This window comes from Bacillus cereus group sp. BceL220 (assembly GCF_051776965.1).
Lineage (GTDB): Bacteria > Bacillota > Bacilli > Bacillales > Bacillaceae_G > Bacillus_A > Bacillus_A cereus.
Map to the genome: position 1 here is coordinate 115,344 of NZ_JBPWBC010000011.1, position 57,671 is coordinate 173,014.

A 57,671-nucleotide genomic window follows, 5' to 3' on the forward strand; every position below is an offset into this window, starting at 1 on the left:
CTAAAAATATGCTATTTTTATAAATTGGATTCACAGGACCGTTTACATCTGGTAACTGTACTTTTGTAACACGTCCTCCTATGTAAACGCCTAATTCCTGAGCAGCTTCTTCCTGAACAGCTGGTTTCTTTTCCTTAGCAAGTTGCTCCCCAGCCGCTCTCTTTTTCTCCTCATCTAATTTTATTTTCTCCTGAAATGCTTTTTCTAACGGTTTATTAGATCCGCTTAAATTCTGCTTAGATAAAGAAAAAGAGAATGGAATAAAACTATCTTCTTTTCTCACTCCAGAAAAATAAATTTCTTGTCCTAAAAACTGCTCTGATAATTTATTATCAATTTCCTCTATATTGACGAGATTACCTAAGGGAATTTTGAATATTTGTTGTCCAAAGCTCTTTTGTTGCCTACGATCTATCGTTACTTCAAAATAAAAATCATCTGCGTGTTTTAAATTCCCGTTCTTATCTAATGTCGTAATCCACGTATTATTTTCTCTTAAAAAGTCTTGCTCAAGTTTCTGAATTCCTTCTACGTTTCCTGTGTAGTTTAAATAATTCTTCTCAAAGGAATTTAAATTTACTTTAATATCTTCCACTTTTCGATTCGCATAATATTGTTTAAAAAATATCGTTTGTCCAATAAATATCGTCGCTAAAATCAACATACATAATGCTGTTGTAAGAGTAAATAATTTTAGTACAATTCCTTTTCTCATATATTCCCCTCAAATTTATAACCAGTTCGTACTACAGTTGTAATGTACTTTGCTTTCTCTCCTAATTTATTTCTTAAATTACGAATATGACTATTAACCGTTCGATCATCGCCAGCAAATTCATATCCCCAAATTCTTGAAATGAGTTGTTCTCGCGTTAAAACGATTCCTTGATTTTTCATGAAATACGCTAATATTTCAAATTCTGTATGTGTTAAATTAATATCAGTTCGATTTACCGTAACAGTGCGCGACGGAAAATGAACGTGAATATCGTGGATTGATAATGTATCATCTTCATTCTCTAAAAGTTGCTTTGTCACTTTTCTGCTTTCTAACAACCTTTTCGCTCTTGCTAATAAAATTGGCGGACTATACGGCTTCGTCACATAATCATTTGCCCCAAGTTCAAAACCAAGTAACGTATCGTCTTCATCTACGCGCGCCGTCAGCATAATAATAGGCACCTCGGACGTCTTTCGAATTCTTCGGCAAACAGACCATCCATCGAGTTCTGGCAACATAATATCTAAAATAACTAAATCAACCTCTTCTTCTTCAAATACAACTAAAGCCTCTTTCCCGTCCCTCGCTTCAAACACTACATATTGCTCACTTAAAAAATAATCTTTTAATATTTCACGTAATATGTCTTCATCTTCAACAATTAAAATGTTTTTTGACATAACTTATATCCCCCTCCCGCTTTCAGAAACTATAATTTCACTTCGAATAACTTCCAGTTAACTTCGCCTCGATAATATATCTATCTGGTGCATCCCCTATATAATTAAATGGGTAACAAGTTGTCAGTGTTAATATCGGTTCTTCTTTTTTTATAATAACAGTACGATCATCCGCATGAGTAATCCATGTCTTTTGAATTTCATATGTGTACGTTTTATTATCATACTCTAAAACAAGGGTATCCTTTTCTTTCAACTCTCCTAAATCTGTAAATACAGTATCTCGATGTCCACTCAGTACAGTATGTCCTCCTCCAGATGGGGTTGTCGTTAAATCACTAACAAACATACCAACTCCTTTTTTCAAAGTCGTATCATCCGCTCCCCAATATATAGAAAACTTCTTCTTTATTTTCGGTATGTTTAACATCGCTACCTTTTCTCCTTCTTTATGTTCTGTTTGAGAAGAAGGCACTTGAGAAGTTACAGGTGTTTCATGAGAAAGTTGAGTATCTTGTATATTTTGAAGGCTCTTTATTTCTTCTGCCGTTAATTGCCCGGCAGAGCTTTTTCCTTTATACCATTCCACAGCGTAATAGGATCCCATGAATAGCCCTATAGCCATCAATATGATACCGATATAATTGAGTAACTTCATTCTTCATTCCTCCATGCCAAAAATGGTAGGAGTAACCTACCATTTTTAATATATGAAATTATCCCATTCTTTATAGGAAAATATTTTATTTACGCTTTAACCTTATTACGACGATTCAAACCAAATAATGTACCTATCGCTACAAGACATGTACTTAATCCCATCATTGCTACATTATTTGATGCTGTATTTGGTAATTTTTCACCTTGTACAACTGGCTTTACTACTTCTTTTTTAGCTACTTCATTCTTTTGTTCGACTTTTATCGCTGCTTCTTTTTTTGCCATATCATTTTTTAACTGTTCTTGCGCTATTCTCTTTTTCTCTTCTTCACTCTTTTTCTCAGCTTTTATTGCTTCCTCTTTTTTAGCCATATCATTTTTTTCTTGTACTTGGGCCGCTTGTTTTTTCTCTACTTCATTTTTTTGCTGTTCCTTAATTGCTTCTTCTTTTTTAGCTTTATCTTGTTGCACTTGCGCTTCTTCTTCCTTTGTTACTGTTCCAGTATCCGCACTCGCTACTGAAGAATATCCTACTGTTAAAAGTGCCATTGCACAAATTGGTAATAGTCTCTTTTTCATTTTCATTCTCTCCTTATATTTTATTCACATCAACTCGCATCGGATGTATTACTAGAATAAGCAAGCGATATAAATATAAGATGCAGATGAAATATATTTCATTTAAAGATTTCATTGTAGAAAAAGAAAAAACATCGCAATATGTACGATGTTTTTTCGGGTGTGTGTCTCAATATTTACATGTTACTTTCGCGTGATTTGGAAGTAGAACGGGCCGGAGCGATAACTAATTGTCTCGGCTCAGTTTTCTTGAAGTGATTTTTGACGTTACACTTACGACGTTGAACAACCCACGCTTTAATAGGGTTTGTTAAAATAATCTTTTGCTCTTCGTTAGGGGCCTCTTCTTCAAACCTACAACTTTCGCTCCATTTATTCCATTTCATTGTAAATTTAGAAGAAGAATGATCATCTTCACGATCAAACAAGTGCAAAAAATCCATTTTTCCATCTAGCATTACGGTGTTACTAGTCGCTAAAAAAGAAAAGGTCGTCCAACGTTTCTCCATGCCCTCCTACTCCTTTTTCACATATAGAGTGCCTAAAACTTAATTTACCTAAAATATGCTTGCCTTTTACCTTACACCCATAGTTTATCCAAAATGCTATTATGCAACTATCGATTTGCCTTACAACTACCTTACATTTTTGTAAGAAACAAAAAAAACCTTCACTCTATATAATGAAGGTTTCTTACTTTTTATCTATATGATCTCTCATATCATCAAGTCCAGCTTCTTTTAGCTGCGACATCATACCGTGCGAAATTGCTCCTAACACTAAAGTCATTCCAATTAATGAAATACGAATCGCAGGTACATCAATTACGTAAGCCAACAGGCCAAGAACAATTGTTAAAAGTAATGCTTTTATAAATGTTACACTTGTGTACTGTTTCTTCTTCATCATATTCACCCTTTATGGAAGCGTTTTCTTAATATACTTAGTATATCATATCATCAGATGATTTTGTCGTTATCTTTGTAAAAAATTACTATCTCCTTTGACTTTTTCTATTCTATCCTTTACAGTCGAAATGTTCGCAAGTTTTACACTGTAGGAGGATTACAATGAATATTGAAATAAAAGACACTTTAATTTCTGAAGAACAATTACAAGCAAAAGTTAAAGAATTAGCACTTCAAATCGAACGTGACTTTGAAGGAGAAGAAATCGTAGTTATCGCAGTATTAAAAGGTTCATTCGTATTTGCTGCTGATTTAATTCGTCACATCAAAAATGATGTAACAATTGACTTTATTTCTGCATCTAGCTACGGAAATCAAACAGAAACAACAGGAAAAGTGAAACTACTAAAAGATATCGACGTAAACATTACTGGGAAAAACGTAATTGTTGTAGAAGATATTATCGATTCTGGTTTAACACTTCATTTCCTAAAAGACCACTTCTTTATGCATAAACCAAAGGCACTCAAGTTCTGTACATTACTTGATAAGCCAGAACGCCGTAAAGTAGACTTAACAGCTGAGTATGTTGGCTTCCAAATTCCAGACGAATTCATCGTTGGATACGGTATCGACTGTGCTGAGAAATATCGTAACTTACCATTTATCGCTTCAGTTGTAACGGAATAATCGTATAACTTAAAAAATTGATAGTACATAAAATGTATATCGGCGATTTTTTAAATATATCGACTTACCGACAATAACTGACAATGTTAGCATCCAATTAATAGGGAGAAGCTGTTCTAAAATACATGGGAACAGCTCCTTTCTTGCCATTACAAACTACAGGGAGAGATGAAAAATGACAAAGACAAAATTTGAAAAAGTACTCCTTATCGTAAATCCGAAAGCTGGTCAAGGTGACTTACATACAAATTTAACGAAAATCGTACCACCTCTTGCCGCAGCTTTTCCTGATCTACATATCCTTCATACGAAAAAACAAGGTGATGCAACAAAATATTGCCAAGAGTTTGCTAGTAAAGTAGATTTAATTATCGTCTTTGGTGGTGATGGAACAGTATTTGAATGCACAAATGGCTTAGCACCTCTCGAAAATAGACCTACACTTGCAATCATTCCAGGCGGAACTTGCAACGACTTCTCTCGCACACTTGGTGTTCCGCAAAACATTGCAGAAGCGGCAAAACTTATTACAAAAGAACATATAAAACCAGTTGACGTTGCAAAAGCAAATGGACAACATTTCTTAAACTTCTGGGGCATTGGTCTCGTATCTGAAGTATCAAACAATATCGATGCAGAAGAAAAAGCAAAGCTTGGTAAAATCGGTTACTATTTAAGCACAATTCGAACTGTAAAAAATGCTGAAACATTCCCAGTAAAAATTACTTATGACGGACAAGTATATGAAGACGAAGCTGTCCTTGTCATGGTTGGAAATGGTGAATATCTTGGTGGTATTCCATCCTTTATTCCGAACGTTAAATGTGATGACGGAACACTTGATATTTTCGTAGTCAAATCAACAGGTATTCAAGCATTTAAAGATTACATCGGAAAGAAACTATTCGAGGATTCAAATGAAAATGACATCTTCCACGTAAAAGCGAAATCCATTCATATTGAAACGAAAGAAGAAAAAGAAGTAGATACAGATGGAGAAAGTTCGCTTCATACACCTTGTCACATTGAATTATTAACAGGACACTTTACGATGATTTATAATCCTGCGGTTGTGTAAAGAAAAAAACGAGTGCTAGCACTCGTTTTTTTCTCTTCTAATCTAGCTATGTCGTTGAATCATTTCTTGTATTTCTTTAACTCTCTCTAAAGTAATTCCATTTCTTTGTTCGATTGCTAAAGGATGCTCGGTTGGCTCTAATTCAACATACGGTGCCGTTCCAACTTCTCTTATATGTACATTTGTTTTTAAATTTAATGTTTCTGGATAAAATGGTATTTCTACAGATAACCAACCAAAATAAGGATCACTATTTTCTCGGCCTATCTCATCCCACTTTTCTAATACTTCATCATAACTTTCTTTACTAAGTGATACTCAAACAGTCCATATGAAATTTTCGTGGTAGTCAATGATAGGAATCTCTAAACATCCTCTAATAAAATAATGTTCATCATCCATTACACAAAGATCCGATGTTAAATGGAAGCGTCCCTCTCTTTCATAGGGCGCTACCTCGTAATAATAATATGGCGCTTCACTTCCGTAGCATAGAGGTAGTGCAAAACGATGCATTTGTACTTTTTCTCCGGATTTTCTTCTTCTTTTCATTTGTTATTCTTTCTCCTATCCTTTTCAGTCACAATCAAACTCTACCCAATTTCTCCAATGCGTATTAGCATTTTCATTCACAATAACACTTGGATCTTTCTTCTCTATTGCAGAGGCTACTGATTGGAAGAATTCATTTTCACTTACTTTTTCGTCTTCAACATGTTTCCATTCTTCCGTTTCATACGCTACTTCCCAGTCGCCTTCTAAACCGAACTCTTCTAAAATTTCTCCTTTATCCCACCACAATAATTTTTGAGCTTCCTCATTAGTAGCAAGCATACGCATGAAGTATGTTGGATAATGCTCTGTCGTTTGTACTTCTATTCCATTATTTATATAATCTTCTTCTGTAAATTCATATTCAAAATGATGCTCGCGAATTTTTAAACTGCCGTTATAAATATTCGGTATAAATTCACCTTCATCATCAAACAACTCATAATCGCCATTATTTAATTGTAAAATGCAATCATCACCCATTGAATGAGTAATTCTATCGCCATATACTTGAATATCATTACATACACCTAATGAACCTACACCCACAATTTGAAACACCATTAGCCAATCCTTAGCATCTTTAAAGAAAAGAGAGAATTTCACTTGTGAAATATCCATATATTCATTATCAAAGGCAGGAAATTCATAGTTACTTTGCTTTTTATCTAATAGTTTTAAAATATCTTTTTGCATATGTATCATCTTCACCCCGATATAAACAAAAATATTTTTTTAATTTCACTAGAGTATAACATAACCATACTTACCTGTGACATTCTAATAAAACTACTAAAAAATAGAAGAATGGCTTGTTTGCATACTCTAGTTCTTTTTATGTACAATGAAGGAAAGAAGTACCTTCATATAAGGGAGAGGACAAACTTTGTTCAACCAACAATTAGTTAATTTACGCATTGATTTTGCATTTAAACAATTGTTTGGTACGAATGATAGCGAAGATATTCTAATTGCATTTTTAAATGCTATGTTACAAGAGTCTTTAGAGTCGCCCATTGCTTCTCTACAACTAGAAGATCCACATTTACACAGGGAATATGAAGAGGATAAGTTATCTATTTTAGACATTTCAGCAACATTAGACACAGGAACAAAAGTCAATGTAGAAATACAACTCAATAATAATCACGATATGGTTAAACGCAGTTTATATTATTGTGGAAGACTATACACATCTCAACTACAAAAAGGGATGCCCTACAGTGCACTTCACAAAACCATCACCATAAACTTACTAAACTTCGTAATGTTTTCGGAACACCCAGCCTTCCATACAACAAGCATATTATGGAATACACAACAACAAAAACTCCTGAGTGACGACATTGAAATCCACATTATAGAAATTCCAAAGTTAACTGAACAATGGCATGAAGAAAAAGTAAATCCGTGGAAAGATCCATTTGTTCGTTGGCTTTTATTGCTTTCGGCAAATGAGGATGAGCACTTAACTAAACTATTGGAGGATATTGCTATGAACGAAGATCCTATTTTACAAAAAGCGATAAATAAATGGGAACGTATGAGTCAAGATTCTTCTTTCCGGCAAGCCTATGACGCAAGGGAGAAAGTTTTAATGGATGAAGCAGCAAAATTCGCCCATGCAGAGACAGAAGGAATAAAAAGAGGAATGGAACAAGGAATTAAAAAAGGGCTTGAAAAAGGCATTGAACAGGGCATTGAACAAGGCATTGAAAAAGGCATTGAAAAAGGCATTGAACAAGGTCGAAAAGAAGGAGTTCAACAGGGGAAAATTCAAATGATTAAAAATATGTATGATCTTGGTATACCACTTGAAACGATTGCTAAGGCAAGTAAATTAAGTTTGCATGAGATTGAGCATATTTTAGGACATAAATAGTCATAAAAAAAGAGCTTGAATAGTTTCAAGCTCTTTTTTTATCAACTCTCCTCAATATCATCCAATTGAGTCTTATAACACTCATCACACTCTGGCCTCGTAGGAAGAATCCCTCTTTCATCAGGTAATAAAACCCTCAAAACTTCTCGATCCATCTCTGCGAAAGACTTCATAATAATGGGATATCTTTCTCTAAAAAGGTTAACATCCATACAGTTTTTCCTTTATCGTTCATCAGCAGCACTTTATGGTTTAACTTCCAAGCCACTTCACTAACATGATCAAACATCTTTATTAATACGCCTTAATCAATTTCAAGCCAACCCATTCCCATAGAAAGAAATAACAACAGTCCGATTACAAAAAAGAGACCCCCAGTTAAAAAATAGAACGGCACTCCATGCAATGGATCACTAAATAACTCTATCAAATTTCCAGCTACTACTTTCCATTTCTCTTTCTTTGAATTTTTTTCTTTTAATTCTTTTATAAATCGATAATTACTTATACTAATCAAAATAATTCCTATTAATAGGCATCCTACTATGATTAAAATCTCCAAATATAACACTCCATGTGTACATTTATATTTATTTTCGTTTACATACTATTGTTATTCATAATCCATTTTAGCTAATAAACAAACGAAAGAGAACTAGGTGGATTAATGTTTACTTAAAAATAAAAAGTCCGAAACTATATAAAGTGATTTCGGACTTTTTATTTTTAAAATATTAAATTACATTTCGAACAAAAAGGAGCTGAATTTCCTCTTCTAATTTTCGTATCACATTTTGGACAATATACATATCGTTCCTCTACCTTTTGTCGTTCTATCATGTGTAAGGATACTATTTTCATACTGCACATAATTCCAATTAAGATAAGGCTAAAAATGAGTAGCACAACGCTCTTCCTTCCTTAACTACTTACCTATATTTTACCATTAAATAAAGATAATTTTATACTTATAATCCTATCTTGTCCTTCATACTGGAAGAAACTTTCTTTACTTCTATTTACTCATCAGTGTGATTCTTTTTTGTCTATATAAATAAAGAATACCTGTAACTATAAAAACAATCACGCCAAAATACACGCCATATTCTATCGCGATCGCTACAATACTTTCAATATGTTGTCCAAATAAAGCACCGAGCACAAAATAAACGAGTGTCCAAACAAATCCTGTCGTATAAGAATACAATGCATACGTCTTAAATGACATGTTATTCATTCCAACTAAATACGGCACGATATGTCTTACAACTGGTATGAAATAGCTTGTAACTAACGCGTACTGTCCGTATTTATCAACCATTTCTTGTGATTTTATTAAATACTTTGCTTTTTTCTTTTTCATCAATTTATGGAGTACCTTCGTGCCAAATACCTTCCCTAATATATATCCTAAAGAAAGCCCTGATACAACACCTAAATATGTTAATACAAATGAAGGAACAACACTTAATATACCTACTGAAGATACGAAACCACCACTCATAACAATCATTTCATCTGGAATTGGCATACCGATAATACCTAACCATAAACAGAAAAATAATGCCCAATAACCGTATTGCTCGATATAGGATAATAATTCATGTAATTCCATTATGCATACGCTCTCCTTAGTTCTTTTTTGCAACTAAAGACGTAGGCTGGCGGGAAATTGAGCCATACTTTTTCTAGTGTAATTTCAGGGAAGAAGTGCTGTATAAATCCTTTTTTCACAAGTGAATATTGAAATGTAATAAATTCACCATTCTCATGTATCCCTTCCATTACATTGTTTAAAATACGCTTTGAAACTTCTTCTGGTAAAGAGGTAAAAGGTAATCCCGATAAAACGTAATCCACGCATTCTATATTGAGATCTTCTATATACTTTTTTATATTTTCAGCTGAACCGTGTACAACAATGACGTTCTGCTCATCTTTAAATTTTCTCTTTAGCTCCTTGCAAAACACTTCATTAATTTCAATAAGAAGAAATATTGTTTCCTTCTTCTTTCTCTTCATAATTTCTTTCGTAAAGACTCCTGTACCAGGACCTAACTCTACAATGCATTTCGCTTTATTAAAATCAATTACATCTACCATTTTCTTTGCTAATATTTTTGAACTTGGCGCAATTGCACCAGTATGTTTCGGATGTTTAATAAATTCATGTAAGAATGTTATGAGTTGCATATAAACCTCTCCTCATTCGTTCAATAGTTTCTAACTTGTTTCTAAGTATAACTATTATTTCTTAACAAAAATTGAGGAGATTTCTTAAGATTTTATGAAGAATAAAAAAACAGCTATCGTCTCTAGCGATAGCTGTCCCTTATTACTTCGCACTCACGATTTTATAATAAGAACGAACCGTTAAGAAGTAATATCCAATATAGATGACACCGTATACTCCAATACTAATGAGAAGCGGAATCATAATTTCAAATGGTAATATATTTGATAAACCTTTTAGTGCAAATAAACTGTGTAAAATACCAATAATTAATGGAATAGCAAAGATAAAGCTCACTTGTTTTGCGATAGCTCTCTTCATCTCTTGCTTCGTTACACCAATTTTATGAAGAACAACGTAGCGATCACGGTCAGCACTTGCTTCTGTTAATTGTTTAAAGTAAATGATTGAGCCTGTTGCTAATAGGAATACTAATCCTAAGAATAACCCAATAAACATCATTAAGCCTGTTGTTTCAAGCCCCATTTGGAATCCTGTATAGAAATCGTTAAATGGTTTTAAAACTTCTGATTCTCCAGCTGGCATAATGCTTGCTAATTTTGCTGTTAACTCTTTACTATTTCGCTCACCTTTTACATCAATATTTTTTACAGTACGCGTTTCGTTTACTTGTTTCACTTGCTCATATGTTTTATCAGGAACGATTACAAATAGTTCATTTAAATTTGTAAGGCTTCTATTATTTACACCTTTAATTTTTAATTCTTTTGACTCGTTTCCAACAGGGAATACAGCTGTATTTCCTGTATAAAGAGGACCAAAATCAAGTTTCTCAATATATAAGCTATCATATACGAAAGCTTCATTCGCACTTAAATTTACAGGTTCTACATCTAAATGTTTCACAAGTGTATTAAAGTTTGATTGAGAAATAAGCTGGTACTGATTCGTAACATTATAGTGTGTGTTCAGAACTTGATCAGCTCTTTCACCTTTAAATGTTCCCTTCACAGGAATCATTTCAACTTCTGATTCATATGTGACTGGGTGATTATTCTTCTCTCCAGCAAGTATTTCATTTACTTTTTTATCTAATGCTGCATCTTTTTTCTCATAGGAATAACTATACGGCGCAGCAACTTTTGATTGCGTAAATGTGTTGTAATACATCGTAACTGACGTACCAACCGCTGTTAATGTAACTGCACTTAAAATAGCGATTGTCGCCAGTGATTTCGCATTTCCTTTAATACGATATAGTAACTGCGATGTCGTTACCATATTCATACCATTATAAAATGCTGACTTATTATTTCTTGCACGTTTCAATACAAATACTGTGAAGAACATGAACAGTAAATAAGTCCCTGCTACTGTCGCTAATAAAATATATAATGCAACGACCATAAAGTCTGCATACATAACTGCTTTCATGTACATTAATGCTAAAAAATAACCTGAACCGATTAAGAAAACTGAAATTAATGCCATGATGACAGATCCTTTTGGCATTGCTTCTCCTTCACGTTCTGCACGGAAAAGTTCAATTAACTTAAAGCGATAAATTAAACGATATCCTTGAAGTGATGTATATAAAATAATCACAAAGAAAATAATTGCTGTATCAATAATGGCAGCCACCGGTACTTCAAAATGAACGTTTAAATTTAATCCCATCATATTTACTAATAACTCAAGGAATAATTTTGAAAGGACACTACCGATCGCAATCCCAATTACTAATGACATTAATCCCATTAACATATTTTCATAAAAGAGCATCTTACCAATTTGTCTTTTCCGAATACCTAGTAAAGAATATAATCCAACTTCTTTTTTACGTTTACGTGTAAAGAATCCGTTCGAATATATAATAAACACTGCTACGAAAATGATAAGCATCACACTGGAAACTTGAAACGCACCGCTAATCTTTTTAGAAGCTTCTGCTGCTTTTTCCATTTGTGAATTATATTGCAGTGCTTTAAATGTGAAATAAATAACGATACTAAAAATCATAGATGCAAAATATACAAAGTAGTCTTTAAAGTTCCGCTGTATGTTGCGGAGGGCAATGCTAGATAAGGTCATCAGCCATACCTCCAGAAATAGAAGACATTACGTCAACAATTTTTTGGAAGAACTGTTTACGCGTCGATTCACCGCGGTGTAATTCTTTATAGAGTTCACCATCTTTAATGAAAATAACTCGTTTACAATAACTTGCTGCAAATGCATCGTGCGTTACCATTAAAATTGTTGAGTTATCATATTCATTTAACGACTTCATACTTTCAAGTAAATCTGTTGCAGATTTAGAATCAAGTGCTCCAGTTGGCTCGTCTCCGAAAATCATACTTGGATTCGTAACAATTGCACGCGATGCTGCACAGCGCTGCTTCTGCCCACCAGATACTTGATATGGGAACTGACTTAAAATATGATCAATACCGAATTTCTTTGAGATTTCAAGAACGCGGCGATCAATCTCACTCGCTTTCACCTTTGATAATGCAAGTGGTAAAGCGATATTCTCTTTCACCGTTAACGTATCTAATAAGTTATAATCTTGGAAAATGAAACCTAAATGATCACGGCGGAATAACGCTAACTTATCATCATTCATCTTTACAATATCTTTTCCATCAATTAAAATTTCACCGTTCGTCGCATTATCAATTGTAGAAAGAACATTTAGTAAAGTCGTCTTACCAGAACCAGAAGGTCCCATAATTCCAACGAACTCACCTTCTTTTACTTGTAAGTTAATACCTTTTAACGCTGCAAATTTATTCCCACCCGTGTCGTACACTTTTTCAATATTTTTTGCTTCTAACACTGTTTTCATCTCGACATCCCTCATTTCTTCTATTCTCTATTTTCAACTATATACACTCTCTACTCTTGCCACTATCGATGTTTCTTACACAAACATGACAGTTATGTAAGACGCATAAGTAAAGATATAAAAATTTAACCTACTGAACAAAAGTACTTTGTTACTATAACATTGGGATATCATACCATCCATTCATTCTCCTTACAGGAACATTACAATTTTGTAAGGTTAAAAATGTCCCCTACAAAGTTGTGCACGAAATGTCGGATGGAGCTATTTCGTTCCTGCTATTCTATGTATAGAGGAGGTCATAATATGGATTCACTTAAAAATATGAATACTGCAATGCGCTATATTGAAGATAACCTTACGAATGAAATTGATTTTAAAGAAGTTGCGAGGCTAGCTCTCTGTTCTGAGTATCACTTTAAAAGAATGTTTTCGTTTTTAGCAGGTATATCACTATCTGATTATATTCGCTGTAGACGTCTTACTCTCGCTGCCTTTGAACTAAAAAACAACAATGTAAAAGTCATTGATATCGCTATAAAATATGGATACAACTCACCAGATTCATTCGCTCGTGCATTTCAAAACTTGCACGGTATAACACCTTCAGAGGCCCGAAATAGTAGCCATTCTTTGAAGGCTTATTCACCAATGACCTTCCAATTATCCATTCAAGGAGGAAATGAAATGAACTATCGAATTGAAGAAAAAGAGCCCTTTCGAATTATAGGTATTACAAAACGAGTACCAATCGTTTTTAACGGTGTAAATGAAGAAATTGCTTCTATGTGGAAAAGTTTAAACCCAGAGTCTATTCAAACATTAAAGTCCCTTTCAAACATTGAACCTAATGGAATTATTAGTGCTTCTACTAATTTTTCTGAAGGAAGAATGGAGGAAAAAGGAGAACTTGATCACTATATTGGAGTAGCCACAACAAAGGATTGTCCAGAGCAATTCGCGCAACTTGAAGTCGCAGCTTCAACATGGGCTATATTCGAAGCTGTCGGTCCATTTCCTGATGCACTACAAAATGTATGGGGGCGCATTTATTCTGAATGGTTCCCTTCTTCGAACTATGAACTAGCGGAAGGACCGGAAGTATTGTGGAATGAACAGAAAGACATATCTTCTCCAAACTTTAAAAGTGAAATTTGGATACCGGTTTTGAAGAAGTGATAAAAAAACAAAGCTGCTCTTCCCTAAAAGGAAAAGCAGCTTTATTTACATTTTCAACTCTTCTTTATAAATACTATATGACTTTATTGTTGATACGATAATACATATTAATATGATTCCAATCCCCATAAAAATATTAAATGGATCTGGAAGCAAAGCCCCGGCATATATACAAAGTGAACCTATTACAAATACCCTCGAAGCAAATCTATGTGTTTTTCTCCAAACTACAGGATTTTCTAATGTCCAGTCCATTCGAATGCCTACTAACCCGTTCGGCTTCGTTTGTTGCATGTAATTACCTAGTACAAGAAACAATGTTCCAAGTCCAAAATTAAATGCAATTGAGCCCGATGCAATATAATTAGACGCTGCTAATAGTGCAAATAAGTTACAACCGAATCCTATTAAAAGAATTGCATAATGGACTGCGGAAAGGACTTTAGCATGCTGTTTATACTTATCTTTCGTTACATCAATATACCCAAGAGCTAGCCATATCAAATACAGCAACATCATGCTACCTATTGAAACAGAACTTGCTTCTACTTTAGAAAAATATCCATCTACTACTCCTGCCGCATTATAATGGCGTGGAATTTGTTCTGGTAAATATGGCCATACAATATACCATCCAATTGCAATGCCAATAATTAAACTCCATGGTAATACGTGTCTTTTCATCCTCTCTCCCCCATAATTTTTTATTAGGCCCCTATTTCTTTTTTATAGGCAACATAAGAATATCCCATCGTTAATCCTACTGCACCAATAATAATTCCAACCATTACGAAAGATTTCCACGCCACTGGTGCAAAAACACTTAAAATCATAATGATCCCCAATGCAACAAACACCTTTCCGCTAAAACGGTGCGTTTTTCTCCACACTTCTTCGTTACTTAATGTCCACGGTGTTTTTATACCTACAAAGTAGTTTGGTTTACATTGTGGTAAATAGTTTCCGATGACTATAAATAAAATACCCACTAATAATTCCGGCACGCGATTAATGAATAAATTGTATCCTAATCCACTTGTAATAATATCTATATTCCCTACAAATAGTAGCAGTAGTATCCCGTTATTCATCATCATAAAAGCTTTAGAAAACTTCTCGTAGTTCGCTTTCTTTGGATCAATCTTTGGTAACACGTTTAGAAAAATATATAAAACAATCATAATTCCAACCATAGAAAGCATTCCATACGATTTAGAAGAATATCCATCTACTTTACCGCCGCTCCAATGCGTTGCAATTGTATCCGGTAAATGTGGCCAAGCAAACGCCCAAGCTAAACAAGTTATAACAATTAATAAGATTGCAAAAAGATGCTTTTTCATTTCCCCTCTTCCCCCTTATTCGTAAATGTAAACACCCAAGTCAACAAATCTTGAAAGACCGTTGTGTTTAAAGAGTACACAACGAATTGCCCTTTCTTTTCATCTTGAATAAGTTCAGCATTTTTAAGTGCGCTTAAGTGGTGTGAAATACTTGGTTTTGTCATATTGAAATGTTCAGCAATCTCACCAGCGGTTAGATCACCTTCTTTTAATAAGTCTAAAATTTTTCGCCTTGTTGGATCTGCTAATGCTTTGAATGCTTGATTCAATGTCTTTCTTCCTTTCGATAATTAGACATTTAGATATTTATCTAAATGTTAAACCGATTACCGTTATTTGTCAATTTCATCCAGCGCCCTTTTTACTTTTCTCACTTTTAACCTATACTGTTTACTAGCTTATCTTTCAACATAATGAAAAGACTTGAAACACATGATACACTATAGCTACAATTGTTTTTTTTGAGGAGGAATATACATATGTATAAAATTTTAATCGTTGAAGACGATCCAAATATTTCATCATTACTGCAATCTCACATTCAGAAGTACGGTTATGAAGCTGTTGTTGCAGAGAATTTCGATGATATTATGGAATCGTTTAACGCTGTGAAACCACATCTTGTTTTACTTGATGTAAACTTACCGAAATTCGATGGTTTCTACTGGTGCCGTCAAATTCGTCATGAATCTACTTGTCCAATTATTTTCATTTCAGCGCGTGCTGGTGAGATGGAACAAATTATGGCAATTGAAAGCGGTGCGGATGATTACATTACAAAACCATTCCACTACGACGTTGTAATGGCAAAAATCAAAGGACAATTACGCCGTATTTACGGTGATTATGCACCAAATATTTCTGAACGTATCGTTGAAGTAGAAGGTTTAAAACTATTCCCAGAACGTCCTGAAATTCACTTCGGATCTGAACAAGTTCTTTTAACGAAAAAAGAAGCTATTTTAGCTGAAATGTTATTATCTAAATTCCCTCGTACAGCAAGCCGTGAAGATTTATTAGCTGCACTTTGGGATGACGAAAGCTTCGTTGAAGAAAATACATTAAACGTAAACATTACGCGTCTTCGTAAAAAGTTTAATGAGCTTGGTATTGAGAACTCTATTGAAACAGTACGTGGACTTGGATATCGCTTTAACGCAACTTGGAGTGAATAAGCATGAAGCTATTTTTACGTGATCATTTTGCATTTTTCCTACTGTACGTTTTAAACTTCGGTATCATTTTCGTTCTTTATGATGCAGTAGATGGATTTCAAAATAATAAATTTTATTTCGTCGTTTTAAGTTTATATTTATTTATTTGTTTCCTCGCTTACCGTTACGTTCGCAATCGTAGAATGTACCATAGATTAAGCGAGCAACCAGAAAAAATGGAAGATGCGTTTATTGAAAGAGCAACTGCTCCGATGCCTCACGGTGTCAATGAACTCGTGCGTACGCAGTACCGCCTCTTCCAAAAAGAACTACAATCGTATGAAGTAAAACAACAAGAACATCAATTATTCATTAACCACTGGGTACATCAAATGAAGACACCTGTTTCTGTTATGCAGCTTATGGTGCTAGAAATGGAAGACGAGCATTTAATTCCAAAGTTTAAAAAAGAATTAGAGCGTCTAAACCAAGGGCTTGATATGGCTTTATACATGGCTAGGTTAAATAACTTCCATGAAGATTTCCATGTCGAGACGATTTCATTAAAAGATACGGTAACAAAAAATATTAATGGATTAAAAGAACTATTCATTCGTAATGGTGTCTTCCCTGTTTTAGAAGTCCATTCTGATTTAAAAGTTGCTTCTGATGCGAAATGGCTAAAATTTATCATCTATCAATTAATGACAAACGCTGTTCGTTACTCCGGTGAGCGCGGAAAGAAAGTTTTCTTATCTGCTTACCGAAACGGAAAAGATATTATTTTAGAAGTTCGTGATGAAGGTGTTGGTATTCCACAAGAAGATATTCGAAGAGTATTTGAACCGTTTTACACTGGGAAAAACGGTCGCGCCTTCGGAGAATCTACTGGTATGGGACTTTATATTGTAAGTAAAATTTGTGATTATTTAGGTCACTCTGTCAAACTAGATTCTGAAGTTGGTAAAGGAACGACCATTAAAATCATCTTCCACAATGCTGCAAATAATCAAGCAGAACATACGGAGAAGGTGACCGAAGTATGATCGTAACATATGCAAGCAAAATGTATGAGAACTCACTCTCATACATTTTTTGCAATACAACTACTTCTATATCTTCTAGCCGGAGGTATAATCTATGACATTTTGGCAATTTGCATTTAAAAACGTCACGCGCAACTCGAGAGCTTATTTTGCTTACTTTGTAAGTAGTTCCTTTTCCATTGCTGTGTTCTTTTCGTTTGCTGTTTACTTATTCCATCCGAAATTACAAAACTTTGACATGACCTCTGAAATTTCAGCATTAATGATATTTTCAGAAGTAGTAATTGTATTTTTCTCTTTCTTCTTTTTACTATATTCCATTGGTACTTTTTTAAAAGTTAGAAAAAAACAATTTGGTATTTTGACCATTTTAGGAATATCGAGAAAACAATTACATCGTCTTATTTTTATGGAGAATATGTTAATCGGGATTTTATCTATCTTTTTCGGCATGCAGTTTGGAGTTGTTTTTTCTCAATTTTTCTTATTAGTAACAGCCAAACTTACGCATGTTCCAGGAATATATTTATACGGGCCTACTAACGCGTTTATTTTAACAACCATTGTTTTCCTTAGTCTTTTTATCATTGTATCTGCATTCACACCAATGCTTATTCGTACAAAAAAAGCAGTACACCTTTTAAAAACAAATGGTGGAAAACAAAAAGAAAGAAAACCATCCATACTTGTTTCATTATTTGGTGCGATTTGTTTATTTGGTGGTTATGCGTTAGCTGGAAATCCTAAATATTTCGTATCAGTAAGCCCACAAATCGGTGTTATATATATGGTTTCAAGTATTTTCGTTATCCCAACGCTTGTTACAATTGGAACATATTTCTTCTTTTCACAAATTAGTTTCTTACTTATTTATATTTTAAAGAAAAGAAGGAAGTTTTATATGAAACGGATTAATATGCTTTGGATTTCGGATTTAGCGAGCCGTATTCGAACGAATATTAATATGCTGTTTATTGTAGCGATGCTATCTACAATTGCTTTCACAATGATTACGTTCCTATATGGATTTGGGAAATTTATTAAGCTAGAGGTGAATAGAACTTCTCCTTTTCCAATTTCTTATTTTTCTTATGATGCGAACCCTTTTGTTACAGAGCATTTAAATTGGCTTGAGCAACAATTACAAAAAGAGCATTTCCCCTATCAAAAAATAAAAGCTGATATATATGAAACACCACTAAAAGAAGATAAAGATATAGCTATTTATAATGACGTATACGCAATTAAGCAAAGTGACTATAACAAACTTGCAGATTCTTTACGAATGAAACAACTATTTATGGATGATAACGAAGCATATGTGCTAACAGGGACATCTTATATCACCATATTCAACGAATTTGAGCAAAGCTACAAAAGAGATTACATTACACTCTCTAGTACAAATACGAAATTACGAGTGAAAGGCTATGAGCATGTGAATGCAATTCCATCTGGCTTTTCATATCAAACGATAGTTTTGCCTGATGTTATCGTAAATAACTTACCTAGCACCGTAAAGCATATATCAGCATACAATTACAAAATTCAAAACTGGGAACAGACATATGAAATTGCTGATAATTTTATAGAAAAAGTGCAAAAAGATCGAAATAAATCCCAGTATGAAGGACCTCTTATTCGTTCCTTTGAATCAGCAGGATCGTTATACAAAATAACATCAGGCAGTGCTGCATTTTTCCTAATTGGGACATTTTTAGGAGTTATTTTCTTCATTGGAGCTGGTAGCGTTCTTTACTTTAGAATGTATACGGATTTGACGAACGAACAAGAGAAATATATAACGATTTCTAAAATCGGTGTAACAGATACAGAGATGAAACGATCTGCAACCATTCAACTTAGTATTTTATTTTTCATTCCGTACATTATGGCATCCATTCATACAATGTTCGCAACAAAAATGCTACAAGATGTAATTGGTTTATCTCTGTTCAAAGAGGTTTCAGCCGTTCTTATTATTTTTGGATTCGTTGAAATCGTATTTTTCATATTCATTCGTTCACTTTATATGCAAAAATTATCACAATACACGAGTGGACAAAATATTTAAAACAAACTTGATGAAAAGAGTATTTCTTATGCTCTTCTCATCTTCACCCTATCAGGAGGTTCAGGTGAATGACATTTTGGCAGTTTGCATTTAAAAACGTGACGCGGAACGCCAGAGCTTATTTCGCCTATTTTGTAAGCAGTGCGTTCTCCATCGCAATCTTTTTCTCATTTGCAGTTTATTTATTTCATCCTAAATTGCATATGACAGACGTGAATTATTCTCTGAACATATTAATGACAATTTCAGAAGTTGTCATTGTGTTCTTTTCATTTTTCTTTTTACTGTATTCAATCGGGACCTTTTTAAAAGTACGAAAAAAACAGTTCGGGATTTTAACAGTACTTGGCATATCTCAAAAACAATTAAAGCGACTCATATTTATAGAAAATATGTTAATTGGTGCTCTTTCTATATTTTTTGGCATTCAACTTGGAGTTGTCTTTTCACAGTTCTTTTTATTAGTTACCGCCAAAATTACACACGTACCTGGTTTATATTTATATCCGCCTACAAGTGCTATCGTTTTAACTATCATCATCTTTCTTGGGCTCTTCATTCTCGTATCATCTTTTACACCGATGCTCATTCGTACGAGAAAAGCCGTACGTCTTTTAAAAGAAGGAACACAACAAAAAGAAAGAAAAGCATCCGTGCTCATCTCTCTATTTGGTGCGACGTGTTTAATATGTGGATATGCGTTAGCCGCAAATCCGTTGTATTTTATGTCGCTAGGTGACATCATTGGGCTTTTATATGCCGTCTCTAGTATATTTGTCATCCCATCGCTTATTGCAGCTGGAACATACTTTTTCTTTTCACAAATTAGTTTTTTACTTATTCGTATTTTAAAAACGCGAAGAACGTTTTATATGAAACGAATTAATATGCTTTGGATTTCGGATTTAGCAGCGCGCATTCGGACAAACATTAACATGCTCTTTATTGTAGCGATGCTATCAACACTCGCTTTTACAATGATTACATTCTTATACGGTTTTGGGAAATTTACAAAGTTTGATGCAATTAGACAGAACCCTTTCCCGTTTACGTATTTATCGCATACTGAAAATACATTAGCTGATGAACATTTAAACTGGTTAGAGCAGAAATTTAATGAAGAGCACTTTACTTATACAAAATTTAAAACGGATATATATGAGGTATCTTCAGCTGAAGATAACACGCAGCTCTATTACGCAATTAAACAAAGTGACTATAATGTACTTGCTAAAGCATTAAATTGGGAAAAACTCACGGTAAATAAGAATGAATCTTATATTCTTATGAAAGACTTAGATGATCAAGTTATTGGAACACTTCACAATGAAGAAAAGAAAAATACTCTTACACTTACTCAAAACAATTTACAACTACAAGTGAAAGAATATAAAAGTTATAGCCCATTCCCAAACAGCTTAATATACCAATTACTCATACTATCTGATGAAAATGTAGAATCCTTATCCACAGTTTCCAAACAAATGAGTGTATATAACTTCAAAGTTACAGATTGGGAAAAAGCACATAATATCGGTTCATCGTTTATAACAAAAATTGATAACGATAATGCAGCAATTCAAGCAGAGCATCCACCTTTCCATGCAAGTGAAGCGAGCGATTCCCTATATAAGACAAAACTAAATGTCGCTTCGTTCTTCTTAATTGGTACTTTCTTAGGTGTTATCTTCTTTATCGGTGCTGGTAGTGTTCTTTACTTCCGAATGTATACAGATTTAACAAATGAGCAAGAAAAATATATAACGATTACGAAAATTGGCTTAACTGAAACTGAAATGAAACGTTCAGCGACAATTCAGCTTGCGATTCTTTTCTTCGTGCCTTACATCATGGCGTCAATCCATACGATGTTTGCGACAAAGATGCTACAAGAAGTTTTACATCTCTCGTTCTTCGCTGAGATTACAGTCGTACTGTTGATTTTTGGAACAGTTGAAATTTTATTTTTCCTTTTAATTCGTTCCTTTTATATGCAAAAATTATCACAACATATTAAGTTTTAAAAGTAGAAAGGTGATTACTATGGAAGAAGTATTACACATAAAAAACGTCTCAAAAGTATATGAGGGAAAAGTCCCTCATACTGCTTTAAAAAATATAAATTTACACGTAGATAAAGGGGAATTCGTTGCCATTATGGGTCCATCTGGTAGCGGGAAATCTACATTTTTAAACGTTATTTCTACAATTGATTCTCCTACTTCTGGTGACGTCGTTATTAACGGAAAAAAACCACACACATTTCGTAGAGAGAAGTTAGCTATTTTCCGCCGCCAAGAGTTAGGATTTGTTTTCCAAAACTTTAACCTACTAGATACACTAACAATCGGTGAAAATATCGTACTACCTTTAACATTAGATAATGTTCCATTAAAAGAAATGGATGAAAAGCTTGATAACATTTCAAAAAAGCTTGGAATTGATCATATTTTGGACAAACGTATTTTTGAAGTTTCTGGAGGACAAGCACAGCGTACTGCAGTAGCACGTGCTGTTATTCATCACCCTTCTCTCTTACTAGCCGATGAACCGACAGGGAACCTGGATTCAAAAGCCGCTATTGATGTAATGGAGTTATTTACGAAATTAAACAAAGAAGAAGATGCAACGATTTTAATGGTTACGCACGATCCGTTTGCAGCAAGTTATTGTAACCGTGTTATTTTCATTAAAGATGGAGAGCTTTACAATGAACTGCACCGCGGATTATATCGCGAGAAGTTTTATCAAGAAATATTAGATGTTCTAGCCTTATTAGGAGGAAGACGTGGATGACGTTTTGGCAATTCGCATTTAAAAATGTCTCACGTAATTCAAAAGCATATTTCGCCTACTTTGTAAGTAGTGCGTTTTCTATCATGGTTTTCTTTTCATTTACTGTATACGCGTATCATCCACGCTTACAGAGTGTACAAAGCTTTCAAGAACGTGATCCTCTAATGAATTTAGCTAGTACAGCACAGCTTGTGATTGTTATGTTCTCGTTCTTCTTTCTCTTATATTCAATTGGAACATTTTTAAATGTGCGGAAGCAGCAATTCGGGATACTCACTATTCTTGGTATCTCACAGAGACAATTAAAAAGATTGTTATTTACCGAAAACATGATAATTGGGATATTATCCATCTTTATCGGCATTCAAGGTGGACTTGTATTTTCTAACTTTTTCTTATTAGTCACTTCGAAATTAACAAACGCGAAAGGTCTCTATTTATATTGGCCAACAGAAGCGATTATCGTTACAACCGTAACGTTTATCATTTTATTTTTAATCGTTTCTACATTTACACCAATGTTTATTCGTACTCGAAAAACAACGAAGCTTATTAAGGGTGTTAACAAAGAGAAGAGCGAAAAAAAACCATCTATACTCATTTCACTATTTGCTTTAACTTGTTTAGGACTATGTTATTATATTGCCGGTTATCCGCAAGGCTACATAACGGAAAAAAATGCACAAAATGGATCTGTATTCTTAATTATGCTATCTATTTTACCGCTTGTAGTGATTGGGACGTATTTATTTTTTTCACAAACATTTCTTCTCTTTATCTATATTTTAAAGAAACGAAGAAAGTTTTACTTAAAACAAATAAATATGTTATGGATTTCAGATTTAGTTTCTCGTACACGCAGTAATATTAATGTACTCTTTATTGTTTCTATGCTATCTGCACTTGCATTTACAATTATTATCGGGTTATTTGCTGCAAACAATAATACGAAAGCACCCATACTAGAACGATATCCAATACCATTCACCTATACATCAGAAGGTGTTAATGCATTTGAACAAAAGCATATTACTACGATTGAAACTGAACTTACAAATGCTAATTTTCAATATGACAAATATAAGTTTACCGTTTTAAAAGATACAGCTTCAAAAGAATCAATTGCCATTATGAAAATGAGTGATTATAACGCAATAGCACAGCAATTAAACAGACCAAAAATCACTCTCGATTCTTCACAAGTTTATAATATTTCTCGCTATTCACCAGCGTTATTAAATCTCGTGTCTAACCCATTTGCGAAGCAGAACACAATTACACTTGGCTCTAATAAAAAGGAATTTCAAATTAAAGGTTTTATTAATAGAGGAATTGAGCCTCCCTTTGCATTACCTCACTTAATTGTGATGCAAGATGAAGTAATTGAAAATATGATTCCTCATATTGAAACAATTACAGTCTATAACTACTTCGTGGAAAATTGGGAAAATGCAATTGTCCCAACAAAAAATATATTAAAAAGCTTAGATCATGATGCAGAAATTTTGTATGAAGCACATAAAAATGAAGAAAATTTCATTAAACCATTTTATATTTATACAGCTACGGATGAACTCGTTCATAGTAAAGGAAATGCAGTCGCTCAATTCTTTATTTGGGCATTTCTCGGCTTTATTTTCTTTATCGGAGCAGCTAGTGTTTTATATTTCCGTATGTATAATGACTTAACAACTGAAAGACAAAAGTATATTACGATTACAAAGCTTGGCTTAACTGAATCAGAAATGTTTCGCTCTGCAACGATTCAATTAGGAATTTTATTTTTCGTTCCTTACATCGTTGCTGGTGTTCACACATTATTTGCGGTTAAGTTTTTACAAAGCATGTTTTCTTTCTCCTTATTAAAAGAGACATGTATCGTACTCACCTTTTTCGGGATTATCGAGATCATTTTCTTCTTCTTAATCCGTTCTCTGTACATTAATAAATTATCACAGCATATAAAAATATGAATAAAATAGCCTTGTGCAATATGCACAAGGCTATTTTCAATAGTTTTTAATAATTAGCAGCAATATCCGCCGTAGCCGCCAGCATAACCGCCATAACCACCATAGCCACAACCGCCGCCTCCGCCGAAGCAGCTAGCACCGATGATAATTAATAAAATAAACAATACGATTAGAAGCGCAAAACCGCCTCCGCAACCATGTCTGCGGTTACAATCATCATGTCTGTGTTCACACTTTTCGCTCATTACCCTATTCCTCCTTTAGTATCATTCATAACAAGTTCACCTTGCTCTAAATGAGGGGATTCCATTTATATTATGTTTTCAGGGCGAATAGGAAGCTTGGCTTACCTAAAAACGGGCTTGTTTTAGGAATTGGGCTTTATTAAAAAGCGAATGAGCCTTATCCAGATGTAAGCATAAAACATTTGACATACTCTTAATTTCTTACTAATATTTAATTGAACGATCAATCAATTTTTTGATTATACATTTAAATCATATAAATTAGGAGTTGAATAGCGTGACTGATTCTTTTATTGCAGAGGCTAGGCGTGAACAAATTATTCTTGCATGTATTGATACATTAGAAGAGGTTGGATATAACAACTTAAGCTTAACGAAGGTAGCAAAAAAAGCTAAGATTAGCACCGGACTTATTTCTTATCATTTTAACGATAAGCTTTACCTTATGAATCGCACATTACAATTTTTAGTTGCCAAACAACATGAATTTATTAGTAATCGAGTACTATTAGCTCAATCTGAAATAAATAAACTAGAGGCTTTTATTGAAGCACACTTGGCTTATCAAGAAACTCATTACAAAAATAATATTGCCTTAATTGAGATTGTCTTTAATGCAAGAAATGAAGAGAACGTTCCTTATTACAGAATCGAAGACGAAGAGGAGGATGCTCTTAGAACGATGTTATTAGATATTTTGAAGACTGGTCAACAAAATGGCGTGTTTTCCGATTCTTTCCAAACCGACACATTAGCTTCATTTATTTTAGGAGCAATCGAAGAAAGAATGCTGAAGGCAAATTCATCTATATCCATAGAAAATTACTCAGATGAGCTCATAAAAATGGTGAAGAAACTCACTGTTTAAATATGCCTTGATTAAAAAAATATATATGAAAGGATGAACTACACATGAAAAAGGCATCTGTCATTGGATTAGGTTTTTTAGAAAAATTACTTGCTATAGTAAGCCCAATCCTTTTAGGCATTATTGGATATTTTTCACCTAAATTAATAGAGATTATAAAAAGGATTCCTCTCTTTTCTGATTCAAAAATTATAGAACTTTTAAATTTTATTAACCCCTTCTGGCTTCCTATTATCCTCATGCTAATTGGTGTTTTTGCAGGAATTTTATTTTCTTTAATTATTTATAGTGACGCTTTAAAGATGAACATTACTTCGGAAAGCATTCACGTGAATAAGGACGATCAAAAGAAACAAATCACCAGATCAAATGTAAAAGCCGTTTTTGTAGATAAGCGTCAAGTGGTTATCATTGATCAAGAAGACCGAGAATGGTTACGTGAAACATCTGACATTAACCCAAGCAAAATTAAAGATACTTTCTTAATGCACGGCTTCCCCTGGGTGGAACAAGATCCTTATAAACATGAGTATAGCTTATGGAAATTAGAGGATGAGCGATTTAATAAAAGCATAAATACTATTTTGTATGAAAGACGAAATGCCCTTCGAGAAGGAAACTCGAAAAAAAAGAAGCATTTACGCAAAGATTTGAATGAGCTAGGAGTCTTTGTCAAAGACGATGGAGAAGATCAGTATGTCCGTTCCATTAAGTAATAGAAAGCACAAAAAACGAATAAACCCTACAGAGGAAATGTAATTTCTCTGTAGGGTTTATTCGTTTAAATCTGACCTCCTCTCCTAAAGAAACATATTCAACAAAAGGGCAAAACCGAATGCAATAAATGATAACAATGTCTCGAGTACCGTCCACGTTTTAAACGTTTCCTTCACCGTCAAACCTAAATACTCTTTTACAAGCCAGAACCCTGCATCATTTACGTGAGAAAACATTAATGAACCTGCACCGGTTGCAATAACGAGAAGCTCTAAATTCACACCAGACATGTGCTGAATAACTGGTGAAACAATCCCTGCTGCTGTCGTTAATGCTACTGTAGCTGAACCTGTTGCAATTCGAATTAAACCAGCTACCATGAAAGCTAATACGATTGGTGATAACGAAATATGTTCTGCCATTTGTGCAATAGCTGTTCCAACGCCGCTTTCAATTAATATTTGTTTAAATCCACCGCCTGCACCAATTATTAAAATAATAGAACCGACAGGCAATAAACTTTCATCTGTTAATTTTTTAATCATCTTTTTATTAATACCTTGTTTGATACCAAGTAAATAAAATGCTGCGAAACATGAAATAAGTAAGGCGATTACTGGACTTCCTATAAACACGAAAAATTCAGTTAATTTTTTCGGTAATGAAATATATGGTGCAACTACTGATAAAATCATCAATACAACTGGTAATAAAATAATAAAGAATGAAACTTTACGACTTGGCAAATCAGTTGATACTGTCGTAACTCGAACAAGCTCCGGTTCATTTTCAGGTATAACCCTCTTATGTACCCACTTTGCAAATATTGGGCCTGCTATAATAGCCGTCGGTAACGCGATAATTAATGAATATAAAAGTACCTTTCCTAAGTTCGCGTTATAAATACCGATTGCAGTCATGGCACCTGGATGCGGAGGTACTAGCCCATGTACGATAGATAATCCCGCAATAACAGGTAAAGCAATTAATAATATGTTTTGCTTCGTTGTTTTTCGAATTGAAATTACAAGTGGTAATAAAATAACAATCCCTACTTCAAAAAAGACGGGAATCCCTATAACAAAACCTGCAAATAACATAGCCCAAGGTAATTTTTTTACGCCGAAAAATCGAATAAAGAAATCTGCAACTTGCATGCCTGCTCCTGAATCAGACATCATTTTCCCGAGTATAGTTCCAAGTGCCAAAATACCAACTAAATGACCTAGTACACTACCAACACCAGTTTCATAGGCAGCCACTATTTTCGTTAAGTTCACTCCAGACATAATAGCTAAAAACAAACTCGCAACTGTTAAACTAATAAATGCATGCCATTTCCACCATGATACCCCTAAAATAACAATTGTGATCGCAAGTAACGTGACGATTAATAAGTATATATCCATCTCTCATTCTCCTTACTTTTATCCCGATTGGTGTGGGCTAATAATTAGTGGGTGATGCCCTCCTCCACTAATTAAAGTTTTACTTTATAAAAAAAGAGGGAACATCCCCTCTTTTTTATACGTCATAATTCACTACATAATGCTGCATTTCTGTATTGTAGTAGCCTTCGCTATATTCAATTACTTCGCCAACTTCATCATAAGAATAGCGCATACGTTTTAATAACGCTGTTCCCTCTTTTTCACCTAGCGCTTCTGCAACGAAATTAGGTGCAAGCCCAACCGCGAATTCATCTCTGAAGTTTTCTAAATGTATACCTCGGTCCTCAACTAAATCGTAAAGCGATTGTAAATCAAAGTCCGATAAATCTGTACTCGCCATTCGAGCTGAGAAATAGTGCGTATAATGAATATACGGCGTATCATTTAACATATATAGGCGCTCGATACGAAAACTCTCTTTACCGAATAATCGAAACGGCACTGTTCCTTCCTCATTATGAACGATTTCTGCTTTTAATAATTTCTTTTGTACTTTATATCCTTCTTCCACTAACACTTCTGTAAATTTCTTACCCTTTGACAGTTTTGTCGCAGAAGTATTACGAATCACTTTCGTTCCTTTGCCGCTCTTCTTTTCCAAATATCCTTCTTGAGCGAGTTCTTTAATCGCATTACGCACTGTAATCTTACTAACTTTGAACTCTTCTTCTAATTGCGGTTCTGAAGGAATATTCGTATGAATCGCATATACGCCATGCAATATTCGATCACGAATAATATTTTTTATTTGTAAATATAATGGTCCTTTTTTCCTCGTTACGTTCACTGTTACACCCACTACCTTTCTACATCACCTACTGATGCCGTCATCGCCCGAAGTATATCTTTCTCTGATGACATTGGCGTATCACCGACGATTGTATGTGCTAGCATTCCAGCTGCTGACGCAAATGAAACAGCTTTCTCTGGTGCAAACTCTTTTATCTCGCCATGAATAATTCCGCTCGTATAAGCATCTCCAGCACCTATTCTATCATATACAGAAAACGTAAGTGTTTTTGCAAAAGTTAACGAACCATCTTTACATATAAACCCGCGAAGCGAATGTGTATTATCACTGTTAATAGAGCGATGAGTACCAGCGATTGTAGCGATATGATACGTTTCAGCTACCTTTGGAATAAGATCCAGCAGCTGCGCTTCTCGCTCCGTCTCTTCTGTTTTCATTCCAAGAACGAACATCGCATCTTTTTCGTTCATCATAACGATATCAGCAAGCCCCAGCATTTCTTCATAATGCGGTTTTGCCTGTTCATATCCGTCTTCTCCCCAAAGTGATGGACGATAATTGCAATCAAAAACGACGGTTCCTCCGTTTTCTTTAACTGCTCTTGCTAAAGACTTCATATGATGGCGTACAGTATCATTCATCGCAAGTGTAATACCGCAAAAATGAACGATATCAATCTCCTTAGCAATTTCTTCAAATTGGTACATCTCTTCAGATGCCGTATTGAAGCTACTTTCTAATCGATTCGAATATGTAACGCGGCTTGCACGTGCACCGAATCCATTTTCTAAAAAATACATACCTACATATTTACCGCCTCTTGAAACAAGAGAAGTTTGAATCCCTAACTTTTGAATGTAAGATACAGCTGCATCTCCAACCGAATTTTCCGGTAAAGTTGAAATAAGAAGCCCTTCATGCCCTAAGTGAGAAAGTGCCGCTACAACGTTCACACCTGTACCTGAAAATGAGTAATTTAACGTGTTAGCTTGCGACAACAATTCATATCCAGGTACTTGCAGGCGCATCATTACTTCGCCGAACGCTGCAATTTTCTTACGCATATTGATCAACTAGCTTTTTCACGACTGCTAATAATTCACGAACATCTTCTACTTTCGTATTACCAGTTTCTTTATCAATAATAGAAGAGTATACGTGCGGGATAACTTGCTCTACATTTGCCTCAAGCGCAATACGTACAATTGTTTCAAAGTTTTCTTTATCAATTCCACCTGTTGGCTCTAATGCGAATCCTTCTTCTGCACAAGCTTTCGCAACTGCGCGATATTCTTCTTCGTGAGCTAGCCCTTTCATCGAGAAGTATTTCAATGAATTTCCGCCCATATCACGCACAAGTGCGATTGCTGTTTTAATTGGAACGATTGCTTTTTCTTCTCCAGCCGCACTAATTGGGCCAGTAGAAATATTTACGTAACCTACTTTTCCTGTTGGTGATACTAAACTATTAATCCAGCTATCTTTTTCGCCGAGATTTGCACGCGTTGCTCCAACTGAAGGGAACACTTGGTTAATATGGCTACCAGGATAATGCTTCGCAATTTCAGCTACAACTGCTGCTTGGCGATTATCTCCTGCGCCTAGTCCGATTGATACAGCGTCATCAATTTCTTTTCCGTATGCTTTCATAGCTGTAACAGCTTCTTCTACTGTTGGGTAGTCTTTTGATAACACTCCCACTACTACATAACCTTCTGCTGCTTCAAAAATATCTTTTGCATTTTCTATATTGTTTGCTAATACATTTAATGCTACGCGGCCTTTATAAAAACGTTTTTGAATGTTTGTCATTTTAGTTTCCCCCTACGATTTCTCTCAATTTTTCTTCAATCACATGTATGTCATCACCTTGAAGTGGACGTGGATCAATATCAAAGAATCCTTGTCTTACTCCGTAATCACGTGTATAAATGGCGATTTCCCCTTCGCGTAATGCAGTCACAACATCTCTTGCTGATTTGTTTAACTCTTTCTCGTTAATATGAATACGAGCTCTAAAGATTGCTCTTCCAGCTTCATCTTGAACGATCGTTACATTTACACCATTTAATTCTTTTAGCGGCATAAGTACTTGTAGCAATTCTTTTTCTTGCTCGCTCTTATCTTCTTTTACTCCGTACTCATTAAGCGCTTGAAGTAAGCCAAAAGTTGTCTCTTTCCCGACTTTCATACTTCTTCCGATGCAATGTAATTGCACTTTCAGCCACTCAATATATTTTCGTTTCCCGCCAACAATACCAGAAGTAGGTCCTTCAATCGCCTTTGAACCGCTATAAATAGCAAGATCTGAATACTTCACATATTTTTGAATGTCTTCTTCAGCTGCCGCATCAACGATAAGTGGTACGTTATTTCGCTGCGCTACTTCCCATGCTTCTTCAACAGAAATCATATTTTTTTGCACTGCATGATGTGATTTCACATAAAGAATTGCTGCTGTATTTTCGCCAATCGCATCTTCAATATGTTCTGCTTTCCCTTCATTTGCGTAGCCAACTTCAACGAGTTTTCCTCCACCTAAGTAAATCATCGTTTCAACAGGAGCACCGTATTGAACGTTATGACCTTTTAACATAATCACTTCGTTTTTCGCGATTACTTCTTGATGAAGTCTTTCACTTTTACGGCGATTTCCTTCTGTAACGATACCAGCGATAGAAAGCGCAATTCCGCTCGATGCTGAATTCACAACGACCGCTGCCTCTGAATCTAGAATTCTCGCAATATGGTCTCCTGCTTTATCTACTAAATCAGCAATTTCCACATAATTTTGTCCACCATGTTTCATCGCATCCATTACCGTATCTGTAGGAGCAGATACACCTAAAATACTCATTCTACCGCTCGCATTAATTACTCTTTTTAATCCGTACTTAGCATTCAATGACTGACCCATTAATTACAACCCCTTTCGTATCAATTCTTTTTTCAGCACTGCGCTGATCCCCTTCTGAATCAATTAACGTAACCTTCTCATCTTTAACCGTAAATAAAGTTAAGTTTGCAATATCTCCTTCTTGAATACGGCCAAGCTCTGGTTTCTTAAGCCACTCTGCCGCATTTTTCGTAACCGCATCAATCACTTCTTCTAGCGGATAACCTAAGTAAAGGAATTTCGAAAGAACGTGAGCCATACTATACACTGGACCATGTATACGATTCTTCCGATAAATATCCGTACTAATTGTATTAAAGGCAATATCGTGACACTTCGCCGCTTCTGCTACTTTAAAAGAAAAGCTAGCATTACCGTGACCAACATCTAAATGCACGCCGCGATTCACCGCATCTAACAACACAGGTAGCGGTTTCCCTTCTTCATCAAATAAATTATTTTCTTTCCCGTTTAAATAATGTGTAATCACATCATCTTTTTCTAAAAGAGGTACAACTTCCTCTATACGGGGAGGCGCTGAACCGATATGTACCATAATCGGTAATGATGTTTCTCGAGATAAAGCGCGCGCTACATGCAGCGGTTCAATTCCACTATCACAAACGACACTTTTACTCATTCTCGCCTTTAACCCAACGATTACATCTTTATACTTTTCTACTGCTTCTATCGCTTTCTCTTTATCTATCCATTCCATATTGGATAATTCATCAATTCGTTTCAAACCGATGCGAGAAATATTTAAAAAGGCAAATAAATTTGTCTTTGCCTGCTCTCTACTTTTTACTAAATCTGCAATGCGATCAGCACCGCAACTACCCGCATCAACAATTGTCGTTACCCCTTGCTTAACGCCAATTTCATCTACCTCATCGCCATACGGATCAAACTCTGGAAAAGCGTGAACGTGCAAATCAATCCAGCCACTCGATACGTAAGTACCAGAGTAATCAAGAACCTTTCCACCCTCGCCAGCACCAGCTTTCGTCACCTGTGCGATTTTGTTATTTTCAATTACAATGTCAATCTCTTCCCCGTTCACACGTTTCACATTACGTAGTACGAATCGTTCTGTCATTGTATTTCCACCCTTTTCTATAAGAAGCCATAAGAATACGCTTACATTAAAGTTTCATTTTATATCTCTTTCACACGTTTAGCGTAACACAAAAAAAGGGAGAAGTAAATATAACGTTATAATGTTTAAAAATACATAAAAAGATGCTCCTCCAAAATGCTAATAGTATAGGAAATTATATCAACGATTTTTTGAATATATCTATCATAACTTACAATATATCAACGATTTTTCAATTATATCTATCATAACTTATAATATATTAACGATTCGACAAAGAATATCGATTTACCGACAAAAAACGTCACTTCCTTTCTTATATAAGAAAAGGCTGTTCCAAATGGCACAGCCTTTTTCTCTATTCCTGAACCGTCACAATAACCCCATCCATATTGTTCCCGGAAATTTCATACTGCTTGTTTGCTGGAACGTTCACTTTCGTATTCTCAGAAACTTTATAATAAGAAACAGTATATTTCTTACCTTCTACTTCAGTTGAAACCTCTTTTTCCTCTTTTAAAAACTCTAAATATTCCTCTAGTGTAAAATTCTTTTTTTGCATAATTGCGCTATGAGGTAGGCCGACATAACGGATATGCCATGGCTCATATTGAATTCCAGTAATGTTACTTTTATTTTTCGGATAACGTAATACAAAGCCATGCTTCCATACGTTCTCTTCAATCCATTTTCCTTCAGGCGCTTTCTCCATTTTCTTTTGAGTAGACCCAATGTCCAGTGATAATCCTAAATTATGTTCACTGTATCCTGCTGGAAGTGCATAATCAGATCCCATTTTTTCATATAGCTGTTTTTGCTCTTGGAAATCTCTATAACCACTACTAATCAAAAAATGGTTAACACTTTCTTTTCCAGCCGCATCGACAACGTTCAAAAACTTTTTCACAACATCCTTTGATAAACGAAGATTTCTATCAAATATTACATAACCTCTTACTAATTCACTATTATGATTTACATTTATAATATCAGACCTAATACTATCTTTTTTTACTGGATAATCCCTGTTAACTAATAATAAATCGCCCTTATAAATTTGTTCCTTCGTAATCTCTTTCCCCTCGGTGTTTGCCGCCTTTACTAGCTCATCTTTCCCGACAATTTTAACATCGATTTCCTTTTGAAATAACGGTGATATATAAACGCCTACACATACTGTGAATGCTATAAAAAAAGAAATAAATACCCACTTTTTCATTTCTAGTTCCTCCTTAACGTAACTTACGTATAGAATAGAAAAAACTATTAAAATAAAAAGTGGGGTAAAGTTTAAATTTTTATTAAATTGTTACATTCTCGTCTTTTGGCAATCGTACTTCAAATAGCGTTCTAACTACATTGCTCTCAGCAGAAATCGTACCGTTATGTTGCTCGACAATATTTTTCGCAATAAATAGTCCAAGGCCTGTCCCGCCACGGTTCTCTGTTCTCGCTTTATCACCTGTATAAAACATATCAAAAAGATAAGGTAAATCTTCTTCTGGAATGCTATCTCCGTAATTCATAATTTGTACGACAACTTCTCCATTATCAACATACCCATTCATATCAACAAATTGCCCATCATACCCGTAACGAACGGCATTTGTTAACAAGTTTTCAAATACTCTAGCTAACAATTTCCCATCACCGTGCATCGGTAAATGAGGATCCACATTCAATCTAGCTTCTAAATGATGTTTTTCTAATAACGGATACAATTCCTCCTCTAACTGTATAAGCAACTCACTTATATCAATCGGCTTTTTATCCAGGTTTAGCATGCCATAATTCATACGTGTAATTTCAAATAGCTCATCAATTAAACTTTCCAGTCTTTGCGATTTTGTATATGCAATTGTGGAGAAATGTTTAATTTGTTCTTTTGTTAAATTTTCATCTTTAAGAATTAAATCTAAATATCCTAACACGGATGTTAACGGTGTTCTTAAATCATGAGCTAAATTCACAACGAGCTGATCTTTACTACTTTCAGCAAAATCTCCTCTTTCAACAGCTTCTTTTAACTTTTCACTTGCAACATTTATTTCACGCGCGATATTTCCAAACTCATCATTTGATGAAACTTGAACTTTATTCGTAAAGTTACCGTTCGCAAGATGATGAATCCCATTAGAAATTTCATCAAAGTATTTTAAATACGGTTTTGTCAAAAAGAAGAAAAAGATAATAGATAACGGAATAAAGAAAATTAAAAAGAAGTTAATGTCTCCAAATTCCCTTACCATTGACCTAAATTGTGCTAAAGGCTCTTCGTAGCGAACCATCGTTTTATAATACAACTGCAATCCTTTATAAATTATATAAGTTACAGTTGCTGCAAGCACCATACTTAACGCAAATAAGGCAATCATTTTAAATCGAAAACTTTTCATCATATTAGCCATTGAAAGTATAACCTACTCCCCACACTGTTTTTATTAATTTATCCTTTCTTTTATCTTCTCCAAGTTTCTTCCGCAAAGTACGAATATGTACCATTACTGTATTTCCACCTTCATAATAATCATCCGCCCATACGTGCTGAAAAATATTTTCCACATTGTATACTTTCTTCGGATGACTCGCTAATAAATATAAAATATCGAACTCTTTCGGCGTTAATTCAATTTGCTCACCATACACATCAACCGTCCTGCGCTCAGGATTAATTACGACTCCGCCTATTTCTAAAGCAGATTTACTCTCCGCTACTTTCGGTTGATTTAACGTAAAAAACCTACGCAGTTGTGCATTTACACGTGCAACTAATTCTATCGGTGTGAAAGGCTTCGTCATATAATCATCCGCACCTAGTACAAGACCTGTCACCTTATCAAAGTCCGAAGTTTTCGCGCTTAAAAAAATAATTGGCATATGATGTTTCGCGCGAATTTGACGCGTCACCTCATAACCATCCATTTTCGGCATCATAATATCTAAAACTACCAAGTCGATTGGCTGCGTTTCAATAATATGAACCGCCTCTTCCCCATCCGCTGCTTTCACAACATGGTACCCTTCTTTTTCTAAATGTATCTCAATTAAGTCAGCAATTTCCGCCTCATCATCAGCGATTAAAATTGAAATGCGTTTCATTTTACTCCCCCTTTTTCATTCCATTTTTATACGCTCGATTGTAAACTAGTCTATCCAATTTGTACAATACAAAAAGGCTACTCGTTAAAGTAACCTTTGTAAATAAAATTATATCAGCGATTATTGAAATATATCGACTTACCGACAATGAACGACAAAATCCTCTCGCTACTTGCGGGCAGCCTAAGGAAACTCCCCTTTACCGCTCAAAAACAATTCGCTGCTTCGTGATTTCCGCCAGCCTTCCGCGATCTACTTCATACTCAGCATCAACGCTTTGCGGCACCCTCACTTTCCCGCCCTCAAGCGTCACTTCCGGTGAAATAATATCCCTCTGCCAATGTCTACTAGAAGCGGATATATCACCAGGAATCGTAAAGTTCGGCAGTGAAGCAAGAGCAACATTTTGCGCTCGTGAAACCCCCATTTCTACCATACCGCCGCACCAAACGGGTATGTTATGCTCCATGCAATAATTATGAATTTGAACCGACTCTGTTAATCCGCCCACTCGCCCTGGCTTAATGTTAACGATGCGGCAACTACCAAGCGTAATCGCAACGCGTGCGTCTTCTAAACCATGAATACTTTCATCTAAACAAATCGGCGTTTCAATTTTCTTTTGCAACTCCGCGTGATCAAGAAAATCGTAATCCGCTAACGGTTGTTCAATCATCATTAATTGGAATTCATCTAGTCGTTTCAGCCTCTCTGTATCCGCTAATGTATATGCTGAATTTGCATCAGCCATTAGCGGGATATGCGGAAACTCTTTTCGAATTTCTTTTAATAACTCATAATCATGCTCTGGCTTTATTTTCACTTTAAAACGCTCGTATCCTTCTTCCGCGTACTTCTCGATTTGTTTTAACATAACCGGAATCGTATTAATCCCAATTACAACGCCGACTTCAATTTCATGACTAGTTCCGCCAAGTACTGTCGCTAGCGATTTCTTTTGACGCTTCGCATATAAATCCCAAACAGCCCCCTCTATTCCGGCTTTTGCCATTCGGTTTCTTTTTATATGTTGAAATAGACCCGGTACCTCATTCGGATGAGAAATTTCAGCCTTTAATAAATCAGGTATTAAAAAGTCTTGCAGTACATGCAGCGCTGTCTTCACCGTTTCTTCCGTATACCACGGTTCAGAGAATGCAACGACTTCCCCAAATCCGATGTACCCGTCCGTATCCTCTAATTCAATAACGATACTCTCACGCTTTTCGTAAGTCCCGTAGCTTGCAGCAAACGGGATTACGAGTGGCATTTCCGTTATATACAGTGTCGCTTTTTTTATTTCCACCTACATCTCCTCCACTAATTGTCTTAACTCTCGTCTTAACAATTTTTTCGAAGCGTTACGTGGTAATTCCTCTAAGAAACATGCTTTCTTCGGCACTTTATATTTCGCTAACTTCTCCTCGCAAAAATGAAGAATTTCTTCTTCTGTTACCGCCCCGCTTTTCACAACAAAAGCAGCTGGTACTTGTCCCCATTTATCGTCAGCCATGCCGACAACACCAGCTTCCGCTACTGCCGGATGAGAAAGCAACACTTCTTCAATTTGAGCTGGATATATATTCTCTCCGCCAGAAATAATTAAATCACTGCGACGATCTAATACGTATAAAAACCCTTCTTCGTCTAAATAACCGAGGTCGCCAGTATGAAGCCATCCGTTTTGAATAGTCTCTCGCGTCGCATCTTCACGGTTAAAGTAACCGCCTGTTACGTTCGGTCCTTTTACTACAATCTCACCTTCCGCAAATGGTGGCACTACTACGCCATCTTTTTCAATACGAAGTTGGCACTGAAATAGTGGTTTTCCAGCTGATCCTACTTTCGTTAACATGTAATCTGCGGATAACGTACAAATTTGCGAAGATGTTTCTGTCATACCGTACGTTTGATATACAGGAATCCCTTTTTCTACACATGCTTCTAATAGTGGTTTTGGCGCTGGTCCTCCGCCAAGTAACATGCATCGTAAAGAAGATGGATATGTCTCTGCCCCAAGTCGCTCTAATAAATCAGTTAACATTTTAGAAACGACAGAAATAATTGTTACTCCTCTTTTTTGAAGTGCTTTATGAATAAAATCAGCATCATATTTCGGAACAAGTAAAATACGCATGCCGTACATAATGTTTTTCATTAAAAGAGATAGCCCGCCAACATGGAACATCGGCATGCAGGCTAACCAGCAATCATCATCACGAAGTCCTAAATTAAGCGACGAACCAACTGCGCTTGCCCAATGATTTCCGTACGTTAAAATAACTCCTTTCGGTTTGCCTGTTGTCCCAGATGTATAAATAATTGTCATCGCTTCTTCTAAAGAAAACTCTTCTTGTATAGAGGCTTCCTCTTTTGGTCCATTCATCACTTCGGCGAATGAATAAACAGGAACATCTTTAGCATCAAAATCTTGATCCGTCACTAAACAAACAACTTCAGCATCATCCATTTGCCAAAGTAGCTCTTCTCTTGAAAGACGCGTATTTAAAAGCACAGCTACTGCACCTACATAAGATAGGGCGTGAATAACTGTAATCATCTCCATACCATTTTTCATCAGAACAGCCACCTTTTGCCCACGCTTCACTCCTACATGCGTAAGGTGTTCACAAACAGATACTACTTTTTCATGTAGCTGTATAAAAGTAACTTTCTCTTCCTCTATTTCAATTGCAGTGCGATCTGGTGTTAAAAATGCACGCTGCATTAACCAATTAGGCATCGTCTCCATTACTCATTCTCCTTTCATGAAAGAAAGAGACTTGATATGACATCAAGTCTCTTAGTTGTTTTGTTTCCGGTTTGTTCTTTTGGTTGCGTCTCACTTTGTGGGTGAGCTGCTTCCGCTTTTGGTTTGATCACGGGAAACGAGGGAATTGACCGAAGTCCGGACTGCGTTTTTCTTTGAATGCGTCGCGACCTTCTTTTGCTTCGTCAGTTGTGTAGTACAATAACGTTGCATCTCCAGCTAGTTGTTGAATACCAGCTAGACCGTCTGTGTCTGCGTTGAATGCAGCTTTTAGGAAACGAAGTGCCATTGGGCTGTTTGCTAAAATTTCTTGTGCCCATTGTACTGTTTCTGCTTCAAGCTCTTCTAATGGTACTACTGTATTTACTAAGCCCATATCAAGCGCTTCTTGTGCGTTGTATTGACGGCATAGGTACCAAATTTCGCGAGCTTTCTTGTGGCCTACCATACGAGCTAAGTAACCAGCTCCGTATCCACCGTCAAAGCTTCCTACTTTAGGACCTGTTTGTCCGAATACAGCGTTGTCTGCAGCGATTGTTAAGTCACATACGATATGAAGTACGTGTCCACCGCCGATTGCATAACCTGCTACCATTGCGATAACTGGTTTAGGAATTGCGCGAATTAGACGTTGTAAGTCTAATACGTTTAGACGTGGGATTTGGTCGTCACCTACATATCCACCATGACCGCGAACTTTTTGGTCGCCGCCAGAACAGAATGCACGTCCACCTTCTCCTGTTAAAATGATAACGCCAACATTTGCATCATCACGAGCGTGTGCAAATGCATTGATTAACTCCATTACCGTTTTTGGACGGAATGCGTTATGTACTTCAGGGCGGTTAATCGAAATCTTTGCGATACCATTGTATGTTGAATAAATAATATCTTCGTAATTGCCTTCTGTTACCCATTCAATAGCCATTACAACTACCTCCTTGTATATTTCTGATCTCCTCTATAAGTGTGACTTCCTTCTTACTGAAAAAAGCATCACTGCATAGTTTTTAGAAATCCCTTTACTATTGTATCAAACTTTTCCGGTTGTTCCACATGAATTGCATGGCCAGCACCATCAATTTTGACAATTTTCGCATCAGAAACGTATTTTTCGATGTTTTTTAATATGCGAAAGAACTTTTCATCATATTCTCCGTTCATTAAAAGAACAGGCATTTTCAAGTTGTGTAGCTCATCCCACCATGAAGGCTGAGCCCCTGTTCCCATGCCGCGCAAGCTATTTGCAAGTCCTTTTGGATTGTTAGCAAGCCGTTCTTTTCGCACCGCTTCTTGTACGTTTTCTGCTAAACGTTTTTGCGTTTCAAAAAGCGGAATATTTTCCCACATAGAAACAAAACTTTGAACGCCTTCTCGCTCAATTTTATTAGCAAGTCGATCATCTTTTTCACGACGTTCTTTTCTATCCTCTTCGTTTTCGAGCCCAGCTGTACAATTTTCTAATAAAAGAGAGTGTACATAATCTGGATATAGACATGCCATCGTAATCGCTAATCTACCGCCCATTGAATAGCCAAGTATATGTGCTTTTTCAATCTGAAGGTAATCTAATAGTTCTTTCATTTGCAATGCCACATTTCGGATATCATAATGCGCAACATCTTCAGGACTCTCGGTCTTTCCGTGTCCAACAAGATCTACTACAATAACTTGAAACTGCTCGCTCCATGAAGGGATAAAAGAACGCCACGTTTCCATGCTTCCCGTAAAACCATGAAGAAGTAGAAGTGGTTCCCCGCTTCCAACTACTTCATATTCATACGATACACCTTGCAGTGTTACGTTCATTTTGATTCACCTTGCAACGATGTAGTAATTACGTCTTGTGTTTTTGCCCATAACGTACGGTGCAATGTTAAGTTTTCATCACGGTTCGTACAAATTTCCACAACGTGTAAACCTTTTGTCGTTGCTCCCTTTTGTACTTCTTCACGGAATTGCTCCCAACCATTTACACGGCTAAATGAACCACCGTACATTTTGACAACGTGCTCATAATCAAGTCCAATTGGTGTTCCAAATAATGATTCAAAATGTTCCTTTTTCTCATATTGTGGTAAGAATGAGAAAATACCCCCGCCATCATTATTTACAACGACAATTGTTATGTTTAATTCATGTAATTTCGCTGCTAATAGCCCATTTAAATCGTGATAAAATGATAAATCACCAATCACTAATACAAGTGGATCGCAAATAATGCTCGCTCCTAAAGCTGTCGAAATGATTCCATCAATACCATTTACGCCACGGTTTGCCATCACATGGATGTTTTTATCCGATGTGAAGAAGAATGAGTCTGTATCACGAATTGGCATACTATTGCTCGCAAATAACGTTGCGTCTTCTGGTAATACGTGCACAATATCTGTAATAACCTTTCCTTCAAATGCAGTTTCATATGTTTCCATTTCACGAAGCGTTTCCTTCGTTTTTTCGTTTATATGTTGCCACATTACGAACCAATCATTCTTCTTCATAACTGGCATTTTTTCTATTACTGCCTTGCAGAATTCAATGTCACTTGCTTGCACAACTTCTGTCGCAACAAGAGCTGGATCTCTCCATTGTCCTGATTCATCGACAACGATATGAACTGCTTTCGTTTGTTTTTTTATGAACTGCGTTAATGATTTAGAAATAGGCATACCACCAAAGCGAATTAACACGTCCGGTTTCCATTTTTCTTTTAACTGCTCATTTCGTAAAAATGTATCATAACAGTCAATTACCATCGTTTTATCGTGGTGTCCGCTACGAATATTAGAAAGTGGGTCTGCTAATATAGGATAGCCAGTTTTTTCAGCTAGTTGCGTTGCAAACATTGCAATTTCTGAATGACTATCATCTCCACAAATAATAAGCCCCTTTTCCATATGTGAAAGGCGCCCTACAAGAGAATCTACATATTCACTCGGCATCGTCACGTTTCCTTGCTGAACTACTCCTGTATATTCACTACGTCCTTTATCCCATAAGCTTCCTAGTGAGAAATCAGGGATAAGTGGCTCGCGAACTGGAAAATTAAGATGAACAGGACCCTGCGGCGCTAAACAAGCATTTGCTACTATGCGCTGCGTCGTCATACGAGCGTAATGATACATCGCTTCACTCGCTTCTGGCAGTGCCATCTCTGTAAATTGTTTCACAAAAGTACCGTATAAATTAAATTGATTCATTGCTTGTGGTGCACCCACATCTCTTAATTCATGCGGTCTATCCGCTGTTAAGACGATAAGCGGGACCCTTGAATGAAAAGCTTCACATACAGCTGGATAGTAATTAGCTGCTGCTGTTCCTGACGTACATAATAATGCTACTGGGCGTTTTTTCGCTTTCGCAATACCGAGCGCGAAAAATCCAGCTGATCTTTCATCTACATGTAAATATGTGTTCATTCCTTCGTGTTGTTCCATTAGTAAAGCAATCGGCGTTGACCGTGAGCCTGGACTAATGACAACATCACATACATCTAGACGCGTCAGTTCATCCACGAACGCGCCTAAATAATATGATAATGCTTCTATATGATTGTTCATTTCATTAATTCCTCCAAAGCACCAAGCATCGGTCTAAACTTCAAACTTGTTTCTTCATATTCAAGCTGCGGGATTGAATCAATTACAATACCACAACCGGCAAATAAGGATGCTTTCTCGCCGTTTAATAATCCGCAGCGCAGCGCAACCGCAAATTCACCATTTCCTTCATCATCTATCCAGCCAATCGGTGCACCATACAACCCTCTGTCTAACAATTCAACATCACGGATCAGTTTCATCGCTTCCAAACGAGGTGTCCCGCCAAGAGCTGGTGTTGGATGTAATTCTTCTACCATTGTTAAAAGACTCGCATCGCCTTTTGCTTCTACAGGCGTATATAAGTGAATTAAGTTTTTCGTTGTTAATAAACCTGGGCTTTCCGGAATATTAACGTATTCGCAATGTTCATTTAGTACCGAGCGGATCATGTTAACAACATAACCATGTTCAGCTAAATTCTTTTCATCATGAAGAAGCGCATTACTATTTCGTTCACTTTCTTCTATAGAATGACCATGACCGATTGAACCAGCAAGACACATCGATGTAAATTTCTCATCTTCTTTGCGAATTAATCTCTCAGGCGTCGCTCCTAAGAAGCATGCTCCTTTATAATCAAAAGAAAATACGTAACAATCCGGTTGACCAATGCGAAGTGCTTCTAAAACAAGAGCAGAATCAATCGAATGGTTCATCTCTACTTTTAGTTCCCTCGCCAATACAACCTTCTGCACGTTACCCTGCTTCATCTCATCTTGTACTTTTTCAATTGCTTTCATCCAGCCTTTCGGATCCACTTCTACTTTAGAAATAACAGTTAATTTCGATCCGTTTAGCGCACATTTACTCTCCTCAAAAATTTTCTCTTCTAAAGAAATTATTTCATTATAAAGAGTTTCTGCACAATCTGTTGCTGCAACAAATGTATTCATCGTTAACCATGCTTTTTCATTTTTTACAGTTAATAAAAATGCTGGTAGTGAAAATGTCGTATCTTTAAACTCTTTCCATAGGTCCGTTTTCTCTTTTTCTGGATCAAAGGAAAAACCACCAAATAAAAGCGGACCCGTTCCAAATTCATATTCATCTCTTTGGACAAATGCATTCTCTTTTACTTTCTCCCACTCGTCACGAGCGGTTTGAAAGCGCTTATGAGAAGAATTTGCTATAGTGAAAACAGAGCCAATTCCTGCAAATATTACATGCTGAGCCGGGTCTGCAAAATAACATCTATTTTCGAATGAAATCCTTTTTCCTGCTGCATAGAACAGAAGCGGATCCACCCAGTCTATTTGTTTTACAAAACTAACCAATGTTTTTTCGTTAGTTGCACGCTTGATAGCTGCAATAAGAACTTCTTGCAAGCCTTTTTGTTTCGTTTGAATCACAATTGTCTCCCCCCTATGGGCGAAAAATAGTCATAATTACGCTTGATTTTAAGATACACCTCAAACGAAAGGCCTGTCAACGTTTAGCATTTCTGAGAAATTCACCTTCTCTTCCTAGAAAATAAACGTTGACACTAAATGATGCTTTTTCTACACTTAGTTGTGTACAATATGTGACCAAAGGAGGATTCAACATGGAAATGAACGTCAAAACGAATTCCTCTCCTACGGCGCCAAAGCCAAGTAAGCAAACAGGCTGGCGCATCTGGTGGAGTTTACTACGTCCCCATACATTAACAGCCGCTTTCGTACCTGTTTTCATCGGAACAGCATATTCGATGCAGGTCGGAGGTATAAATCAAATACATCTTCCTCTTTTCCTTATGATGCTTCTTGCTTGTCTTCTCATTCAAGCAGCAACAAACATGTTTAATGAATACTTTGATTATAAAAGAGGACTCGATCACGAAGGTTCAGTTGGTATCGGCGGCGCTATCGTTCGCGATGGCATTCAGCCAAAAACAGTGCTTAACTTAGCATTTGGATTTTTCGGCATCGCAATACTATTAGGTGTTTATATTTGTATGAATTCTAGCTGGTGGCTTGCTGCAATCGGTCTTGTTTGTATGGCCGTTGCTTACCTTTATACAGGTGGCCCACTTCCAATTGCATATACACCATTTGGAGAGTTGACAGCCGGATTATTTATGGGTGTCATTATTATTGGGATTTCATTCTTTATTCAAACTGGAACTGTAACATCAGAAGTCATTTTACTATCTATTCCAAGCTCCATTTTAATTGGCGCCATTTTACTAGCTAATAATATTCGCGACTTGGATGGCGATAAAGAAAACGGTCGTAAAACGTTAGCAATTCTCGTTGGACGTGAAAGAGCTGTTGGTGTACTTGCTTCGATGTTCATCGTTTCCTACATTTGGACAATTGCTTTAATTATCGTGGGCATCGTATCACCATGGATGCTTATCGTATTTTTAAGTGCGCCGAAAGCATTTAAAGCGACGAAAGGCTTTATCGGCAAAAGCATTCCAATGGAAATGGTACCTGCGATGATTGCAACAGCAAAAACAAATACAATCTTCGGTTTCCTAATGGGAATCGGATTATTACTTGGATACTTTCTATAAAAGGAGCTGCTTATGTGGCTCCTTTTTCATATCTGAAATTCATCTCATAATTCCTACTCTCAACGCTCATACTATGTAAAGAAACTGAATTGTAGGAAGGTGGACGACTATGTTAACTCCACAACAAGTAGGTCAATTTAAATCCATTTTAGAAAAACAAAAACAAGAACTGGAACAAACGATACAAACTCATGAAAATACAGATCGTGCTTCTGAACGCGATTCAGTAGGAGAACTGTCTAGCTATGACAACCATCCAGGTGATATGGCTACAGAGCTATATGAACGGGAAAAAGACTTCGGGCTTATTGAACTTTGGCATAAACAGCTTGAGGAGACGAAACATGCCCTACAAAAAATAGAAGCGGGTACGTACGGCATTTGTGAAGTGTCTGGCGAAGAAATTCCATTTGAAAGATTGGAAGCAATGCCGACTGCTACAACATGCATACAGCACGCGACAAATAAGTTAAATATGAATACACGGCCAGTTGAAGAAGAAGTGTTGTCTCCTTCTTTCCACAAGCATGATGAGGACCATTCTGTTGAGTACGATGCGGAAGATGCGTGGCAAGATGTCGCAAATTACGGAACATCTGAAACGCCGTCTGATTTAGAAAGACAAGATTCAAAAAACTATAATGGCATGTATGTAAATAGTGAAGAAAACGTAGGCTACGTGGAGGATTTTGAAAACTTTATCGGTACGGATATGTACGGGAAAAACCCACAAGTTTTCGCTACAGAAGAGCATGAAGAATATGAACAAATGCTTGATGATTTTGAAGAACGTACCTTCAAAGGTGAATTATCTTCAAATGAATCTAGTTCCAAAGAATAAAAAAAAGCATTCCGAAAATCGGAATGCTTTTTATCGCTAGCTAATTAGTTTTTTGTAACGTTAGCTGCTTGTGGTCCGCGGTTTCCTTCAACGATTTCGAAAGAAACTTCTTGACCTTCTTCTAAAGTTTTGAAGCCGTCGCCTTGGATAGCTGAGAAATGTACGAATACGTCTTCTCCGCCTTCAACTTCGATGAAGCCAAAACCTTTTTCGCCGTTAAACCATTTAACTTTACCTGTTTGCATGTCATGTACCTCCTAAATAAAAATGAAACTATGAATCCACATGAAAAGGTGGATATAAAGGACATGAATGTATAACAAGCTTACAGCCTTTAATACAACGTGCTTTATTTCCGTACCACATTATGTAGCTCAATAGTGCTTTCACTATATCATGCTATATCGAAAACGTCAAATGAGAACACTTTCATTCCATCATTTTTTATAATCCTAGTATAACCTTAAATTTTCATTCTATTTTTATTCAAAAATTAACAAAAATACAGTACTCTAATTCTTTTAACTTCTGTACAATATAATTACTACATATTTATGAGGTGAAAAAATGCAAGCACATGAAATCGAGTATAAGTTATATGGCGATGATATGCAGTTTGTTGAAATTGAATTAGATCCAAAAGAAAGCGTTATCGCAGAAGCTGGCGCAATGATGATGATGGAAGATTACATTGAAATGGAAACAATCTTTGGTGACGGTTCTGGCCCATCTAACGGTTTATTCGGCAAATTAATGGGCGCTGGTAAACGTCTCGTTACAGGCGAAAGTATGTTTATGACTGTATTTACAAATACAGGTCACGGCAAACGCCACGTCTCATTTGCTGCTCCTTATCCTGGTAAAATTATTCCTGTAGATTTAACAGAATATCAAGGAAAAGTAGTTTGTCAAAAAGATGCCTTTCTTTGTGCCGCAAAAGGTGTTTCTATCGGAATTGAATTTACGAAAAAAATAGGAACTGGTTTCTTCGGTGGTGAAGGGTTTATCATGCAGAAACTTGAAGGTGACGGCCTTGCTTTCATGCACGCAGGTGGAACTGTATATAAACGTGAATTAAAACCTGGTGAGAAACTTCGCATTGATACAGGTTGTCTCGTTGCCATGACAAAAGATATTAACTATGATATCGAGTTCGTTGGAAAAGTAAAAACAGCTCTATTTGGCGGTGAGGGTTTATTCTTCGCAACATTAGAAGGTCCTGGAACAGTTTGGATTCAGTCCTTAACACTTAGCCGATTAGCAGCACGCCTTACAAGCCCAGCAGCGCAAAGTACTGGTGAAGGTAGTGTATTAGGTGGCCTTGGTCGTTTATTGGATGGGAAAGAGTAAAAAGGGCCCTTATGCAGGCTTGTCCATCGACTAATATAATACTAAAATTAAACACCCTTGCTTGCAGTAATGCAGTGAAAGGGTGTTTTAATTTACGTCTACAAACGAGAAAAAGCAGATGAAATAAAGTAATAAGGTTTACTTCAGTAAAATAAGGTATATTATATTTGTTGAATAGATTCTCTTTCAAGACAAGAAAAGTAGGTGAACAAAGTGGGAAAATATCAATTGGATTCCAAAAGTCAGGTAGCTGTGGCAAAGTTTCATGAAAAACAGAAGCCTGCCAAATTTGATAAAAAGCAGCAACTTGAACAATTACGTGCGGAGTATTTGAAAAAAAAGCAAAAACAAACAGATAAATAATATGTTTCGTTTCCCGAAATTTTCGGTATATAGTGCGAACAAACACAAGTAAATAGGTAATCATCGTTCAAATATATACAGGCTATTTTTTCAAACCTCTTACAAGCCCAGCATTATAAAGTACTGGTGAAAGTAGTATATTAGGTGGCCTTGTTCACCTTTTAGATGGAAAAGAGTAAAAAATGCCTCCAATGCAAAAAAACATCGGAGGCATTTCTCTAAAGTTTATGACTATGGCACTTTATTTTTAATGCGGAGGGCTATACATACCATTTCGAATCATATAATACTCCATCGCTTCATTAAGCCATGTCTCTTCTTCTTCCGTGTAAGGAGATGGCATCATATTATTATATTGTTCTTCTACATTCTCTAATTTACCTAAAGAATACATTGTCTCTTCACCAACATACTTAAGAGTCGCCTTCATATGTTCATCAACCAATTTTTGCACTTCTGAATCCTCAATTTGTCTTCCAAATAACCTTTTCACTTCTTTTGCTAAACGCACAAACTCTTTATCAAGTGCTATGCCCTCTTCTTCCGACTTATTATATAATCCATCAGCCAAGTCTTTTGATACATATCCTTCAAGCCATAAACGTTGTTCGTTTTCTTTTTGAATGCTGTTAATTAGACTCATTAATATGTCACTATCCAACTCTTCATCTTCCTCAAGACATACCATTGTTCGTTCAAGCGCCTTTATCGAAACTTCAATGTGTCTTCTCTTTTCTTCAAAGGCTTTTCTTTGTTGTTCCAACGTTTCTTTTAAATTTACATTCAAACTTGGCATTTTCAGCATAACGCGTATTTCTTCTAAACTATATCCTAATACTTTAAGACTCACTATTTTCTGTAGTTCTAATATATCTTTTCCTTTGTACACACGGTGACCAGAGCTAACATTCTTTCCAGGTTTAAGTAGTCCAATTTCATCGTAATATTGTAGTGTCCGTATTGATGTGCCTGTCCTCTTTGCAAACTCACCAATTGAACAGCCTTCCCTTTTGCTCATCTTACACTCCTCCTAACAATATGTTTACAAAAATCATACTCCCTCACGTAACTGTAGGTTCAAGTCTTTTTTCCAAAAGCATGAATCAAGTTCCTCACCGCATATATTAAACTATACCTTTTCTTAAGGAGGGCTTCCTTAATGCGTACTCCTTTATCCTTTGATAAAGACACTGCCATACTGTTAGCTTCTTGTTGTGAGTTAACGTATGAACAATATAAACAAAATGGTATTTTCGAAATACCAGATGGTTTTCAATATGTACAAGGGTTTCAAGGAAAAGCCATTCAAACAACAGAATGGTTCGGGTTTATATTAGAATCTGAGGATACAATTATCGTTGCCTTCAGGGGCACTCAAACAGACCCTGATTGGATTATTGACTCTCTCGTCAATCAAAAACCTTATCCTTATGCTTTAAATAGCGGAAATGTCCATAACGGCTTTCTCTCTATTTATGAGTCTTGTCGTGATTCTATTATGGATATGCTCGTATCATTGCCAGCACATAAAAAACTGCTAGCTACTGGGCATAGTCTAGGTGGTGCGCTTGCCACATTACACATATTAGATGCACGTATAAATACTGCCTTCGCACAGTATGGACTTTATACATTCGCTTCTCCAAAAGTAGGAGATATCGCTTTTCGAAATTATTATAAACTACAAGTAGCTAGTAGCTTTCGTTTCGTCAACTTGTTCGATGTCGTTCCACTTCTCCCTCCCCGAAACATAAATTTTAATGATCATGATTGGGAGTATGCACACGTCCATCACAATATGACATTTACAAAAAATACAAAATCCATTACAAATAATCATTCCATTACAACATACAAAACATGTCTGACTTCTCATTTTTAACCAGTAAACAATTGGAAATAAAATATTCGTATACTATAATACTCTATGAAGTTATTTTTGGATGAGGGGACCTTACATGTTAAAATTTATCTTCACACTTTTTCTTATTGTAATTTTTACGGTCACAGGTTTCTTTACATTTTCATACTTTGCGACAGGAGAGTATGATGGGGCAGGTATCATATATACCACTGTTCCATGTCTTTCTTAAGCAAAATAAATAAAACGAGCTTAATTTTATTAAGCCCGTTTTATTTATTAATATCCATTTTTGTTGGTAAATCGATAATATATCTCCCAATATAGCAACTTCTTTAAAACTGTTTAACTGCATTACCAATACCCCAAATTTCATTGCTGTACTGCAAAATCGTTCGATCACTCGCAAAATGACCAGACTGTGCAATATTTAAAATCGACATTTCTAGCCACTTTGTTCGGTTCTCATAAGCTCTACCGACAGCTTCTTGTTTTTCAGCATATGGGCCAAAATCTCGCAGAACGAAATATTCATCATTTTGAATAACGAGAGAATCATAAATCGCTTCAAATTCTGCTCCCGATTGTGCAAAGAAACCATTTGTTAATTGATCAACTACTTTCTTAATGTGCCTATTGTGGTGATAATAATCACTTGCACGATATCCACCATTTTGATAGTAATGAAGAACCTCTTCCGCTGTTAAGCCGAAAATGAAACAGTTATCATCACCGACCCGGTCTTTTATTTCAATGTTAGCTCCGTCTAGCGTTCCGAGTGTAATCGCACCGTTCATCATAAATTTCATATTACCTGTTCCCGATGCTTCTTTACTCGCCGTTGAAATTTGTTCACTTACATCCGCTGCCGGGAATATATCTTCCGCTAAAGAAACTCGATAGTTTTCTAGAAAGATAACTTTCATATATTGACTGACATACGGGTCATTATTTACTTTTCTTGCGAGTTCATTTATTAATTTAATAATTTTTTTCGCGTAATAATATCCAGGTGATGCTTTCGCTCCAAAAATAAAAGTACGCGGATAAAATGTAAAACTAGCATCCTCTTTCAAACGGTTATACAAATATAAAATATGAAGAACATTTAATAATTGTCGTTTGTAAGCATGTAATCTTTTCACTTGCACATCAAAAATAGAATTTGGATCAATCGTAATCCCCATTGTATTATGAATGCGCTCCGCTAAAATCTCTTTACGTTCTTGTTTTACTTCTGCAAATTTCTCTTGGAAACTCGCATCATATTGAACTGTTTGCAACGATTGAAGCTTAATCGGTTCTTTCTTCCACTCTGTTCCAATCGCCTCTGAAATGAGATTTGTTAACTGTGGATTTGCTTTCATAAGCCAGCGCCTATGAGCAATTCCATTCGTCTTATTATTAAACTTATCTGGATAAAATTCATAAAACAATCGCATTTCCCGCTGCTTTAATATTTCCGTATGAATTTTTGCTACACCGTTTACGCTATGGCTACCGACAATTGCTAAATGAGCCATTTTCACAAGATCATGCGCAATAATTGCCATGTCTTCGATGCGATGCCATTCATAAGGATAACGTTCCCAAAGTTCATGACAGAAACGTTCATTAATCTCTTCAATAATCATATAAATTCTCGGTAATAATGGTTTAAAAATGTGAATTGGCCACTTTTCGAGCGCTTCTGATAACGTCGTATGATTCGTATAAGAAATCGTCTGCGTCGTTATGTGCCAAGCTTCTTCCCATGTTAACTTTTCTTCGTCTAGTAAAATACGCATCAGTTCTGGAATTGCTAAAACCGGATGTGTATCGTTAATATGAATCGCAATTTTTTCATGTAGTTGACGAAGGTCACCATATCTTTCTCTATGCATTCGAACAATATTTTGTAAACTTGCTGATACGAGGAAATACTGTTGTTTTAAACGAAGTATTTTCCCCTCATCATGCGTATCATCTGGATATAAAAACTCCGATACAGCCTCTGTTTCGCGCTTATATTTCAAAATATCTTTGCAGTTTTGCGGGAAAGGAACTGGTTCAGCATTCCAAAGTCTAAGTGTGTTTACAGTACTCGCCTCATAGCCTACTACCGGCACATCATATGGCACTGCCATAATGACTTCTGCATTTGTATGCCTAAACTCTAAACGCCCGTCAATTTCTAGCGGTTCAACACTGCCGAAATAACTTACTTCCACAGCTTGATCATGCCTTCTTACTTCCCATACATTTTCATGAAGAAGCCACTGTTCTGGAAATTCAACTTGATAACCATCAACAATTTTCTGATCAAACAAACCATGTTTATAACGAATTCCACAGCCGTGTCCTGGCAAGTTTAAAGATGCAAGTGAATCGAGAAAACAGGCTGCTAAGCGTCCAAGCCCACCATTACCAAGGCCTGCATCTGCTTCCACTTCTTCTAACTCTTGCAACGAAATCCCTAGTTCAGATAACCCCTGCTCGCATACATCTCTAATACCTAAATTCAAGATGTTACTTCCAAGCAAACGTCCAAGCAAAAACTCAATAGACAAGTAATACATTTGCTTTTGCTCTCCGGATCGATAACTCTCATTCGTTGCAATCCATTGACTATTCATATACTCACGTACCATATGGCCGAGCGTATTATATTGATCACGAGTTGTAGAATCTTTGAAACTTTTCCCATACATCGTCTCTAACTTTTCTAGAAAAGTTGATTTAAAACTTTCAACATGAGTAAACATTTTTTCACCACCTACATGTTATTCCATGAGACTTTTATACAATTCCTTATAAGCAAGAGCCGATTGCTCCCAGCTATAATCTTCAGTCATCGCTTGTTTTACAAGCTGCTCCCACACTGGTTTATCATGATAAAATTCAATTGCACGGTGAACCGTATGCAGCATGTCATGTGCATTAAAGTTCGTGAAACTGAAACCATTTCCTTCGCCTGTTTCTTCATCATAAGAATGTACTGTATCGTTTAATCCACCTGTTTCTCTTACAATTGGAATCGTACCGTACGCTAATGCGATAAGTTGTCCAAGTCCACACGGTTCAAACAGCGATGGCATTAAAAACAAATCGCTTCCCGCATACACTTGGTGCGCTAATTCTTCATTAAATCCGATATAAACTTTTACCTTCTCCGGATACTCATATGCCATCCACTCAAAGAATTGCTCATATTCCGAATCACCTGAACCTAAAATAATACATTGTACATCTTCTTCCATTATTTCGCGGAATACAGTGCGTACTAAATCAAGACCTTTTTGCTTCGTTAATCTCGTTACCATTGAAATAATTGGTGTATCCTCTTTTTCTGGCAAACCAAAATAACGCTGCAAAGCGCGTTTATTTTCACTCTTTTCATATAATGACTCTGCATCATACTGAGCCTTAATATACGAATCCTTTTCTGGATTATATACGCTCGTATCAATACCATTTACAATGCCGCTAAGCTTATCATTATATTTTCGCAGTAATCCATCTAGCTTCTCACCGAAAAATTCATATTGAATTTCTTCTTTATACGTCGGGCTCACCGCTGTAATTTGATCCGAAGCGATAATACCGCCTTTCATAAAGTTTATGTTTCCATAAAACTCTAGCTGCTCACTATGAAAATATTCATCACCAAGCTCTAACAAGTCGTACATCACTTCAGGAGGAAATACACCTTGGAACTGCAAGTTATGAATCGTATATACCGTTTTAATACGCTCATATAACGGGTTATCTTGATACTTTTCACGAAGTAAGAAATTAACCATAGCCGTATGCCAATCGTGGCTATGAAGAACATCCACTTCAAAATCAAGGTGCGGAATACACTCTAACACTGCTTTTGAGAAATAAGAAAAACGCTCCCCGTCATCATAATGACCATACAGAGAATCTCTCTTAAAATAATATTCATTATCTATTAAGTAATACGTAATTCCGTCTTGCTCACCTTTTAAAATTCCACAATATTGATTTCTCCACCCGAGCGGGACGTTAATTACTTTATGTAACGTACATCCATCTCTTAACTTTTGTGGAATGAGGCTATAATTCGGAAGTATAATACGAACGTCCACTCCTAATTTTTTCAGCTCTTTTGGGAGCGCACCCGCTACATCAGCTAATCCTCCCGATTTCACAAACGGTACACATTCTGATACTGCAAATAAAATATTCACTTGTTGTCCCACTGCGCGAAAAGTTTTTATTACTCCTCTTGCAGCTTCCTCCCTTCGAGTTTTCATTTAAATTAAAACTTTAATCAGTGGAGGAAAAAGCCCCCACTGATTCTTTAGGAATAACTATTAATCGTACTGTTTTGTACGCTTCCTTTTTCTACAACATACGGCTCATCGATATTTCCTTTTAATACGACACCGTCGCCAATTTTCACGTCTTTATCAATAATAACACCGTCTATTATACAGTTATCTCCAATTTGGCTCTTTTGCATAATAATACTGTTACGAATAATTGATCCTTTTCCAATTTTAACTGAACGGGAAATAACACTGTTTTCTACCTCCCCCTCAATAATACTGCCATTTGCAATCATTGTATTTTTCACAACTGCACCCTTTAGATAACGAGTTGGTGGCTCATCTTTTACTTTCGTAAAAATCGGTGCTTCTTTCTTAAATAATTGCTTCCAAATAGCAGGTTGCAAAATTTCTAAGCTATGTTTATAGTAACTTTCGATCGAGTCAATAATTGCTACATATCCAGTATGTTCATATGTAGCAATATGTAATGATTTCCCGCGTTTTTCTCTCACTACATCAAATAAACTGTATTGCTCCACATCTTTATATGACTCAAATAAATCTAATAATAATTGTTTCTTTAACACGTATGTTTGAAGCGAAACCCCTTCATGGCAAACTTCTGTAATATCAGCTGCCGTATGTATATGTCGCTCTAACACCGCTTGAAAATTTAATGCTGTTACGAGATGGCTATTCGTAATAACAACGTACTCTTCTCTGCTTCTTAGAAAATAATCAATATGTCTTCTAAAGTGTGCAAAAGACCCAAATTCATCTTGGTCACATTGGCAGTTTGGCGGGAATAAAAATAGTCCGTCTCGTTTTCTATCTAAATCCCACTGTTTTCCTGAACCAACATGGTCCATTAACGAACGATTTTTATGGCTTGTAAAAACTGCCACACTATGAATACTAGAATTCACCATATTTGAAAGCATGAAATCAATGAGTCGATAACGGCCCCCAAACGGTAACGCCGCTAGTGAACGATGCCCTGTTACTTTCTTTAAGGAAGGAAAACTTCCCGTTGCATTAATAATCCCTAACATTTTTTCTCCCATTCATTTCATCCCCCTTTTCTATTTCCCTTCAGCAATTAATACTACATCGTCAACATTCTTTTCTGGACGAATGATTGTTCCATCTTCGATAACCATTTCTGATCCAACAATCGCTCTTTCAATCACAACATTTTTACCAATCTTGGCCCCTGGCATAACGACAGAATCAATTACCATACTACCTTCTTCCACCGTCACTCCTTGGAATAACACAGAATGCTTCACGTCCCCTTCAATGACGCACCCTTCGTTAATAAGCGATTCTTCTACTTTCGCCTTTTCAGCAATATATTGAGGCGGTTCGTTTGGATTGACAGAGTAAATACGCCAATTACGATCGTTTAAATTCAGTGATGTTTCATCGCGAAGCAAATCCATATTCGCTTCCCATAAGCTCTTCACCGTTCCAACATCTTTCCAATATCCTTCAAACGGGTACGCCATTAGCTTCTTCCCTTCATCTAATAAAAGCGGAAGGACGTCTTTTCCAAAATCGTTACTAGATTCAGGATTTCTTGCATCCATCTCTAAATACTCTTTCAAAATTGACCAATTAAAAATATAGATTCCCATCGATGCAAGATTACTTCTTGGAAATTGTGGTTTCTCTTCAAACTCAACAATCTCCATCTCTTCATTTGTATTCATAATGCCAAAGCGACTCGCTTCATCCCAAGGTACTTCAATAACAGAAATGGATACGTCCGATTCTTTCTCAATATGGTAATCTAGCATCTTACTGTAATCCATTTTATAAATATGGTCGCCTGATAAAATAAGAACATACTCCGGTTCATACTGACTTAAATAGTTTAAATTTTGATAAATGGCACTTGCCGTACCTGTATACCACTTAACCCCTGAAGACTCCGCATAAGGAGGTAATACTGTGACCCCACCGTTTACTCGGTCTAAATCCCACGCATTTCCGATTCCGATATAATTATGAAGTTCAAGTGGTTGATATTGCGTTAAAATCCCAACCGTTTCAATACCAGAATTCGCACAGTTACTTAGCGTAAAATCAATAATGCGATATTTACCACCAAATGGAACAGCTGGCTTGGCTAAATTTTTTGTTAATGCACTTAAACGACTACCTTTTCCCCCTGCTAGTAACATTGCTACGCACTTTTGTTTTTGAGCCATCTTGTTTTTTGCTCCCCTTTCTCGTCTTCACTGGTCGTAATATGGATACGCCAAATGGTGGAATTGTAATCTCTACATGCGCTGCTTGATTATGGTACGGTTCTAGAATCGTCTTAAGACGTTTCTTATTCACTTGCCCCGAACCGCCATATTGCTGTGCATCACTGTTTAAAATCTCGTTATAATACTCGAAATCTGGTACACCTACTTTATAGTTTTCATATGTAGCTTTCGTAAAATTACATACGACAACTAACGCATCTTCTTGTTTATCCCCTTGGCGGATAAAAGAGAAAATACTTTGCTCATTATTATTAGCATCAATCCACTGAAAACCTTCAGGTGAATGGTCAAGTTGCCAAAGTGGTTTTGAGCGCTTATACAATGCTATGAGCTCATTAAAGTAATCATGCATATAACGATGCATTTCAAAATCATGTAAATTCCAATCTAAATCTTCAAGGTCTTTCCACTCATCAAACTGTCCGAATTCTCCTCCCATGAAAAGTAACTTCTTTCCTGGGTGAGTAAAGAAATATCCATATAATAAACGAAGTTGAGCAAACTTATCCCAGTAATCACCTGGCATTTTATTTAATAACGACTTTTTCCCATGAACGACTTCATCATGAGAAAGCGGTAATATGAAGTTTTCAGAGTACGCATATAGTAAAGAAAACGTCATTTTCTCATGAATGTGTTTCCTATATTCAGGCGCACACTCCATATATTTCAGCACGTCATTCATCCAGCCCATGTTCCATTTGTAATTGAATCCAAGCCCACCTTCATACGTTGGAGTTGTTACAAGTGGCCAAGCTGTTGAATCTTCTGCCGTCATAAGAAAATCTTCATCCTCTGCAAACACTGCTTCATTTAACTCTCTTAAAAATGAAACAGCATGCTCATTACTTTGCTCTTGTCCTTCTTTATTCCAGTACAACATGTTCGCAACTGCATCAACTCTGAAACCATCAATATGGAAATATCTCATCCAAAATAACGCATTTGAAATTAAGAAATTACGTACCTCTCTCTTTCCTAAATCAAAATTGACAGTTCCCCATACTGGATTTTCTTGTACATCTTTATCTTTATATTCATAGGTCGGTGTACCATCAAACAAATATAAACCGTGAGCATCTTTACAAAAATGCCCCGGCACCCAATCTAAAATGACACCGATTCCATATTTATGACATTCGTCGACAAAATGCATTAAATCATGCGGCGTACCAAATCTACTCGTCGCTGCATAATATCCCGTTCCTTGGTATCCCCAAGAACGATCATATGGATGCTCAACAAGCGGCATAATTTCAATATGTGTAAATTGATGTTCCACCACATACGGGATGAGCTCTTCAACCATTTCCCTGTAAGAGTACAGCGTTCCATCTTCTTTCTTTTTCCAAGAACCAAAATGTAATTCATAAACTGTCATCGCTTCTTTATAAATCGATTTTTTCTTTTTCTTACGATTCCAGTTTTTATCATTCCATTCATATCCTTTTATATCAAAAACTACAGATGCCGTATTCGGTCTTACTTCTGCATATACAGCATACGGATCTGCCTTTAAAATGACGTCACCAGCCAACGTTTCAATCGCATATTTATATATTTCTCCTTCTTCAATATGCGGTATAAATAAGGACCAAATGCCTTCTTCTGTCACTTGTAGCATCTTATGTTGCTCATAATCCCACTCATTAAAATCCCCAACAACACTCATTGCTTTCGCATGAGGAGCCCACACTGTAAATCGTACCCCTTGAATCTCATCTTCCGTCACAACATGCGCGCCAAAGATGTTATAACTTTCATAGTACTTTTCTGTATGAAACTCATCTCGTTTCACTTCTTCACAATTTATTACATTCAATATGCTCACCTCACTTAGATGACAGAATTTTTTATACTTTAACTATTTCTGCGAAAAACTGCAATATCCTTGTTAATTTATAAAAAACATTCGTTTTTTTCTTAAAAATGTTAGTTTTTCTTCACATTTCCGTGTAAAATATCGAATTTTGACGAATATTCATTGTAAACGCTTCATTCTACTTCTATATTTCCTCCTATTATTTTTTTCTCAACCTTTATTTTATTAGGTTTATACTATTTTTCATGCTATTTTCCACTCAAAATCAAAACAAAATAATCTGTCATAAAAAATGTTTCTCAACATTTTTTGTCATATTTTTATTGAAACGCGAAATTCATAAGCATATACTTGTTCTCAATAAAGAACTACGATCTTTCGTAACTATAATTCATAGCGGACTACTATGTTTACTTATTTATCCTTGTTGCGAACGGTTGCTATACAAATTTAACTAGGAGGCTTTCTTATGTCATTAAAACAAAAAGTAGGAATGGGAATTATCACCGCTTCACTTGGCTTATCCCTT

The 57,671-nt window shown here is 36.0% G+C and carries 58 protein-coding genes and 1 pseudogene (2 of these 59 cut by a window edge); 19 read left to right on the forward strand and 40 right to left on the reverse strand.

Annotation, left to right across the window (positions count from 1 at the left end; translation table 11 throughout):
- From ACS2FK_RS23505 to ACS2FK_RS23530, 6 genes are all read right to left on the reverse strand, one after another.
- Window positions 1-715, reverse strand: the beginning of a protein-coding gene (locus ACS2FK_RS23505; protein ID WP_001225359.1) for a sensor histidine kinase. 1,136 nt of this gene lie to the left of the window's left edge; the window shows 715 of its 1,851 coding nt (coding positions 1-715); it begins with the start codon at window positions 713-715; the stop codon falls past the left edge of the window.
- On the reverse strand, window positions 712-1,401 hold the full coding sequence (locus ACS2FK_RS23510) for a response regulator transcription factor (protein ID WP_000041862.1): 690 nt from the start codon (window positions 1,399-1,401) through the stop codon (window positions 712-714). Before ACS2FK_RS23510 ends, ACS2FK_RS23505 begins: the two co-directional genes overlap by 4 nt.
- 37 nt (window positions 1,402-1,438) lie before the next feature.
- Entirely contained in the window at window positions 1,439-2,059 is a 621-nt protein-coding gene (locus ACS2FK_RS23515; RefSeq protein ID WP_000771575.1) for a class D sortase, read from the reverse strand.
- Between the two features lie 89 nt (window positions 2,060-2,148).
- Window positions 2,149-2,640, reverse strand: coding sequence for an LPXTG cell wall anchor domain-containing protein (locus ACS2FK_RS23520; RefSeq protein WP_000746711.1), 492 nt, complete (start codon window positions 2,638-2,640; stop codon window positions 2,149-2,151).
- A 176-nt stretch (window positions 2,641-2,816) separates the two neighbouring features.
- The gene (locus tag ACS2FK_RS23525) at window positions 2,817-3,149 is read right to left on the reverse strand and encodes a hypothetical protein (RefSeq protein ID WP_000415613.1); all 333 of its coding nucleotides are present in this window, start codon (window positions 3,147-3,149) and stop codon (window positions 2,817-2,819) included.
- A gap of 184 nt (window positions 3,150-3,333) precedes the next feature.
- Entirely contained in the window at window positions 3,334-3,549 is a 216-nt protein-coding gene (locus tag ACS2FK_RS23530) for a hypothetical protein (RefSeq protein WP_002001286.1), read from the reverse strand.
- A 161-nt stretch (window positions 3,550-3,710) separates the two neighbouring features.
- Here ACS2FK_RS23530 and hpt point away from each other — a divergent pair, with 161 nt between their 5' ends.
- The gene (hpt, locus tag ACS2FK_RS23535) at window positions 3,711-4,238 is read left to right on the forward strand and encodes a hypoxanthine phosphoribosyltransferase (RefSeq protein ID WP_001019295.1); all 528 of its coding nucleotides are present in this window, start codon (window positions 3,711-3,713) and stop codon (window positions 4,236-4,238) included.
- A gap of 175 nt (window positions 4,239-4,413) precedes the next feature.
- Window positions 4,414-5,316: a diacylglycerol/lipid kinase family protein gene (locus ACS2FK_RS23540; RefSeq protein WP_000167892.1), complete on the forward strand. Its 903-nt coding sequence runs from the start codon at window positions 4,414-4,416 to the stop codon at window positions 5,314-5,316.
- Between the two features lie 42 nt (window positions 5,317-5,358).
- Here the strand turns inward: ACS2FK_RS23540 and ACS2FK_RS23545 are convergent.
- Both ACS2FK_RS23545 and ACS2FK_RS23550 read right to left on the reverse strand, forming a co-directional pair.
- Window positions 5,359-5,868 (reverse strand): annotated as a pseudogene (locus ACS2FK_RS23545) (DUF2199 domain-containing protein).
- Between the two features lie 24 nt (window positions 5,869-5,892).
- Complete coding sequence (locus tag ACS2FK_RS23550) at window positions 5,893-6,564, reverse strand: DUF7003 family protein (RefSeq protein WP_001168096.1); 672 nt, start codon at window positions 6,562-6,564, stop codon at window positions 5,893-5,895.
- A gap of 190 nt (window positions 6,565-6,754) precedes the next feature.
- Between ACS2FK_RS23550 and ACS2FK_RS23555 the strand changes: the two genes are divergently transcribed.
- Window positions 6,755-7,750, forward strand: coding sequence for an Rpn family recombination-promoting nuclease/putative transposase (locus ACS2FK_RS23555; RefSeq protein WP_063548881.1), 996 nt, complete (start codon window positions 6,755-6,757; stop codon window positions 7,748-7,750).
- A 304-nt stretch (window positions 7,751-8,054) separates the two neighbouring features.
- Here ACS2FK_RS23555 and ACS2FK_RS23560 read toward each other — a convergent pair whose 3' ends face one another.
- The 6 genes from ACS2FK_RS23560 to ACS2FK_RS23585 form a co-directional block, all read right to left on the reverse strand.
- Complete coding sequence (locus ACS2FK_RS23560; protein WP_000404320.1) at window positions 8,055-8,312, reverse strand: hypothetical protein; 258 nt, start codon at window positions 8,310-8,312, stop codon at window positions 8,055-8,057.
- A 164-nt stretch (window positions 8,313-8,476) separates the two neighbouring features.
- On the reverse strand, window positions 8,477-8,656 hold the full coding sequence (locus ACS2FK_RS23565; protein ID WP_001986677.1) for a hypothetical protein: 180 nt from the start codon (window positions 8,654-8,656) through the stop codon (window positions 8,477-8,479).
- 109 nt (window positions 8,657-8,765) lie between these two features.
- Window positions 8,766-9,365, reverse strand: coding sequence for a DedA family protein (locus ACS2FK_RS23570; RefSeq protein ID WP_000418941.1), 600 nt, complete (start codon window positions 9,363-9,365; stop codon window positions 8,766-8,768).
- Complete coding sequence (locus ACS2FK_RS23575) at window positions 9,365-9,943, reverse strand: class I SAM-dependent methyltransferase (protein ID WP_001176053.1); 579 nt, start codon at window positions 9,941-9,943, stop codon at window positions 9,365-9,367. The genes ACS2FK_RS23570 and ACS2FK_RS23575 overlap by 1 nt, the downstream gene beginning before the upstream one ends.
- Window positions 9,944-10,085: 142 nt before the next feature.
- A complete protein-coding gene (locus ACS2FK_RS23580; protein WP_063548883.1) occupies window positions 10,086-12,035 on the reverse strand; it encodes an ABC transporter permease in 1,950 nt (649 codons plus the stop codon).
- Complete coding sequence (locus tag ACS2FK_RS23585; RefSeq protein ID WP_000859655.1) at window positions 12,022-12,792, reverse strand: ABC transporter ATP-binding protein; 771 nt, start codon at window positions 12,790-12,792, stop codon at window positions 12,022-12,024. Before ACS2FK_RS23585 ends, ACS2FK_RS23580 begins: the two co-directional genes overlap by 14 nt.
- A gap of 306 nt (window positions 12,793-13,098) precedes the next feature.
- Between ACS2FK_RS23585 and ACS2FK_RS23590 the strand changes: the two genes are divergently transcribed.
- Window positions 13,099-13,971 (forward strand): AraC family transcriptional regulator, encoded by an 873-nt coding sequence (locus tag ACS2FK_RS23590; RefSeq protein WP_063548885.1) that lies wholly within the window; start codon window positions 13,099-13,101, stop codon window positions 13,969-13,971.
- A gap of 45 nt (window positions 13,972-14,016) precedes the next feature.
- Here the strand turns inward: ACS2FK_RS23590 and ACS2FK_RS23595 are convergent, their stop codons facing one another.
- Genes ACS2FK_RS23595 through ACS2FK_RS23605 form a run of 3 tightly spaced genes read right to left on the reverse strand, consistent with a single transcriptional unit; the run spans window position 14,017 to window position 15,583 of the window.
- The gene (locus ACS2FK_RS23595) at window positions 14,017-14,655 is read right to left on the reverse strand and encodes an SdpI family protein (protein WP_000820676.1); all 639 of its coding nucleotides are present in this window, start codon (window positions 14,653-14,655) and stop codon (window positions 14,017-14,019) included.
- A gap of 23 nt (window positions 14,656-14,678) precedes the next feature.
- Window positions 14,679-15,314, reverse strand: coding sequence for an SdpI family protein (locus ACS2FK_RS23600; RefSeq protein WP_000716363.1), 636 nt, complete (start codon window positions 15,312-15,314; stop codon window positions 14,679-14,681).
- Complete coding sequence (locus tag ACS2FK_RS23605) at window positions 15,311-15,583, reverse strand: autorepressor SdpR family transcription factor (protein WP_001070531.1); 273 nt, start codon at window positions 15,581-15,583, stop codon at window positions 15,311-15,313. The genes ACS2FK_RS23600 and ACS2FK_RS23605 overlap by 4 nt, the downstream gene beginning before the upstream one ends.
- A gap of 210 nt (window positions 15,584-15,793) precedes the next feature.
- Between ACS2FK_RS23605 and ACS2FK_RS23610 the strand changes: the two genes are divergently transcribed.
- The 6 genes from ACS2FK_RS23610 to ACS2FK_RS23635 all read left to right on the forward strand — a co-directional run bounded on the left by ACS2FK_RS23610 (window position 15,794) and on the right by ACS2FK_RS23635 (window position 24,357).
- Window positions 15,794-16,489, forward strand: a complete 696-nt coding sequence (locus ACS2FK_RS23610) for a response regulator transcription factor (RefSeq protein ID WP_000276738.1) — start codon at window positions 15,794-15,796, stop codon at window positions 16,487-16,489.
- Between the two features lie 2 nt (window positions 16,490-16,491).
- A complete protein-coding gene (locus tag ACS2FK_RS23615) occupies window positions 16,492-17,514 on the forward strand; it encodes a sensor histidine kinase (RefSeq protein ID WP_000765342.1) in 1,023 nt (340 codons plus the stop codon).
- 94 nt (window positions 17,515-17,608) lie between these two features.
- Window positions 17,609-19,588, forward strand: coding sequence for an ABC transporter permease (locus ACS2FK_RS23620; RefSeq protein ID WP_063548887.1), 1,980 nt, complete (start codon window positions 17,609-17,611; stop codon window positions 19,586-19,588).
- A 68-nt stretch (window positions 19,589-19,656) separates the two neighbouring features.
- Complete coding sequence (locus ACS2FK_RS23625) at window positions 19,657-21,612, forward strand: ABC transporter permease (protein WP_000145007.1); 1,956 nt, start codon at window positions 19,657-19,659, stop codon at window positions 21,610-21,612.
- A 19-nt stretch (window positions 21,613-21,631) separates the two neighbouring features.
- Window positions 21,632-22,384, forward strand: coding sequence for an ABC transporter ATP-binding protein (locus tag ACS2FK_RS23630; protein ID WP_000393250.1), 753 nt, complete (start codon window positions 21,632-21,634; stop codon window positions 22,382-22,384).
- The gene (locus tag ACS2FK_RS23635; RefSeq protein ID WP_000144950.1) at window positions 22,381-24,357 is read left to right on the forward strand and encodes an FtsX-like permease family protein; all 1,977 of its coding nucleotides are present in this window, start codon (window positions 22,381-22,383) and stop codon (window positions 24,355-24,357) included. The genes ACS2FK_RS23630 and ACS2FK_RS23635 overlap by 4 nt, the downstream gene beginning before the upstream one ends.
- A gap of 53 nt (window positions 24,358-24,410) precedes the next feature.
- On the opposite strand, the gene ACS2FK_RS23640 is transcribed toward ACS2FK_RS23635, so the two are convergent.
- Window positions 24,411-24,602: a YjcZ family sporulation protein gene (locus ACS2FK_RS23640; RefSeq protein WP_001290392.1), complete on the reverse strand. Its 192-nt coding sequence runs from the start codon at window positions 24,600-24,602 to the stop codon at window positions 24,411-24,413.
- Window positions 24,603-24,879: 277 nt separating this feature from the next.
- Between ACS2FK_RS23640 and ACS2FK_RS23645 the strand changes: the two genes are divergently transcribed.
- A complete protein-coding gene (locus ACS2FK_RS23645) occupies window positions 24,880-25,470 on the forward strand; it encodes a TetR/AcrR family transcriptional regulator (RefSeq protein WP_063548889.1) in 591 nt (196 codons plus the stop codon).
- A 44-nt stretch (window positions 25,471-25,514) separates the two neighbouring features.
- Window positions 25,515-26,186 carry a YqeB family protein gene (locus ACS2FK_RS23650; RefSeq protein WP_063548891.1) on the forward strand — a complete coding sequence of 224 codons (672 nt, stop codon included), beginning with the start codon at window positions 25,515-25,517 and terminating at the stop codon, window positions 26,184-26,186.
- A gap of 84 nt (window positions 26,187-26,270) precedes the next feature.
- Here ACS2FK_RS23650 and gntP read toward each other — a convergent pair whose 3' ends face one another.
- From gntP to ACS2FK_RS23725, 15 genes are all read right to left on the reverse strand, one after another.
- Window positions 26,271-27,596, reverse strand: a complete 1,326-nt coding sequence (gntP, locus tag ACS2FK_RS23655; protein ID WP_063548893.1) for a gluconate permease GntP — start codon at window positions 27,594-27,596, stop codon at window positions 26,271-26,273.
- 115 nt (window positions 27,597-27,711) lie between these two features.
- On the reverse strand, window positions 27,712-28,437 hold the full coding sequence (locus ACS2FK_RS23660) for a GntR family transcriptional regulator (RefSeq protein ID WP_000539259.1): 726 nt from the start codon (window positions 28,435-28,437) through the stop codon (window positions 27,712-27,714).
- Window positions 28,437-29,453, reverse strand: a complete 1,017-nt coding sequence (locus ACS2FK_RS23665) for a sugar kinase (protein WP_063548895.1) — start codon at window positions 29,451-29,453, stop codon at window positions 28,437-28,439. The genes ACS2FK_RS23660 and ACS2FK_RS23665 overlap by 1 nt, the downstream gene beginning before the upstream one ends.
- Entirely contained in the window at window positions 29,446-30,201 is a 756-nt protein-coding gene (gene dagF / locus ACS2FK_RS23670; protein ID WP_063548897.1) for a 2-dehydro-3-deoxy-phosphogluconate aldolase, read from the reverse strand. Before dagF ends, ACS2FK_RS23665 begins: the two co-directional genes overlap by 8 nt.
- Window position 30,202: 1 nt before the next feature.
- Entirely contained in the window at window positions 30,203-31,306 is a 1,104-nt protein-coding gene (locus ACS2FK_RS23675) for a DgaE family pyridoxal phosphate-dependent ammonia lyase (RefSeq protein WP_063548899.1), read from the reverse strand.
- Entirely contained in the window at window positions 31,284-32,384 is a 1,101-nt protein-coding gene (locus tag ACS2FK_RS23680) for an amidohydrolase/deacetylase family metallohydrolase (protein WP_063548901.1), read from the reverse strand. The genes ACS2FK_RS23675 and ACS2FK_RS23680 overlap by 23 nt, the downstream gene beginning before the upstream one ends.
- A gap of 358 nt (window positions 32,385-32,742) precedes the next feature.
- Entirely contained in the window at window positions 32,743-33,603 is an 861-nt protein-coding gene (locus ACS2FK_RS23685; RefSeq protein WP_000759402.1) for a D-Ala-D-Ala carboxypeptidase VanY, read from the reverse strand.
- Between the two features lie 82 nt (window positions 33,604-33,685).
- Window positions 33,686-34,792, reverse strand: coding sequence for a sensor histidine kinase (locus ACS2FK_RS23690; RefSeq protein ID WP_063548903.1), 1,107 nt, complete (start codon window positions 34,790-34,792; stop codon window positions 33,686-33,688).
- Window positions 34,785-35,483, reverse strand: a complete 699-nt coding sequence (locus ACS2FK_RS23695; RefSeq protein ID WP_000822510.1) for a response regulator transcription factor — start codon at window positions 35,481-35,483, stop codon at window positions 34,785-34,787. Before ACS2FK_RS23695 ends, ACS2FK_RS23690 begins: the two co-directional genes overlap by 8 nt.
- 199 nt (window positions 35,484-35,682) lie before the next feature.
- Window positions 35,683-36,789, reverse strand: coding sequence for an o-succinylbenzoate synthase (menC, locus tag ACS2FK_RS23700; RefSeq protein ID WP_063548905.1), 1,107 nt, complete (start codon window positions 36,787-36,789; stop codon window positions 35,683-35,685).
- A complete protein-coding gene (locus ACS2FK_RS23705) occupies window positions 36,790-38,235 on the reverse strand; it encodes an o-succinylbenzoate--CoA ligase (protein ID WP_063548907.1) in 1,446 nt (481 codons plus the stop codon). It lies immediately after the preceding gene.
- A 127-nt stretch (window positions 38,236-38,362) separates the two neighbouring features.
- Window positions 38,363-39,181, reverse strand: a complete 819-nt coding sequence (gene menB, locus ACS2FK_RS23710) for a 1,4-dihydroxy-2-naphthoyl-CoA synthase (RefSeq protein ID WP_000963892.1) — start codon at window positions 39,179-39,181, stop codon at window positions 38,363-38,365.
- A gap of 68 nt (window positions 39,182-39,249) precedes the next feature.
- The gene (menH, locus tag ACS2FK_RS23715) at window positions 39,250-40,062 is read right to left on the reverse strand and encodes a 2-succinyl-6-hydroxy-2,4-cyclohexadiene-1-carboxylate synthase (protein ID WP_063548909.1); all 813 of its coding nucleotides are present in this window, start codon (window positions 40,060-40,062) and stop codon (window positions 39,250-39,252) included.
- Window positions 40,059-41,813 carry a 2-succinyl-5-enolpyruvyl-6-hydroxy-3-cyclohexene-1-carboxylic-acid synthase gene (menD, locus tag ACS2FK_RS23720; protein ID WP_063548911.1) on the reverse strand — a complete coding sequence of 585 codons (1,755 nt, stop codon included), beginning with the start codon at window positions 41,811-41,813 and terminating at the stop codon, window positions 40,059-40,061. Before menD ends, menH begins: the two co-directional genes overlap by 4 nt.
- Window positions 41,810-43,204, reverse strand: coding sequence for an isochorismate synthase (locus ACS2FK_RS23725; protein ID WP_000616734.1), 1,395 nt, complete (start codon window positions 43,202-43,204; stop codon window positions 41,810-41,812). Before ACS2FK_RS23725 ends, menD begins: the two co-directional genes overlap by 4 nt.
- Before the next feature lie 194 nt (window positions 43,205-43,398).
- On the opposite strand from ACS2FK_RS23725, the gene ACS2FK_RS23730 reads away from it, so the two are divergent.
- Both ACS2FK_RS23730 and ACS2FK_RS23735 read left to right on the forward strand, forming a co-directional pair.
- Window positions 43,399-44,352 (forward strand): 1,4-dihydroxy-2-naphthoate polyprenyltransferase, encoded by a 954-nt coding sequence (locus ACS2FK_RS23730; protein ID WP_000425770.1) that lies wholly within the window; start codon window positions 43,399-43,401, stop codon window positions 44,350-44,352.
- A gap of 109 nt (window positions 44,353-44,461) precedes the next feature.
- Window positions 44,462-45,193, forward strand: a complete 732-nt coding sequence (locus tag ACS2FK_RS23735) for a yteA family sporulation protein (protein ID WP_000957398.1) — start codon at window positions 44,462-44,464, stop codon at window positions 45,191-45,193.
- Between the two features lie 44 nt (window positions 45,194-45,237).
- Here the strand turns inward: ACS2FK_RS23735 and cspD are convergent, their stop codons facing one another.
- The gene (cspD, locus tag ACS2FK_RS23740) at window positions 45,238-45,438 is read right to left on the reverse strand and encodes a cold-shock protein CspD (protein ID WP_001193052.1); all 201 of its coding nucleotides are present in this window, start codon (window positions 45,436-45,438) and stop codon (window positions 45,238-45,240) included.
- Between the two features lie 322 nt (window positions 45,439-45,760).
- Between cspD and ACS2FK_RS23745 the strand changes: the two genes are divergently transcribed.
- Complete coding sequence (locus ACS2FK_RS23745; RefSeq protein WP_001147841.1) at window positions 45,761-46,543, forward strand: TIGR00266 family protein; 783 nt, start codon at window positions 45,761-45,763, stop codon at window positions 46,541-46,543.
- A gap of 213 nt (window positions 46,544-46,756) precedes the next feature.
- The gene (locus ACS2FK_RS23750) at window positions 46,757-46,906 is read left to right on the forward strand and encodes a hypothetical protein (RefSeq protein WP_000521642.1); all 150 of its coding nucleotides are present in this window, start codon (window positions 46,757-46,759) and stop codon (window positions 46,904-46,906) included.
- A 247-nt stretch (window positions 46,907-47,153) separates the two neighbouring features.
- On the opposite strand, the gene ACS2FK_RS23755 is transcribed toward ACS2FK_RS23750, so the two are convergent.
- Window positions 47,154-47,924: a MerR family transcriptional regulator gene (locus ACS2FK_RS23755; RefSeq protein WP_063548913.1), complete on the reverse strand. Its 771-nt coding sequence runs from the start codon at window positions 47,922-47,924 to the stop codon at window positions 47,154-47,156.
- Between the two features lie 141 nt (window positions 47,925-48,065).
- On the opposite strand from ACS2FK_RS23755, the gene ACS2FK_RS23760 reads away from it, so the two are divergent.
- Both ACS2FK_RS23760 and ACS2FK_RS23765 read left to right on the forward strand, forming a co-directional pair.
- Window positions 48,066-48,788 (forward strand): lipase family protein, encoded by a 723-nt coding sequence (locus ACS2FK_RS23760; protein WP_001260112.1) that lies wholly within the window; start codon window positions 48,066-48,068, stop codon window positions 48,786-48,788.
- A gap of 76 nt (window positions 48,789-48,864) precedes the next feature.
- A complete protein-coding gene (locus tag ACS2FK_RS23765) occupies window positions 48,865-48,999 on the forward strand; it encodes a hypothetical protein (protein WP_000911077.1) in 135 nt (44 codons plus the stop codon).
- Window positions 49,000-49,102: 103 nt separating this feature from the next.
- On the opposite strand, the gene glgP is transcribed toward ACS2FK_RS23765, so the two are convergent.
- From glgP to glgB, 5 genes are all read right to left on the reverse strand, one after another.
- The gene (glgP, locus tag ACS2FK_RS23770; RefSeq protein ID WP_063548915.1) at window positions 49,103-51,511 is read right to left on the reverse strand and encodes a glycogen phosphorylase; all 2,409 of its coding nucleotides are present in this window, start codon (window positions 51,509-51,511) and stop codon (window positions 49,103-49,105) included.
- 18 nt (window positions 51,512-51,529) lie between these two features.
- Window positions 51,530-52,960: a glycogen synthase GlgA gene (glgA, locus tag ACS2FK_RS23775; protein WP_063549374.1), complete on the reverse strand. Its 1,431-nt coding sequence runs from the start codon at window positions 52,958-52,960 to the stop codon at window positions 51,530-51,532.
- Window positions 52,961-53,073: 113 nt separating this feature from the next.
- Complete coding sequence (gene glgD, locus ACS2FK_RS23780; protein WP_000504162.1) at window positions 53,074-54,108, reverse strand: glucose-1-phosphate adenylyltransferase subunit GlgD; 1,035 nt, start codon at window positions 54,106-54,108, stop codon at window positions 53,074-53,076.
- Window positions 54,109-54,126: 18 nt separating this feature from the next.
- Window positions 54,127-55,257, reverse strand: coding sequence for a glucose-1-phosphate adenylyltransferase (glgC, locus tag ACS2FK_RS23785; protein ID WP_000057604.1), 1,131 nt, complete (start codon window positions 55,255-55,257; stop codon window positions 54,127-54,129).
- Window positions 55,205-57,142, reverse strand: a complete 1,938-nt coding sequence (gene glgB, locus ACS2FK_RS23790; RefSeq protein WP_063548917.1) for a 1,4-alpha-glucan branching protein GlgB — start codon at window positions 57,140-57,142, stop codon at window positions 55,205-55,207. Before glgB ends, glgC begins: the two co-directional genes overlap by 53 nt.
- A gap of 469 nt (window positions 57,143-57,611) precedes the next feature.
- Between glgB and ACS2FK_RS23795 the strand changes: the two genes are divergently transcribed.
- On the forward strand, window positions 57,612-57,671 hold the 5' portion of the coding sequence (locus ACS2FK_RS23795; RefSeq protein ID WP_000053928.1) for a CalY family protein. It continues 546 nt past the right edge of the window; only the first 60 of its 606 coding nucleotides appear in the window; the start codon lies at window positions 57,612-57,614; its stop codon lies beyond the right edge, outside the window.

What these genes read in the sequence shown, in the direction of transcription:
- ACS2FK_RS23510 (WP_000041862.1), bottom strand. Translation starts at nt 1,401, where the DNA reads ATGTCAAAAAACATTTTAATTGTTGAAGATGAAGACATATTACGTGAA.
- ACS2FK_RS23515 (WP_000771575.1), bottom strand. Translation starts at nt 2,059, where the DNA reads ATGAAGTTACTCAATTATATCGGTATCATATTGATGGCTATAGGGCTA.
- ACS2FK_RS23520 (WP_000746711.1), bottom strand. Translation starts at nt 2,640, where the DNA reads ATGAAAAAGAGACTATTACCAATTTGTGCAATGGCACTTTTAACAGTA.
- ACS2FK_RS23525 (WP_000415613.1), bottom strand. Translation starts at nt 3,149, where the DNA reads ATGGAGAAACGTTGGACGACCTTTTCTTTTTTAGCGACTAGTAACACC.
- ACS2FK_RS23530 (WP_002001286.1), bottom strand. Translation starts at nt 3,549, where the DNA reads ATGATGAAGAAGAAACAGTACACAAGTGTAACATTTATAAAAGCATTA.
- hpt (WP_001019295.1), top strand. Translation starts at nt 3,711, where the DNA reads ATGAATATTGAAATAAAAGACACTTTAATTTCTGAAGAACAATTACAA.
- ACS2FK_RS23540 (WP_000167892.1), top strand. Translation starts at nt 4,414, where the DNA reads ATGACAAAGACAAAATTTGAAAAAGTACTCCTTATCGTAAATCCGAAA.
- ACS2FK_RS23550 (WP_001168096.1), bottom strand. Translation starts at nt 6,564, where the DNA reads ATGCAAAAAGATATTTTAAAACTATTAGATAAAAAGCAAAGTAACTAT.
- ACS2FK_RS23570 (WP_000418941.1), bottom strand. Translation starts at nt 9,365, where the DNA reads ATGGAATTACATGAATTATTATCCTATATCGAGCAATACGGTTATTGG.
- ACS2FK_RS23575 (WP_001176053.1), bottom strand. Translation starts at nt 9,943, where the DNA reads ATGCAACTCATAACATTCTTACATGAATTTATTAAACATCCGAAACAT.
- ACS2FK_RS23580 (WP_063548883.1), bottom strand. Translation starts at nt 12,035, where the DNA reads ATGACCTTATCTAGCATTGCCCTCCGCAACATACAGCGGAACTTTAAA.
- ACS2FK_RS23585 (WP_000859655.1), bottom strand. Translation starts at nt 12,792, where the DNA reads ATGAAAACAGTGTTAGAAGCAAAAAATATTGAAAAAGTGTACGACACG.
- ACS2FK_RS23590 (WP_063548885.1), top strand. Translation starts at nt 13,099, where the DNA reads ATGGATTCACTTAAAAATATGAATACTGCAATGCGCTATATTGAAGAT.
- ACS2FK_RS23595 (WP_000820676.1), bottom strand. Translation starts at nt 14,655, where the DNA reads ATGAAAAGACACGTATTACCATGGAGTTTAATTATTGGCATTGCAATT.
- ACS2FK_RS23600 (WP_000716363.1), bottom strand. Translation starts at nt 15,314, where the DNA reads ATGAAAAAGCATCTTTTTGCAATCTTATTAATTGTTATAACTTGTTTA.
- ACS2FK_RS23610 (WP_000276738.1), top strand. Translation starts at nt 15,794, where the DNA reads ATGTATAAAATTTTAATCGTTGAAGACGATCCAAATATTTCATCATTA.
- ACS2FK_RS23615 (WP_000765342.1), top strand. Translation starts at nt 16,492, where the DNA reads ATGAAGCTATTTTTACGTGATCATTTTGCATTTTTCCTACTGTACGTT.
- ACS2FK_RS23620 (WP_063548887.1), top strand. Translation starts at nt 17,609, where the DNA reads ATGACATTTTGGCAATTTGCATTTAAAAACGTCACGCGCAACTCGAGA.
- ACS2FK_RS23625 (WP_000145007.1), top strand. Translation starts at nt 19,657, where the DNA reads ATGACATTTTGGCAGTTTGCATTTAAAAACGTGACGCGGAACGCCAGA.
- ACS2FK_RS23630 (WP_000393250.1), top strand. Translation starts at nt 21,632, where the DNA reads ATGGAAGAAGTATTACACATAAAAAACGTCTCAAAAGTATATGAGGGA.
- ACS2FK_RS23635 (WP_000144950.1), top strand. Translation starts at nt 22,381, where the DNA reads ATGACGTTTTGGCAATTCGCATTTAAAAATGTCTCACGTAATTCAAAA.
- ACS2FK_RS23640 (WP_001290392.1), bottom strand. Translation starts at nt 24,602, where the DNA reads ATGAGCGAAAAGTGTGAACACAGACATGATGATTGTAACCGCAGACAT.
- ACS2FK_RS23650 (WP_063548891.1), top strand. Translation starts at nt 25,515, where the DNA reads ATGAAAAAGGCATCTGTCATTGGATTAGGTTTTTTAGAAAAATTACTT.
- gntP (WP_063548893.1), bottom strand. Translation starts at nt 27,596, where the DNA reads ATGGATATATACTTATTAATCGTCACGTTACTTGCGATCACAATTGTT.
- ACS2FK_RS23665 (WP_063548895.1), bottom strand. Translation starts at nt 29,453, where the DNA reads ATGCGTAAGAAAATTGCAGCGTTCGGCGAAGTAATGATGCGCCTGCAA.
- dagF (WP_063548897.1), bottom strand. Translation starts at nt 30,201, where the DNA reads ATGACAAACATTCAAAAACGTTTTTATAAAGGCCGCGTAGCATTAAAT.
- ACS2FK_RS23675 (WP_063548899.1), bottom strand. Translation starts at nt 31,306, where the DNA reads ATGGGTCAGTCATTGAATGCTAAGTACGGATTAAAAAGAGTAATTAAT.
- ACS2FK_RS23680 (WP_063548901.1), bottom strand. Translation starts at nt 32,384, where the DNA reads ATGACAGAACGATTCGTACTACGTAATGTGAAACGTGTGAACGGGGAA.
- ACS2FK_RS23685 (WP_000759402.1), bottom strand. Translation starts at nt 33,603, where the DNA reads ATGAAAAAGTGGGTATTTATTTCTTTTTTTATAGCATTCACAGTATGT.
- ACS2FK_RS23690 (WP_063548903.1), bottom strand. Translation starts at nt 34,792, where the DNA reads ATGGCTAATATGATGAAAAGTTTTCGATTTAAAATGATTGCCTTATTT.
- ACS2FK_RS23695 (WP_000822510.1), bottom strand. Translation starts at nt 35,483, where the DNA reads ATGAAACGCATTTCAATTTTAATCGCTGATGATGAGGCGGAAATTGCT.
- ACS2FK_RS23705 (WP_063548907.1), bottom strand. Translation starts at nt 38,235, where the DNA reads ATGGAGACGATGCCTAATTGGTTAATGCAGCGTGCATTTTTAACACCA.
- menB (WP_000963892.1), bottom strand. Translation starts at nt 39,181, where the DNA reads ATGGCTATTGAATGGGTAACAGAAGGCAATTACGAAGATATTATTTAT.
- menH (WP_063548909.1), bottom strand. Translation starts at nt 40,062, where the DNA reads ATGAACGTAACACTGCAAGGTGTATCGTATGAATATGAAGTAGTTGGA.
- menD (WP_063548911.1), bottom strand. Translation starts at nt 41,813, where the DNA reads ATGAACAATCATATAGAAGCATTATCATATTATTTAGGCGCGTTCGTG.
- ACS2FK_RS23730 (WP_000425770.1), top strand. Translation starts at nt 43,399, where the DNA reads ATGGAAATGAACGTCAAAACGAATTCCTCTCCTACGGCGCCAAAGCCA.
- ACS2FK_RS23735 (WP_000957398.1), top strand. Translation starts at nt 44,462, where the DNA reads ATGTTAACTCCACAACAAGTAGGTCAATTTAAATCCATTTTAGAAAAA.
- cspD (WP_001193052.1), bottom strand. Translation starts at nt 45,438, where the DNA reads ATGCAAACAGGTAAAGTTAAATGGTTTAACGGCGAAAAAGGTTTTGGC.
- ACS2FK_RS23745 (WP_001147841.1), top strand. Translation starts at nt 45,761, where the DNA reads ATGCAAGCACATGAAATCGAGTATAAGTTATATGGCGATGATATGCAG.
- ACS2FK_RS23755 (WP_063548913.1), bottom strand. Translation starts at nt 47,924, where the DNA reads ATGAGCAAAAGGGAAGGCTGTTCAATTGGTGAGTTTGCAAAGAGGACA.
- ACS2FK_RS23760 (WP_001260112.1), top strand. Translation starts at nt 48,066, where the DNA reads ATGCGTACTCCTTTATCCTTTGATAAAGACACTGCCATACTGTTAGCT.
- ACS2FK_RS23765 (WP_000911077.1), top strand. Translation starts at nt 48,865, where the DNA reads ATGTTAAAATTTATCTTCACACTTTTTCTTATTGTAATTTTTACGGTC.
- glgP (WP_063548915.1), bottom strand. Translation starts at nt 51,511, where the DNA reads ATGTTTACTCATGTTGAAAGTTTTAAATCAACTTTTCTAGAAAAGTTA.
- glgD (WP_000504162.1), bottom strand. Translation starts at nt 54,108, where the DNA reads ATGGGAGAAAAAATGTTAGGGATTATTAATGCAACGGGAAGTTTTCCT.
- glgC (WP_000057604.1), bottom strand. Translation starts at nt 55,257, where the DNA reads ATGGCTCAAAAACAAAAGTGCGTAGCAATGTTACTAGCAGGGGGAAAA.